Raw genomic sequence first — 54,780 nt, 5'->3', positions numbered from 1 at the left:
GGAAATCGGCTGGGTTCGTTCTGATCCACCAACCGTTCGTGCACGACGCTTTCGCCTTCGTTCAGAACAGCAAACAGAGGGCTAGCACGCCATTGATCGCTGGGCTGTTCAGAGTATTCGAACTTTTGATATTCCCCGCCCTTGCCGTAATACCAGCTATAGCCGGTTCCGCCATAAATCGGGTGCAGGGTCGACTGGGCTGCGTGAAATCGCATCAGCGGAACGCCCAGTTCCACCAGGCGATTGCAGTACTCTTCCAGCAGTTCTTCTTTTTCGACACCCTCAAGCCCGCGCGCCACCAGCCAGTTGATCAGATCGCTTGATTTTGCCGTATCGGCATCCAAGGTCGTCATGTTTTGTCCCATTTTTGTTCTGGGCTTCATCTGGGAATTGAGGCGGTGAATTACCAGTGGTCAATCCATATGCGCCAAACGCCGAAGCATTTTGCGCAACAGTTCTGCTTCGTCCCGGGAAAACAGGCCGGCAAGCTTTGTATCATAGGCCTCGGCCACCAGGCGCAAATCCCTGTAAACCGTCTGACCTGCGGATGTCAGCGTTAATTGTTCAACCCGGCGGTCGGAAGTGTCGCGATTACGGGCTAAGTATCGGCGCTGTTCCAATTTCGAAACTGCACGGCTGACCTTGGTTTTGTGGATTTTGGCGCGCTCACCGATTTCTTTCGCAGTCATCTCGCCGTAATTTCCCAGATGAAACAAGACGCGCCATTCGGTGCGAAGCATTCCGTAACGGTCCTTATAGACCTGCTGAAACTCCAGCGAGCTTTCTTCGGCTGCACGGTTCAGCAGATACGGCAGGAATTCCTGCAGATCAAAGTCATCTTTTTTGGCAGATTTGTCCTGAGTCATGCTTGTTAGTTACAAAATCAACTATTACTCGACAAGCAGCAATTGGAGGAACACAGGATGAACCATCCGACGGATCCGCACAAAATGACGCAAGCCAGCACGCCCGTTGGCACGCATGCGGGTTATATGCCCGGCTTTGGAAACGACTTCGAGACCGAGGCCCTTCCCGGCGCGCTGCCGCAGGGCATGAACAGCCCGCAGCGTTGCAATTACGGCCTTTATGGTGAACAGCTTAGCGGCACGGCCTTTACAGCCAATCCGCCCGAGCGCACGTGGTGCTATCGCATTCGCCCGTCGGTCAAGCATTCGCACCGTTATGAAAAAATCGAACTGCCACATTGGAAATCCGCGCCCTGCGTTGACCCGGATGTGATCAGCCTTGGCCAATACCGCTGGGACGCAGTGCCTCATTCCGATGAAGGGCTGACATGGCTCACCGGTATGCGCACCATGACAACGGCGGGGGATGTGAACACGCAGGTGGGCATGGCCAGCCACATCTATCTGGTCACCGTCTCTATGGAGGATGACTATTTCTTCTCGGCCGATTCCGAGATGTTGGTGGTGCCACAGGAAGGTCGCCTGCGGTTCGCGACCGAACTCGGAATCATTGATCTGGAACCCAAGGAAATCGCCATTCTCCCCCGTGGCCTCGTGTACCGTGTCGAGGTGCTGGAAGGCCCGGCGCGCGGATTTGTCTGCGAGAACTACGGCCAGAAGTTCGAATTGCCCGGCCGCGGTCCAATTGGGGCCAATTGCATGGCCAATCCACGCGATTTCAAGGCTCCGGTGGCGGCGTTTGAAGACCGCGAGGTGCCTTCGACCGTGACGGTCAAATGGTGCGGGCAGTTCCATACCACAAAGATCGGCCAAAGCCCGCTGGACGTGGTGGCGTGGCACGGGAACTACGCGCCCTACAAATATGACCTGCGCACCTACTGTCCGGTCGGTGCAATTCTATTCGACCATCCCGATCCGTCGATCTTTACCGTCCTGACAGCGCCCTCTGGGCAACCGGGCACGGCCAATATCGACTTTGTCCTGTTCCGCGAACGCTGGATGGTGGCCGAGGATACTTTCCGCCCGCCCTGGTATCATAAGAACATCATGTCTGAGTTGATGGGCAACATTTACGGCCAGTACGACGCCAAACCGCAGGGGTTTGTTCCGGGCGGCATGAGTTTGCACAACATGATGCTGCCGCATGGGCCGGATCGGGAAGCGTTTGAAAAAGCATCAAACGCGAACCTCGGGCCAGACAAGCTGGACAACACGATGTCCTTCATGTTCGAAACCCGTTTCCCGCAGCATCTGACACCATTTGCAGCCAACGAAGCCCCGTTGCAGGATGACTACATCGACTGCTGGACGTCGCTTGAGAAAAAGTTCGACGGCACACCGGGCAAAAAGTGACACCCAAAAGAGGTTTGAATAAATGCCATTGATGAAATCCTGGGTGGCCTCGGCCAACGACGCCGATCACCCGTTTCCCCTGAACAACCTGCCATACGGCGTTTTCTCGACCGAAGGCGGCGATCCGCGCTGTGGCGTCGCGATTGGTGACATGATTCTGGACGTCACCGCAGCCGAGGCCGGGGGCCTGATCGAAATGGCCGACGAGCCGCTCTTCGATCTGCCTTTCTGGAACCCGCTGATGGAGGAAGGTCCTGCCGTCTGGGCTGCATTGCGCAACCGCCTGACCGCATTGTTGGCCGAAGGCGCAGAGGAACAGGCGCAGGTTGAACCGTTGCTTATTGCTCAGATCGACGCCGAAATGCACATGCCTTTCGCCGTCAGCGAATACACCGATTTCTATGCCGGACGTCACCACGCGCAAAACGTTGGCACCATGTTCCGCGGACCGGAAAATGCCCTGCCGCCGAACTGGTTGCATATCCCCATCGGGTATAACGGCCGGGCTTCATCCGTTGTCGTATCGGGTACCGATATCCGTCGGCCCTGGGGCCAGCTCAAGTCGCCCGATCATGACATGCCCGCTTTTCTGCCTAGCCGCCGTTTTGACATCGAGCTTGAGATGGGCGCGATTGTCGGTACACCCTCGGACGGACCCATCTCGGTTCAGGAGGCCGACGACAACATCTTTGGCTATGTTCTGCTTAACGATTGGTCCGCACGCGATATTCAGGCCTGGGAATATCAACCCTTGGGGCCGTTTCAAGCCAAAGCCACAGCCACTTCGATCAGCCCGTGGATTGTGACAAAGGCGGCGCTGGAACCCTTCCGCTGCGACACGCCTGCGCGTGAATTCGAGTTATTGGATCACATCAAAGACTGCGGTCCGATGCTGTATGACATTGATCTTGAGGTCACGATGGAGCCCGACGGCAGGGGCGCCACAGTCATTGCCCGAACAAATTACAACGAAATGTACTACTCGGCCGCCCAACAACTGGCACACCATTCGACCTCAGGCTGCCCAATGAACACGGGCGATCTGCTTGGGTCTGGCACGATTTCCGGTCCAACAAAACCAGAGCGGGGCTCGCTGTTGGAACTCAGCTGGGGCGGAAAGGAACCGCTGACGCTGGATACCGGTGAAACCCGCACTTTTATCGAGGACGGTGACACACTGACCCTGACAGGTGCTGCCAAGGGCAAAGGTTACACCATCGGGTTTGGCGACTGTGTCGGGACCGTGCTGCCCGCCCTAAAAAACCCGTACACCCGATAAGGAGCTTATCATGGCTAAGGCATTCGCGTCCCAGGGGGATATGTCGGATAAGAAGATCTCTTTCACCGAGGTCGGCGAGGGCCTTTATGCCTTCACCGCAGAAGGCGATCCAAATTCCGGCGTCATCATCGGCGATGATAGCGTCATGATCGTCGAAGCGCAGGCGACTCCGCGCCTGGCCAACAAGGTGATCGAATGTGTGCGGTCCGTCACCGACAAACCGATCACCCACGTTGCGCTGACCCACTACCACGCGGTTCGCGTACTGGGTGCCAGTGCGTTTGGTGCGCAGCAGGTCCTGATGTCGGACATGGCGCGCGCCATGGTCGTTGAACGCGGGCAAGAGGACTGGGACAGCGAGTTTCAGCGTTTCCCCCGCCTGTTTGAAGGCCATGAAAGCATCCCCGGCCTGACCTGGCCCACCACCACATTCAGTGACACGATGACGGTTTATCTGGGTAATCGTCGGGTCGATCTTATGCATTTGGGCCGCGCCCACACCGCAGGTGATATCGTCATTCACGTACCCGACCAGAATGTCATGTTCACCGGTGACATCGTCGAATACCACTCCGCCTGTTATTGCGGTGACGGGCATTTCGGCGATTGGGGTGATACGCTGGATGAAATCAAGTGGTTCGACGTCGATGCCATCGCACCTGGTCGCGGAAACGCCCTGGTCGGCAAGGACATGGTCAATGCAGCGATCGAAAACACCCGTGACTTTGTCGATAGCACCTACCGCCCGGCTGCGAAAGTGGCGGCACGCGGAGGATCTCTGAAAGAGGCATGGGATGCAGTGCGCGCAGAGTGCGATCCGAAATTCGCCGATTACGCGATCTACGAACATTGCCTGCCTTTCAATGTCGCCCGCGCCTATGACGAAGCCCGCGGCATTGACACGCCCCGTATCTGGACCGCCCAGCGCGACTTGGAGATGTGGGAGGCCCTGCAGGGCTGAAGAAGACGAGCAAACTTGATCCAGATCGTTTTGCACAGGGGAAATAGGTGGAATCATAGGGCAAGGCCTTCTGGCGCACACGTGCCAGAGGGCGGGATTTAGTGCGCCCACGGCGCCTGAGTATCGGGGGAGAGCCCATGAACAAGATTTTCGAAGTTCCACTCTATGCCTATCAACGCAGCCCGGATCAGGACACGGCAAGCTCGGTACGACACAAGGTTATCGTGATTGGTGCCGGCCCGGTTGGGTTGGCCGCAGCCATTGATCTGGCCCAGAAAGGGGTCCCTGTCGTCGTGCTGGACGACAATGACAAGGTTAGTTTTGGCAGCCGCGCGATCTGCTTTTCACAGCGGTCTCTGGAAATCGCCGACCGTCTGGGCGCCGGGGGTAAGTTGGTCGATAAAGGCGTACTGTGGGATGCCGGCAAAGTCTTTTTTGACAACCGCCAGGTCTATGAGTTTCACCTGCAACCCGACGCCGGCTATGCGCATCCGGCCTTCATCAACCTGCAACAATACTATTTTGAAAAAGCGCTAGTTGAGCGGATACGGGAATTGCAGGCCAAGGGCGCGCCGATTGAAATTCGCGGCCAGAACAAGGTCGAAGCCGTCGGCACCCACAACGATCACGTCAAGCTTGAAGTCGAAACGCCCGAAGGCCCCTATAACGTTGAGGCGGATTGGCTGATTGCCTGTGACGGTGCAAACTCGCCTACCCGCCGCATGCTCGGCCTGGATTTCGAAGGCCGTGTATTCGAAGACAACTTTCTGATTGCGGACGTGGTGATGCAGGCGGACTTCCCGACCGAACGCTGGTTCTGGTTCGATCCGCCGTTCAATCGCGGACAATCTGCCCTGCTGCACAAACAACCCGACAACGTGTGGCGGATCGACCTGCAACTGGGCAGGGACATCGACCCCGTACAGGAAAAACAACCGGAAAACGTGATCCCCCGGCTTAAGGCGATGCTGGGCGAAGAGATCAATTTCGAACTTGAATGGGTCTCGATCTACACGTTCCAATGCCGTCGGATGGAGCGGTTCCGCCATGGTCGCGTTTTGTTTGCAGGCGACAGCGCTCATCAGGTCAGCCCCTTTGGCGCGCGCGGGGCCAACTCTGGTCTGCAGGACACAGACAACCTGTGCTGGAAACTAAAGATGGTTATTGACGGCGAAGCGCCCGCGCTTTTGCTGGACAGCTATAACCGCGAACGGGTCGAAGCCGCGGATGAGAATATACGCATGTCCACCCTATCGACGGAATTTATCACGCCCAAATCCGATATGTCGCGTCTTTTACGAGATGCGGTTTTGGACCTCAGCGAGCACTATGCGTTTGCGCGCCCGCTGGTCAATTCCGGCCGGTTGAGCACACCATGCGCATATTCCGGATCATCGCTGAGTTCTGCGGATGCCCTGACCGGGCCAGAGATCACGCGCCCCGGTTCCGCCTGCCCCGACGCGCCTTTGGGTGATGAATTTCTGCTGCCCAAGTTGGCCGGGAAATTCACGCTGCTGACGATAGATGCGGATGCACCAGACAGTATCAAAGAGGGCGGCGTACAGGCGACGCGGCTGGCCCTGTCGGTCAAGGATGACCTGACTTTGGAGTTGAAGCGCAGGTATCTGGGCGATGCCCCGGGTGCGGTGTACCTGATCCGGCCTGACCAACACGTTGCAGCCCGTCGCGACACATTCGAAGAAAACGCGTTCCGGCAGGCGATCCGCCGGGCAACAGGTAAGGAGTGAACGAAATGACCAATCTGATCCTTTCCCCCAATCTGGAAAATGCCGACGGTTTCTATGCCGATTTGGTGGCGGCGCATGATGGGCTGGTCAAAGCCGACAGTGACGCCCTGAATGCACGTCTGGTTCTGGTCCTGGCCAATCACATCGGCAATGCAAGTGTATTGTCTAGCGCCCTGAAAGCCGCCACGCTGAAAGACACCTGACGAACTGAGGAGATCGATGATGAGCGGCGTGGTGTTGTATGACTTTTGGCGGTCTTCGGCCAGCTACAGGGTGCGCATCGCGCTGAATCTGGCCGGGATCACCTATCGCGGAGTGTCGGTTGATCTGGCAGCGGGCGAACAAAGGTCCGACAACCACTTGGCGCGTAATCCACAGGGGCTGGTCCCCGTGCTCGAGATTGACGGGCTGCGGTTGACGCAATCTCTGGCCATTATCGACTATCTTGACCAAACTCGCGGCCTTGGACTGTTGCCTCCGGAACCGGCGGCCCGGGCGCATGCGCTGGCTTTGGCGCAATCCATCGCGGTTGATGTGCATCCGGTCTGCAACTTGTCCGTCGCGCAGTATGCGACCGCGCTGAGTGATGGTGCTGACGGTATGCCCGGTGACTGGATGCGCCATTTCATTCGCCCCGGCCTTCTGGCTTTTGAGGCGCTTCTCGAGGGTTTTGAACAAGCGCCCTATTGCACCGGAACCAAGCCTGGGTTGGCCGATGTTTGTCTGGTCCCGCAAATGTACAATGCGCGCCGTTGGGACGTGGATTTATCGGATTTGCCGCGCAGTCTAAGCGCTGAGGTCGCTTGTGCCGAACATCCAGCCTTTGCCGCAGCCGACCCAGACTTTCACGTACCCTCTTGACCTGGCGCACAGAGCCTGTGTGACGGCGCGAGTGGCAATACCATTTGCAGCGCCATATCTTGTTCGAAACGTATGCTAGAGGCCCCAATGTCAGAGATCACCGGCTATCACGCCCATGTCTATTTCGACGCAAACACGCAAGCCATTGCCCAGCAGGTCTGCGAAGAGGTTGCCGATCTGTTTCCCGTACAGATGGGGCGCATGCATGCCAAAAATGTAGGCCCCCACCCGCGATGGAGCTGCCAGCTGGGCTTTGGCCCGGACGCGTTCGATCAAGTCATGCCTTGGCTAATGCTGAACCGACAGGGCCTGACCATCTTCACCCACCCCGAAACCGGCGACCATCTGGCGGATCATCGGGACCGGGCCATCTGGATGGGTGAAATGCTGGTTCTTGATCTGTCGATCTTTGACAAGGTGAGCACTTAAGTCAGCGCCCGCGCCTGATCCCGTAGTTTGAACTTCTGAATTTTTCCAGTCGAGGTCTTGGGCAAGGGGCCAAACACCACGGTCTTGGGGGCCTTGAAATGAGCCATATTATCCCGGCAGAATGCGATGATATCGACCTCGGTCGCCTGCGCATTGGGCTTCAGCTCGATGAACGCACAGGGCGTTTCGCCCCATTTGTCATCCGGGCGCGCGACCACGGCTGCCTCCATCACCGCCGGGTGCTTGTAAAGGATATCCTCAACCTCGACGGATGAGATATTCTCACCACCCGAAATGATGATGTCTTTCGACCGGTCCTTAAGCGCAATGTAGCCGTCCGGATGCATCACCCCAAGATCGCCAGAGGCAAACCATCCACCCCGGAATGCCTTATCTGTGGCTTCGGCGTTCTTGAGGTAGCCTTTCATGACAACGTTTCCTTGCATGAAAATCTCACCCATCGTCTCACCATCGGCAGGCACAGGTTCCAGCGTGTCCGGATCCGCAACCATCAGCCCCGACAGGGCCGTATAGCGCACACCCTGACGGACCTTCAGCGCCGCGCGGTCTTCGGCCTCTTTACCGTTCCATTCATCCTTCCAGGCGCAGACAACCGACGGACCATAAGTTTCAGTCAATCCATAGACATGGGTAACCTCAACGCCCATATTTTCCATGCTTTCGATCACAGCGGCGGGCGGCGGTGCGCCGGCGGTCATCACCTTAATCTCATGATCGAAATCCTTGAGGTGTTCAGGCGCATTGGCAAGCATGTTCAGAACGATCGGCGCGCCGCAGAAATGCGTGACTTTCTCATCCCTGAACGCCGCATAAATCGGTTCGTCCCGCACGGCCCGCAGGCAGACGGAAACACCCGCATTGGCGGCCATCGCCCAGGGGAAACACCAGCCGTTGCAGTGGAACATCGGCAGGGTCCACAGATAGACCGAGTGCTTTGGCATATTCCAGTCCAGCAGGTCCGACTGTGCATTCAGCGCGGCCCCTCGGTGGTGATACACGACACCTTTCGGATTCCCGGTCGTACCTGACGTGTAGTTCAGCGTGATCGCGTCCCACTCGTCATTGGGTAGTGACCAGTTGAATTCAGGGTCGCCCTCGGCCAGCAAGGCGTCGTAGGTTACGCCGCCCAGTTTCTCACCACCGTCAAAGCTCGGGTCCTCAATATCGACGATCAGTACATTGTGATCCACCTGTTCCAGCGCCTCTTTGACCACGCCTGAGAACTCGGGATCGACCAGAAGGACTTTGGATTCTGCGTGATTCAGAATGAAGGCAATGATCGGTGCGTCCAATCGGGTGTTGATGGCATTCAGAACAGCACCTGCCATCGGCACGCCAAAATGCGCCTCATACATTTCCGGAATGTTGGCCGCGATAATTGAAACCGTGTCGCCCGTGCTGATTCCGCGTGCGGACAATGCGCCTGCCAGCCGGCGGCAGCGGGCATAGGTTTCAGCCCATGTATTGCGGCGCGCGCCGAATACCACCGAAGGGTAATCCGGATAAATCTGCGCCGTCCGCTCGATAAAACTCAGCGGTGACAGCGGAGTATAGTTTGCCCGGCACTTGTCCAAATGACGCTCATAGATGCTGGCTTGTGTCATTTACTAACCCTCCCTCGTCCATTTCGGCGAATTGAGCACAAAGTTGATCCTCTGACAAACCCGTAAAAATACGGCGCGGCCATGGACTGGAATTACGGGATGGTGCAATCTGGCCCTATCTCCGACAGAGCTTTCGCGGTGATCTGAGCCATCGAAACACAAAGCCGGGAAAGCCCATTTTTGGCAACCCGCGCCCCAGTCATTCTGAAAGGACATGTCATGGACGGCACGTTCAACGAAAACGATCTCTCCCACGTGGTCGAGGCCGACCGCGCCCATATCTGGCACCACCTGCTGCAGCATAAGCCATTGGAAACCAATGATCCCAAGATCATTGTCGAAGGCAAAGGCATGCGCGTCTGGGACCAGAATGGCAAAGAACACCTTGATGCTGTGTCCGGCGGCGTCTGGACCGTAAACGTCGGCTATGGCCGCGAATCGATTTGTAAGGCGGTTCATGACCAGCTGATGAAGCTGTGCTATTTCGCCAATACCGCAGGGTCTATCCCCGGTTCGATCTTTGCTAAAATGCTGATTGAAAAAATGCCGGGCATGAGCCGGGTCTATTACACCAACTCCGGCTCTGAGGCGAACGAGAAGGTGTTCAAGATGGTTCGCCAGATCGCGCACAAGCGCTACGGCGGCAAGAAAACTAAGATTCTGTACCGTGACCGCGACTATCACGGCTCGACCCTGGCAACCATGTCTGCAGGCGGTCAGGACGAGCGTACGGCTCAGTACGGCCCCTTCGCGCCCGATTTCGTCCGCGTTCCCCACTGCATGGAATACCGCAAGCACGAGCTGGACGGCGCGCCTGAAAAGAACTTTGGCGTCTGGGCCGCGGATCAGATCGAAGAGGTGATCCTGCGCGAAGGCCCCGAAACCGTTGGTGCCCTGTGCCTTGAGCCTGTGACCGCCGGTGGTGGCGTCATCGAAGCGCCCGAAGGGTATTGGGAACGCGTGCAGGAAATCTGCAAAAAGTACGACATCTTGCTGCATATCGACGAAGTTGTCTGCGGCGTGGGCCGTACCGGAACCTGGTTCGGCTATCAGCAATACGGCATCAAGCCTGACTTCGTGACCATGGCCAAAGGCGTTGCCTCGGGCTACGCGGCGATTGCCGTAATGGTTACCACCGAGGAAGTCTTTGACATGTTCAAAGACGACATGTCGGACCCGATGAGCTATTTCCGCGACATCTCGACCTTTGGTGGCTGCACCGCCGGTCCGGCCGCTGCGATCGAAAACATGCGCATCATCGAAGACGAGAACCTGCTGCAAAACTGTATTGATATGGGCGACCGCATGTTGGGCAACCTGCAGGCGCTGATGGAAAAGCACGAAGTCATCGGCGACGTGCGCGGCAAGGGTCTGTTCCTGGGTGCTGAACTAGTCGCAGATCGGGTCACCAAAGAGCCAATGGACGAGAAAAAGGTTCAGGCGGTTGTTGCCGACTGTATGGCGCAAGGCGTCATCATCGGGGCCACCAACCGTTCGATCCCCAGCCGCAACAACACGCTGTGCTTCTCGCCTGCTCTGATTGCAACCGCAGACGACATCGACCAGATCACCGACGCGGTCGACGGCGCACTGGGTCGTGTATTCGGCTGAACCTAACTGAATACATCTGCCACCACTCACGCAATTACGGCAGATGAACTTAAACCGGCGCGCCACCCGCGCCGGTTTTTTTGTGTTTACGCATACGGGTTTGTCAAATGCGTCTACTCCAGTACCCTGTAGTTATCACACCCCATGCAGGAGACGTGTCCAATGGTACTCAAGCTCATCCGAAGCCTCGCCGCCGTGGCCACCCTTGCGGTCACCACCCCTTCCAGCGCTGATGAAGGCAGCGGCTTTCCCCAGATCGTCGGCACCTGGCACGGCACCTATCTGGTGGCCTTCGCCAAATCGAACCCAAATCACGGGAAAGGTCTGCTGAAAACCGAGATGGAGCTGGAAGTCACCAAACTGGACGGCAATCTCATCACTGCCACCAACCGCTGGCGGCGTATCGGCGATGAAGAGTGGGTCGTAGAAGAAGCTATGGGCACTTTCAGTCTGGACGACCCCACCCGCTTTGTTCTGGCCGAGGCTGGGATCTCGGGCGAAGACGTCTCGGCGGGGATTTTCAACGGAGTCTACCTGGATGACGTGATCATGGTCACCTATGCCGGTCCGGGAACCGGCGTGGCGTTTGCAGCGCAGTTGGTAAAGAAAGACCCAAGCAAATAGGCTTATGGCTCCGCTAAAAATTAGCGAAACACGCCAGCCAAAGTTTGGCCGCCATCCTATCTCTTGCCGTTATGCCTCCACTGATGCAGACTTGAATCAGGAAGGATGTCTGCTTCACCACTTAGCAAGTTGGCAGACCACCCAGCGCGACACCATTCTTTGAGAGGAGTGTGTCATGGCATCCAAAGCTACAGGGTCCACACCACCGGACAACCTGACGCCGCAACAAGCGGCTATGCCCCAAATCAATAGGGTAACGACAAGTGATATCACCGCATCGCTGAAGGCAGGGTTTTCCGACTTTCTGGCGCGCCCCTTCATGAGCTGCTTCTTCGGCTTGTTCTATGCGGTTTTCGGAATCCTGATGGTTTGGAGTCTGGTCTGGCTTGGAAAGATCTGGATGATCATTCCCGCCATTGTTGGATTCCCGCTGGTCGCGCCTTTCGCTGCGGCCGGGCTATATGAAATGTCCCGTCGGTTGCAGAACGGAGAGAGGTTCGGCTGGTCAGAAATCTTGACCGTGATGGCCAATCAACGCAAACGCGAAATGGGATGGATGGCCTTTGTCACCCTGTTCATTTTCTGGGTTTGGATTTACCAGATCCGGCTTTGGCTTGCGATCACCCTGCAAAACGCATCATTTTCGGATTTTGAAGGGTTCTTGAATATCGTATTCTTCACGCCTCAGGGCTGGGCTTTCCTTGCCATTGGCACCTGCGTCGGCGCATTTCTGTCGGCGGTCCTTTTTTCGGTCACCGTCATTGCCATGCCCATGTTGCTTGACCGGGAAACCAATTTTGTTTCCGCCATGTTGACTTCTCTGCGCGTCGTCGCGGAAAGCCCGGGTGTCATGCTCACTTGGGCTGCGATCATCTCGGTTACGATGCTGTTGTCGCTGGTTCCGGCATTTCTGGGCCTGATCTTCACCCTGCCGATCCTTGGCCACGCCACGTGGCATCTTTATCAACGGGCAGTACCACCAGCGCAGGAATAATCTATCCGAGCATCACCATGGACGTTGTGTGCTTTAGTTTGCCGAAGTGTTGCTGAGTTCACTTTCGGCTATCAATGAAAAAGGCCGCCCCAAACGGGACGGCCCTTCATTCACTGTCTCTCGAAAGAGGATCAAGCAGCCAGAGCGGCCTGAGCTTTGGCGACGATCGTGCCGAACGCTTCCGGTTCGTGCACGGCCAAGTCGGCCAGAACTTTGCGGTCCACTTCGATACCGGCCAAGGTCAGGCCGTTGATGAAGCGGGAATATGTCAGTGCTTCGTCATGCGAACGGACAGCAGCGTTGATACGCTGGATCCACAGCGCGCGGAAGTTGCGCTTGCGGTTCTTACGGTCGCGGGTTGCATATTGGTTCGCCTTATCGACGGCCTGACGGGCAACCTTGAAGGTGCTCTTGCGGCGGCCATAGTAACCTTTGGCGGCCTTGATAACCTTCTTGTGACGGGCGTGAGTTACGGTTCCACCTTTAACGCGGGACATCTCTTAATCTCCTCTTAGCGGTCGTAGGGCATGTAGCCCTTGACGATCTTGGCGTCGGGGGCGGACAGGGTGGTGTTGCCACGGGCGTCGCGGATGAACTTTTTGGTCCGCTTGATCATGCCGTGACGTTTACCGGCTTGGCCAGCAAGGACCTTACCGGTCGCAGTCACCTTAAAGCGCTTTTTGGCGCTCGACTTTGTCTTCATCTTAGGCATTTCCGTCTCCTTTCGGGGTTCGGTTTCAGACGCGACTCGGCATGCCATCTCGGCCGGTCACGCGATCAGAAGCGCCGTTTACGCAAGTTCGGTCATACTGGCAAGGGGTTTTGGACCAGAATCTGCGCTTTTTACAGCCTGATCAGGCACCGGGGCGACCAAGGTCGCCCCGATGGTTTGATTTAGTGTTCGAATTTGCGGATTTCGCCGGTCTTCAGTCGGCTCGCATAGCTGGCCAGTTCTTCACGTACCACTTTCATCAGGAAGTAGAGTGCAAAGACGTTCACGACCGCCATCGCAAAGATCGCCGCGTCCGAGAAGTCGATGACCGGACCAAGATTGGCCGCAGCCCCGATGATAACGAAAATGCAGAAGATGACCTTGAAGATCAGTTCCTTGGTGTGGCCTTCCCCGAACAGGTAGGTCCAGGCCTTGAGGCCATAGTAGGACCAGCTGATCATGGTCGAGAAGGCAAACAAGACCACCGCAATCGCCAGTACATATGGGAACCAGCTGAAGGCACTACCAAAGGCAGCAGAGGTCAGGCTGACGCCCGAGTTGCCGTCCACAGTTGCAATGGCATTACCCGCTTCGTTCAGCATATATTTGCCGGTTTCCGGATCGACGATCAACTGCTGGGTGATGATGATCACCAGCGCCGTCATCGTACAGATCACGACCGTGTCGATGAACGGCTCAAGCAGCGAGACAAAGCCTTCGGTGATCGGCTCCTTGGTCCGAACAGCCGAGTGCGCAATCGCCGCAGAACCCACGCCCGCTTCGTTCGAAAACGCGGCACGCCGGAAGCCCTGGATCAGCGCCCCGACCATACCACCAGCGACGCCGAGGCCGGTGAAGGCACCTGCGAAAATCTGGCCGAACGCCCAGCCGATTTGATCAGCATTCATGATGATAATCACCAATGCCGCGGCCACATATAGGATGCCCATGAACGGAACGACCTTTTCGGTCACCCGTGCGATGGATTTCAGGCCGCCCACAATGACAAGGAACACGATGATTGCAAAGACAACCCCTGTGATCCATCCGGGATAGTCGCCCGTGATGCCCGCAATCTGTTGGTGAGCCTGATTGGCTTGGAACATATTGCCCCCGCCCAGCGCGCCCAGAATACAGAAGATCGAGAACAGGACGGCCAGAATCTTGCCTCCAGGCAGGCCCAGCTCGTCAAAGCCCTTGGACATATAGTACATTGGGCCACCGGAAACGGTGCCATCTTCGTATTCGTTACGGTATTTCACACCCAACGTACATTCGGTGAATTTCGACGCCATGCCTAACAGGCCCGCGACAATCATCCAGAAGGTGGCTCCCGGTCCGCCAATGCCTACGGCGACCGCCACACCGGCGATGTTACCAAGACCAACTGTCCCCGACAGTGCCGTAGCCAGAGCCTGAAAGTGGCTGACCTCACCCGCGTCATTGGGATCGGAGTAGTCGCCTTTCACAAGGCTGATCGCGTGGCCAAAGAACCGCAGCTGCACAAAGGCAAAGTACAGCGTGAAAACAGTCGCCGCGACGACCAGCCAACCCACGATCCACGGGAAACTGGTTCCCGGAAACGGCGCAAAAATAAAGCTGACAAATGGCCCGGTAAAATCGGCAAATGCCTGATTGATCTTGTCGTCCAGCCCGGGCGCCTCTTGCGCCATCGCAGGAGCGGCGATCAGGGCGGCGATTACAGCCAGCCAGAGATGCTTCAACATAGTCATTCTCATCCCTCCCGTCAGTTCACAACAGTGACTGGCACATCGGCGTGCATGACCAGATTTTGGGTCGAGCTGCCAAACAAGCGTTTCTTGAATCCATCGGCCGAGGCGCGCCCGACGATGATCTGCGAACCGCCATTCTCGACGGTGATTGCGTTCAGAGTTTCGGCCACGTCGCCATGACGCACGATGCCCTGCACTGTGTAACCATCTGCGGTCAGAGCCTCGACAGCCGGGGTAACAATCCGGTTCGTCGCAAGTTCGATTTCTTCTTCACGCCGCTTGTGCCGCAATGCGTTCTCTTCTGGGGTTTGAAAAGTAAATGGGGACCATTCGATGACATAAACAACCAGCAATTCACACGTGCCAATTCGGCCAGCCAGATCCTTGGCAAAGGCGATGGCGCGTTCTCCGGTTTCTGTCCCGTCCAGTCCAATGACAATTTTCGTTGTCATGACGTTCCTCCAATAATTTTGGTTATGCCGGGACCCGTGCCCCCGGCAGGGCAGCCGGAACCTGGAACTTATTAAGTGGACCGCCCATGCGCCCGAGTATCCCGGAAAAACCCCAAAAAACAGAGAGTTATCTTATGGGCGCAAGCAATAATTCGCTATATTGTTGAAATTGTTGTTACTTTTCCGCCTAAAATTTAGGCGTATCGGTTTGATACTATGTTTCACCGAGCCCGGCATTGCTGTCATCAGCCGGGATCGGTGTTATAGATCAGCCGTTCATCACAGGGTGCGATGCGCAAAATATTGGTCGTTCCCGGTACGTTGAAAGGCACGCCAGCAGTCACCACGATCTGATCGGCTTCGGATGCGAACCCACCGGCACGGGCCGCACGGGCCGCGTTGACGACAGCGCCTTTGAACCGCTCAAGCTCGGGCGTCATCACGCAATGACAGCCCCAGCTCAGACACAGACGCCGCGCGGTTCCCGTGGCAGGCGTCATCGCGATGATCGGAACGCCTGGACGTTCGCGGGCGGTCAGCAGCGCGGTGGTGCCGCTTTGGGTAAAACAGCAAATCGCCTTGATATCTGTTTTTTCTGCAATCTCGCGCGCGGCAGCAACGATACCATCGGCAATAGTAGTCCCCTTTGCCGTCCGGGACGCTGCGATAATCTGCGTGTAGGTCGGGTCGGCTTCGACCTCGATTGCAACCTTGTTCATGGTTTGCACGGCCTCGATTGGGTACGTACCCGCAGCGGATTCCGCGCTGAGCATGATCGCATCCGTGCCTTCGTAGATTGCTGTCGCCACATCCGAGACCTCGGCCCGGGTTGGCATCGGGCTTTCAATCATGCTTTCCAACATCTGAGTGGCCACGATCACAGGCTTAGCCGCCCCACGGCATTTGCGGACCAGTCGTTTCTGGATCGGGGGCACCGCCGACACCGGAAGCTCGACACCCAGATCGCCGCGCGCGACCATGATCCCATCAGAGGCATCCAGAATATCGTCGAATGCCTCGACCGCTGCAGGCTTTTCGATCTTCGACAGGATGGATGCACGCCCATCTGCCAGCGCGCGAGCCTCAAACACGTCCTTGGCGCGCTGCACAAAGCTGAGCGCCAGCCAATCCACGCCCAGTTGGCAGACAAACTCCAGATCATCACGGTCCTTGGCCGACAAGGCGGCCAGGGGCAGCACCACATCAGGAACGTTCACACCTTTGCGGTTCGAGATCGAACCGCCGACCTCAACGGTGCAATTAGCGAAATCCTGGCCACAGTCCTGCACGGTCAGGCGGATTTTGCCGTCGTTGACCAGAAGGCGCGCACCCGGCTCCAACGCGGCAAAAATCTCGGGATGCGGCAGGCAAACGCGGTTGATATCTCCGGGCGCAGGGTCCAAGTCCAGACGGAAGGCCGCGCCTTCTTCAAGTTCTTCTGCGTCGTTGGCGAACACCCCGACACGCAACTTGGGTCCTTGAAGGTCAGCCAGAATTGCGATTGGCCTGTCCAGATCTTTTTCAATCTGTCGGATGATCCGGTGGCGTTCGCGGATCTCATCATGGCTGCCGTGACTCATATTCAGGCGGAAGACGTCTGCGCCTGCCTCGTACAGCGCGCGGATCATGTCATAGTCATTTGACGCCGGTCCCAGCGTCGCCACGATTTTCACATTTCTCAGGCGTCGCATTGGTCTGGCTCTCCTAACGTCTTCTCTTGATTCTGCGCAAATGTTACCGCAAACATTGCTCCGCCTGCTTATTGCGCAATTCCCTTTTCAAAGCAACTGCCCTAAACCTGCGACAAACTAGATGACAGGCTTATGACGTATTCCCCGTTTTTTATCCACGGCGCGGATCGGCCCTCGCGTTGGCTGATCACATGCGACCACGCATCCAACTTGGTTCCGCCCGACATCCACGGTGGCGACCTTGGCCTGCCTCGTGAAGATATGGAACGCCACATCGCTTATGATGTAGGTGCCTACGAGGTGTCAAAGCATCTGGGTGAGCTTTTGAATGCGCCCGTGATCGCAGCCAATTTTTCCCGCCTCGTGATTGATCCGAACCGCGGCGAAGATGATCCGACCCTGTTGATGAAGCTCTATGACGGGTCGATCATTCCCGGCAACCGGCACGCCGATGCGGCAGAACGAGAACGGCGGTTGAACATGTGCTATCGCCCGTATCATGACGCGCTGGCGCAGATGGCCGCGTTGCCGCATGCAGTGATCGTGTCGATGCACTCGTTCACGCGGCAACTAAGGGGTCGTGATCCCCGCCCCTGGCATGTCGGGGTTTTGCATACTCCGGACGAACGATTCTCGGGCCCGTTGATCAACCGTCTAGAGGCCGAGGGTGACCTTTGCGTCGGCGTTAATGAACCCTATACCGGCGTGCTGCCCGGTGATGCCATTGACAAACACTGTACCAGTTTTGGGCGCCCCAACGCACTGATCGAGCTGCGCAATGACCTGATTGCCGAACACGCGGGACAGCGAGAATGGGCCGAGCGGCTAGCTCCTATCTTGCAGGACGCACTGGGCGAAAGCGGCTTGTGACAAAAGCCCTCACGTCATTGTGAGAACCCGCCCCAGACCCCATATTATTGGGAAAGGAGGCCACAATGACTCAGGAGTTTCTAACGTCCGTCTTTGGCTGGATGGCTGTGCTTAACATCGCGGTTCTGCTGTTCACCACGGTGATGATCTTGCTCTTGCAGGATTGGATCGCAGGCATTCATGGCAAGATGTTCCAGATGGAGCGCCCCGCAGTGAAACGGGCATATTTCCGGTATCTGGCCAACTACAAGATTTTGACACTGATCTTCTGCATCACTCCTTGGCTGGCATTGAAACTGGCCTGATACGCTGATCGTTGAAACATCGCCCTTTGGCCGCTAGGTCATTTACAGCACGTATTTCTGTCATCCGGAGCCAGACCATGGACAAGCAAACCGAAATAGAACTTCAGGCAGCCGCATTCCGTCGCTTGCAACAGCATCTGATGGAGGACCGCACCGATGTGCAGAACATCGACATGATGAATCTGGCCGGGTTCTGCCGCAACTGCCTGTCGCGATGGTATCAGGAAGCCGCCAATGAAAAAGGCATCGAGATGGGCAAGGATGAAGCCCGTCAAATTTTCTATGGCATGACCATGGATGAATGGAAAGCCAACTACCAGACCGACGCCAGCCCGGAGAAGCAGGCCGCCTTCAAGGTCGCGTTCGAAGAGAATGTGACGAATAAGGGCTGACGCCCAAAACGAAAGAGGCCCGCCAACCTGGCGGGCCTTTTGTTTAGATTGCGACCTTGCGGCTTTCGTCCAGATAAATCTCTCGCAAACGCTTGGCGATTGGCCCCGGCGTACCGTCGCCCAGCGTAACCCCGTCAATCTCAACCACGGGCATGACAAACGCACTGGCCGAAGTTGTAAAAGCCTCATCCGCTTCCTTCGCCTCATCAATGGTGAACAGGCGTTCTTCCACTTCCATCTGCGCCTCGGCGGCCATACGCAGGACGGCCTTGCGGGTGATGCCGTGCAGAATGTCGTTCGAAAGCGGGCGGGTGACGATCTTGCCGTCCTTTACGTAGTAGGCGTTGTTGCTGGTGCCTTCGGTCACATAGCCGTCCTCAATCAACCACGCATCGTCACAGCCTGCCTTCTTGGCCATCATCTTGCCCATCGACGGGTACAGCAGCTGAACGGTCTTGATGTCGCGGCGGCCCCAGCGGATGTCTTCGATCGAGATGATCTTGGCGCCCTTCTTGGCGGCTGGGCTATCGGCCAAGCCGGGCTTGTTTTGAGTGAACAGCACAAGGCTGGGCTTGGTATCTGCGGGCGGGAATACAAAATCGCGGTCGCCATCCGAACCGCGGCTGACCTGCAGATAGACCAGCCCTTCTTCGATGCCGTTCAGCTCTACCAGCTTGCGATGAATTTCCAGCAACTCATCCTTTGTGCAGGGCTCAGCCATCTCCAGCTCATCCAGAGACCGTTTGAGGCGTACTGCGTGACCTTCGAAATCGATCAGCTTTCCATCCAGAACACTGGTGACCTCATAGACGGCATCTGCAAACAGAAAACCACGGTCAAAGATGGATACTTTGGCCTCGGTCTCAGGCAGATATTCGCCATTTACATAAACGGTGCGGGTCATGTCTTGTCTCCTCAGCCCCAGAGGTCCGCTTTGGGCGGGTGCACTCCGGCATCATCAAAAATCAGCGGGTTGTCGCGGTCTTCGGCCAGCAGAAGCGGGCCGTCAAGGTCTGTTACCATTGCGCCCTGTGCCAACAGTGTCGCAGGTGCCATAGCCAAAGAGCTTCCGACCATGCATCCGACCATCACGCGATAGCCTTCAGCAAGCGCCTGTTCCCGCAGGGCCAGCGCCTCTGTCAGGCCGCCCGTTTTGTCGAGCTTGATGTTGACCACATCGTACTTGCCCTTGAGTGCAGGCAGGCTTGTGCGATCATGACAGGACTCATCGGCACACACCGGCACGGGGCGCTCCATCCCGATCAGCGCGTCATCTTCACCGGCGGGCAAAGGCTGCTCGACCAGGGCCACACCCAATCGCACCAGATGCGGGGCAAGGTCCGCGTAAACACCAGCGGACCAGCCTTCGTTTGCATCGACGATGATCGTGGCATCTGGTGCACCTGCGCGCACGGCCTCCAGCCGGGGCATGTCATCCGGCGTTCCCAGCTTGATCTTCAACAAGGGCCGATGCGCGTTGACGGCAGCCTGTGCCTGCATCTTTTCCGGCGTATCGAGCGACAGTGTATACGCAGTGATCTCTGGTCCCGGAACTGGCAGCCCGGCCAGATCCCAGGCGCGCTTTCCGGCGCGTTTTGCCTCCAGATCCCAAAGGGCGCAGTCCACCGCATTCCGCGCCGCGCCTGCAGGCAAAAGGTCCATCAGGCTGTCGCGGGTAAATTCAGCAGGCAAAGCTGCGATCTCGGCCTCGACCGAATCCAGCGTTTCATCATACCTGGCATAGGGCACGCATTCGCCCCACCCCTGATGGGTACCGTCAGAAATCCGAACCGTCAGCACCCTGGCCTCGGTCCGAGACCCACGCGAGATCGTAAAAACCTGCGCCAGCCGAAACATGTCACGAGAAACTTCTACCTGCACGCGCCAGCTCCTTCATCTTTTTCAAAATACTCTCGCCGAAGGCGGACAAGCCCGCCTCCGACGCGCCGCTTAGATCACAGTGCGGCCAGCGCATCCACCAGCTTACCCGAACCAAAGCGGAACGGGTCAGTCGCAGGCAGGCCCATTTCCGCCTCAACCTTGGCCAGGTATGCGGTGGCGTCCTCTTCGGACATATGCTGGGTGTTAACCGAAACCCCAACGACCTCACATGCCGGATTCGCGACCTTTGCCAGTGCCAGCGCCGTGTCGCGCAGCGCTTCCAGTGTCGGCAACTGATAGGTCGGCAGCCCGCGCATATGCTCTCGGGTCGGTTCGTGGCTCAGGATCAGCGCATCGGGCTGGCCGCCGTGGATCAGCGCCATGGTCACACCGGAATAAGACACGTGGAACAGCGACCCCTGCCCTTCGATCAGATCCCAGTGGTCATCATCATTGTCAGGTGTCAGCCATTCGACCGAACCCGCCATGAAATCCGCGATGACCGCGTCCAATGGCACGCCGTCCCCGGTGATCAGGATGCCGGTCTGACCGGTTGCGCGGAAGGTCGACTTCATGCCGCGCTCGCGCATTTCGGCATCCATTGCCATCGCAGTATACATCTTACCGACCGAGCAATCGGTGCCAACGGCCAGGCAGCGCTTACCTTTGCGCTTGATACCATTTGCAATCGGATACTCGACCGATGGCACACGAACATCGTGCAGCTTGCGGCCAGTGGCCTCGGCAACGGCAACCAGATCGGGTTCGTCACACAACAGGTTGTGCAGGCCCGAGGCGAGGTCAAATCCTTCCTCGAGCGCCATCACCAGAACTTTCTTCCATTCCTGGCTGATCACGCCGCCACGGTTGGCCACGCCGATGACCAGCGTCTTGGCGCCGGCTTCTTTCGCTTCGGTCAGGGACATGTCGGTCAGGCCCAAATCAGCCTTACAACCTTCCATACGGTACTGGCCGACGGCATTTTCAGGACGCCAGTCCTTAATGCCAACTGCCACTTTGGCCGCCAATTGGTCGGGCGCATCGCCCAAAAACAGCAGGTACGGTGTCTCGATCATTGCGGTTCACTCCTTTGATTCTGGCGCAATCTAGGGGACGATTTCCACGAGTGTTTCGCGTTTTCGCCTGACAACGCCCCGTCACGTGGGAAATTTTTGCGCCATTCCTTTAAGTGGCGCACTAATTTTTCAAGTTTTTAAAGCGATTAAACTTTAATCGCTGTTTTGACCCAGCATTGCGGCAATTGCTGCGATTGCATTGCCGCACCTGCACAAAGATGCTTGCTATGGCTTGCGCAATTTAATACCTCATGAGGCAAGAAAATCGTAATTTCCTTTCTCGCACGAGGTCCAGATGAGCTTTCGCATCCAACCCGCCGCCCCCGCGCGCCCCAACCGTTGCCAGTTGTTCGGACCGGGATCAAACACCAAGCTGTTCCCGAAAATGGCCGCGTCGGCCGCTGACGTAATCAACCTCGACCTTGAGGACTCGGTCGCGCCGTCGGACAAGGACGCCGCGCGCGCAAATGTGATCGAAGCGCTGAACACCGTCGATTGGGGCAACAAATACATGTCCGTGCGCATCAACGGGCTGGACACGCCCTATTGGTACCGCGATGTGGTGGACCTGCTGGAACAGGCCGGCGACCGGCTGGATCAGATCATGATCCCCAAGGTCGGCTGCGCGGCAGATGTCTACGCCGTAGACGCGCTGGTCACCGCCATCGAGCGCGCCAAGGGCCGTACAAAACCCGTCAGCTTTGAGGTCATCATCGAATCTGCGGCTGGCGTTGCGCATGTCGAAGAGATCGCGGCCTCGTCTCCACGCATGCAAGCGATGAGCCTGGGTGCAGCAGATTTTGCAGCCTCGATGGGGATGCAGACCACCGGTATCGGCGGCACGCAAGAAAACTATTACATGCTGCGCGAAGGCGAAAAGCATTGGTCCGATCCGTGGCATTGGGCGCAGGCTGCCATTGTTGCGGCATGCCGGACACATGGCGTTCTGCCCGTGGACGGACCCTTTGGCGACTTCTCAGACGACGAAGGTTACATCGCGCAAGCGAAACGTTCGGCTACCTTGGGCATGGTTGGTAAATGGGCGATCCACCCCAAGCAGATCGCGTTGGCCAACCTGGTCTTCACCCCGTCGGACGAAGCCGTGTCCGAGGCACGCGAAATCCTGGCTGCGATGGAGCAGGCCAAAGCCAATGGCGAAGGCGCAACTGTTTACAAAGGCCGTCTGGTCGACATCGCCTCGATCAAACAGGCCGAGGTGATCGTGGCGCAGGCCGAATTGATCGCCGCGAGCTGATCTAATTGAATAAGGCGCCCTTAGGGGCGCCTTATTGGGGCCTACCGGCCAAAGACGTCGTTAGGCGTCCATGTAAAACGCTCACCCTTTTTTCCTGACTTCATCATCAGGCAAGATGTACCGAGCTTCTGAAAATAGATTATCTTCAGCGGATACCAGCCCGCCTTCGGCACCTCTACTTCAGTTCGTTGATTGGCCTCACACCCCTGAATACTATTGACTTTGCCGATCTGCTGCCCGCCGACCCAGGCATCGATTCCATCGTTTGACCATGTCTCCAACTCGTAAACGCCCGGTGAGTCAAAGCGCATGTAACCGGTGATTTCTGCAGCGACATTATAGTGGTGGTCGAATGTCAAAACATCCTCGCCCTCGTTTGTATCCCTATAATCCAAACCGATCAGCGGCTGCCCCGGCTGGGCCTTAGGCAATAACTGCTTGGCATGAGTGAGATTGCGGATTTTGCGCTGAGTACCAGTTCCCACATATTTTACATTCAATCCCGCTTTTGGACTGGGTTGCGGACTGGCGGGCTGCAATTTGAGCGGCGCGGCCACTGCTGAACTGGCGATAAACGCCGCAGCTGCTATCAGCGCTCCAATGCGAACAAATTTCATTATCTTCTCCCTGTGTGTGGCCTGTTGGGGTTGTTCCCCTTCGATCAGGTCCTTGAGAAGACACTAGGCTGTGAAAATTCACCCGGCAAGCCGGTTGAAGATCACAATTCCAACGTCAGGCGCGCATATCTTTGGGCGAATCCATCACCACATAAGACGTGATCGACGTCACATGCGGCAGTGTTCCCAGAACTTCGGTGTGGAATGTCTTGTACGACGGTAAGTCCGCGCATTCCACGCGCAACAGGTATTCGATGGTCCCCGTTATATTGTGGCATTCGACCACTTCCGGCACACGTTGAAGGGCGCGTTCGAACCCTTCCTGTGCGGCTTTGGTGTGTTCACCCAGCCCAACGCCGATATAGGCGACGAATCCGACACCAATCTCGGTTGGGTTCAGGACTGCGCGGTAGCCCGAGATTACACCCGAATGCTCCAGCTCCTGCACGCGGCGCAGGCAGGCAGAAGGAGACAATCCCACCCGGTCCGCCAGATCCAGATTACTGATGCGGCCGTCTTGCGAAAGTTCTCGCAATATTTGCTGATTTATGTGGTCAATTTTCGCCATTGATTGTGATATTAACGAGATCGCGCATTAAAACGCAATTTCATTTGTTCGGTTTGCAGCAATTATCCAACTTATGACCTACGATATCCTTCTGGCCCTGATCGCCTTTGCTTTTGTCTCGTCCATTACACCTGGACCCAACAACCTGATGCTGATGGCGTCTGGGGCCAATTTCGGATTTCGCAAGAGCATCCCGCACATGCTGGGGATCGGGCTTGGGTTTACCTTCATGGTGCTATTGGTCGGCACCGGGCTGGTGCAGCTATTCGACAGATATCCGATCAGCTACACGGTGCTGAAATTCGCCTCTGTTGCATATCTTCTGTTCCTTGCTTGGAAAATCGCACATGCCGCCCCGGCGAAGGGGCAAAACACGACAGGCACGCCGATGACATTCCTGCAGGCAGCAGCCTTTCAGTGGGTCAACCCAAAGGCCTGGGCCATGGCCCTGACAGCCACAACCGCCTACACACCTGATCAGACCCTTCAGGCGATCATTGTGGTGGCCCTTGTTTTCGGAGCAGTCAACCTGCCCTCGGTCAGCACATGGACCGTTTTGGGTCAGCAAATGGCGCGCATCCTGACGAACCCACGCCGGTTGATGGTGTTCAACTGGACAATGGCGGCTTTGCTCGTCGGCTCGCTCTACCCGGTTCTATACCCGAACTGAGCAATTTCAGCGGCAGGTTTTCAGTCAGATTATCATGAACGTGGGCCAAAACACGCAGAACGCGGCCTTCATAACGGGTCGTCATCAGCATCCTTTCTATTTGCCCGCCTAGGGATGCATATTCTGCGGCCACATATCTTGCTGAATTCAAATCGGAATACACAGGTAAGAATGTTACACTGGGCGTATAACTCACGAGACCAATAGATTTTTCAACATGGTAAATGAGGACCGATATGAACAATCCATCTCGCCCGCTCCGCCAAATTCTGTTTGCCGCCATCCTTGCCGCAATACCGGCTATTGCGCAGGCCGATGACGTCCAGACACAAACCATGATTTCTGAACGTGTCAGCCAGCATAACCCGGCGCCCGAAGCCTATATCAAGGATCGCCCAATCCTGGGTTGGCAGCTGACCAGCGATGACTTCGACGCCATCCCCGACGCGATACGCGAAAACCTCGGTTCGGTTGATGGCACCAGTTACGATCAGGCTTACCTGACCGAGAACACCGGCTCGATCATTGCGCTGCAGTTCCGCAAGGATGGCCCAGACTTCTACATCATCGGCAAAAGCACGTTTGACGAGGCCTACGAGCTGGTTTCGCTGGACAGTGTTGCCGCCAAGAATACGCGCCTGATCGAACGGCTGGACATGGCCCCTGAGGTCAAGGCGATGTTCGAAGATCAGGCGCCCGGCATTGTTGGCGCGCTCAAGACAACACCGGTTGATATGCTGCGCCTGTCTGATCTGGGATATGCAAAAAGCGATGCTCTGACCATTCAGGCCCCATGGGGCGAACAGACCAAACCCGAAGGCGCGGACGCATTTCTGGTCTGGGACAGCGGCGAGAACCAGTACTACATGGTGAACGCTGACGACGACGGCCTTCCGACCAGCTACGTACCTGTGAAGTGACCCATACCGGCGCGGCCCTTGATCGGGGCGCGCTTTACCTTGTGTTGCATTCCTCTGACAGCAAGTTCATATAGCAATGAACTTCCGCGTTGAGAGGCGTCATGACCCAGTATCTGGATTTCGAAAAACCCCTGGCCGAGATCGAAGGCAAGGCCGAGGAACTGCGCGCGCTGGCCCGTGCCAACGAAGAGATGGACGTGGCCGAAGAAGCCGCTGCGCTGGACGCCAAGGCTGCCAAGCTGCTGGACGAGCTTTACGGTGACCTCACTCCGTGGCGAAAATGTCAGGTCGCGCGTCACCCTGAACGCCCCCATTGCCAGGATTACGTGGCAGAACTGTTTACCGAATTCACACCGCTAGCGGGTGATCGCAACTTTGCTGACGATCTGGCTGTGATCGGTGGCCTGGCCCGTTTCGACGACCAGCCCGTCATGGTGATCGGGCACGAAAAAGGCTCGGACACCAAATCTCGGATCGAACGGAATTTCGGCATGGCCCGCCCTGAAGGTTATCGCAAGGCCGTACGCCTGATGGAAATGGCTGGACGTTTCGGTCTGCCCGTCATCACTCTGATCGACACGGCCGGTGCATATCCGGGCAAAGGTGCCGAGGAACGCGGCCAGTCCGAGGCCATCGCGCGGTCGACCGAAATGTGCTTGAAGATCGGCGTGCCTTTGGTGTCTGTGATCATCGGCGAAGGTGGTTCAGGCGGCGCAGTAGCGTTTGCCACGGCAAACCGGGTCGCGATGCTGGAACATTCGGTCTATTCGGTAATCTCACCTGAAGGCTGTGCGTCGATCCTGTGGAAGGATTCGGAAAAGATGCGTGAGGCCGCCGAAGCGCTACGGCTGACTGCTCAAGACCTGCAAAAGCTGGGCGTCTGTGATCACATCATCACCGAACCCAAGGGCGGCGCGCATCGCGACCGCGCCGCAACGGTCGACTCTGTACGAGGTGCCATTGCTGCTATGCTGAAAGAGCTGGATGGCAAGGATGCGGCAGCCCTGATCAAGGACCGCCGCCAAAAATTCCTGGATATCGGCTCGAAAGGGCTGGCGGCGTAATCCGTCAGCCGCCGAGCTGACGCAACAAAGCCGCTGAAGGTTCACCGGTTACGGCCAAACCACTGGCGCGTTGATACGCGCTGATGGCGGATTTCGTATTGTTGCCGATAACCCCATCCGCGCCCTGGGTGTCGTACCCTGCGGATGTCAGTCGGCGCTGCAGCTCTTTGCGATCCTCAAGCGTCAACCCGGTCGCATCGGGCCCGAACGAGGCCTGAAACGGCGCGCCACCGGCGATCCGGTCCGACAGATGCCCAACGCCGATCGCGTAGCTGTCCGAGTTGTTATAGCGCTTGATCACCTGGAAGTTGCGGAACACCGCAATCCGCGGCCCCGGCGTTTGCGGCTGCAACACCGCCACAGGCGTTCCCGAAACAGTACCTGCTTCGCCCCCCCAAGGCTGTCCGCTTACCCAGCCAGCGCGCGCCAGATATGCGGCGGTCGAGGCCAAAGAGTCCGTGGGATCCTCAGACCAGATATCCCGACGACCATCACCGGTAAAATCCACCGCGTAGGCCAAATAAGAGGTCGGGATGAACTGCGTGTGCCCCATCGCCCCGGCCCAACTGCCGGTCATGTTCGCGGGCGATGTATCGCCCTCTTGAATGATCTTCAGGGCGGCTATCAATTGCTTTTCAAAAAACGCGCCGCGACGCCCGTCATAGGCCAAGGTTGAAACCGCTGATACCACCGGCACATCCCCGCGGCGGGCTCCATACCGGCTTTCCAAGCCCCATACGGCCACGACAACCTCTTTGTCGACGCCGTATTTTGCCTCGATCGCTGACAGGGTTCCGGCATGGCGTACCAGCATCTGTTTGCCGGTTGCGATCCGTTCATCCGACGCAGCAATCGCCAGGTAGTCTTCGAGTGAGCGCTTGAATTCGACCTGATTGCGGTCCCGTTCGATCACATCCGGCAGATACCCTGCCCCCTGAAAGGCCCGGTTGATGGTGGTCTGAGAAATGCCTTGCGAGGCCGCGCGCGACTTGAACCCGGCAACCCAGGCGTCCCACCCTGCGTTGGGGACGGCCCGCATCCGCGTTGCCGGGGCGCTGGTTGGCGCGCCACCCGAACAGGCGGCCAAAAAGGTTGACCCAAGTCCAACTGAAAATAGGCGTCGATTGATCATGTCTGAAATCTGCTCTTGTTGTGATTTGGGTCAGAGTATCGCAGACCAAGTGCGCAAGCTAGTTCTGCGGTGCCTAGAAAAGGCAACCCGATCACTTCGGCGACAAGCCGCTCAATTGACCAGCATGCGCAGCCCCTGCGTCACATCTGAACGTACGGCCAGCCGCAATCCGGGCTCATCCCCCGCCTTCAACGCGGCGATGATCAGCTTGTGATAATGCGGCGGCTCTGTCCGCCGCAACCGCCCGTAAAGCGCGCGCATCGTCGGCCCCAACTGAAGCCACACGGTTTCCACAATGGCCAGCATCGCCGGAGCCTGAGCGCGCAGATACAGCGTGCGATGGAATTCTAGGTTTGATCGGATGTAACCGACAGCATCCCGTTTCGTGACCATTTCCGCGACGGTCATGTTGATGCTCTGCAACCGGTCAATCAGCGCCATGTGCGCACGGGGCAATGCACGGCTGGCCAGCTCGACTTCTAGCAGTGCACGCAGGGCTGCCAGCTCTTCGATACGGTCATTGGTCAGCTCGGGCGTGGACACCCGACCCGAAGAAGACAGAAACAACGCCCCTTCGGCCACCAGCCGCCGCACCGCTTCACGCGCAGGCGTCATTGAGACATCAAATTCCTTGCCGATGCCGCGCAGGGTCAACGCCTGCCCGGGCGCTATGTCGCCGTGCATGATACGCGAGCGCAGGGCTCGATAGACCAGATCATGAGCTGCAGGTTGGGTGTCGGTTTGGCGAGCGCTTAACATAACCCCATGTGATCACAAATTGCCGCGCGGTCAACTCGTCGCGCCATCAAATCTGTACTGATGAAGCTGCGCCCCGTTGTCGCGCAGCCAGCGCCTTTGGGCTTTGCAGTCACCAAACAGACGCTCGACCTGCGCCCAGAACGCGGGGGAATGGTTCATTTCGGCCAGATGCGCAACCTCATGTGCGGCGACATAATGAAGGATGTCCGATGGCGCGAGGATCAGGCGCCACGAAAACATCAGACCACCAGTCGAACTGCACGATCCCCAACGAGACCGCGTATCGCGCAAGGTCAGGCTGGAATAAGGTCGGCCCAGCATTGCCGCATAATCGTCGCAGGCCTCGGTCAGGCGATCCCGCGCCAGTTCCTTTAGGAACCGTGCCAATCGCCGGGCTTCGGCCCCTTTGGGGACTGCAACCTCTGCGTCCCGCAGCAGAACGCGTCGGCCCTCTGCCAGTACGATTCGCCTATCTTTGCCTTCTATGGAGATTGATTGTCCGAATCCTACGGCTGATGGGTTGGGTCGGCCCTCAAGATGCTGACGGATCCAGTCTTCCTTGACCTTGGCGAAATTCAGCGCCTCGGTTTCAGCCACACCTTTAGGGTAGGTTAGTGTAACCCGCCCATCCAATTGAGAAATCCGCAGGCTGATACGCCGTGCCCTGGCCGATTTGCGCAGCGTTAGCGGCACCGGCGGTTTTCCGGGCAATGCGTGATCCCCCATGTGCCTGTTTCTCCTGCTCAAAGGCTTTGACAGTGCCCGCTGCATGTGGCACGTGACCTGAATCATTACTACGACTCACCTGATATCAAGGGGATCTGAAATGCCCAAGGAAGAATGGGGTGTAAAGCGCGTTTGCCCGACGACCGGTAAGCGGTTTTACGACCTGAATAAGAACCCGATCGTCAGCCCCTACACCGGCGAGATCGTGGAGCTTGAAACCGGCAAGAGCCGGATGATCGCGGCAGATGCGGAAGATGCCGCATCGGCAAAAGCACGCGAAAATGCTTCAGAAGAAGATCTGGTTCTGGACGATGACGAAAATGTCGACGTCGAACTGGACGATGATCTGTTGGACGATGATGATGACAGCAACGACGACGTTTCGCTGGAAGAGATCACCGACATGCCGTCGGAAGACGACAGCTAAAACCTGTCCGGGGCGGCCCCTGCGCCGCCTCAGACGATCCTCGGATGCGAGGCAGAAACTTTTCCGCAAAGTCCATTTTTGGACTTGCACTCATTGTCGCTGTCTCATAAATGTCCGCCCACCGCAGCCGCGGTACCATGATGGGGCCTTAGCTCAGTTGGGAGAGCGCTTGCATGGCATGCAAGAGGTCAGGGGTTCGACTCCCCTAGGCTCCACCATTTTTCTCCTCAGTTCGAATTCACTCGCAGTCACACGGCTTTGTAAATAAGGCTTTTGACGTGCCAGTCTTTCTCACCCCCAAGGAAACTTGGGCTCTGCCAGAATACCCATTGTGGGGGTCTGTGTGGGGTTCGCCAGTGAGAAAGTATGCAAGATGACCAAACTTACAGACAAACAAATCAAGGCTGCGAAACCCGGCTACAAGAAGATCAAGCTGGCAGATGGCGGTGGCCTGACGCTGATCGTTCACCCGAAAGGCGGCAGGACATGGGTCTGGCGCTATAGGGTCGATGGTAAGCAGCGTGAGATGAGCTTGGGCTCCTATCCCTCTGTCGGCCTCAAGGACGCGCGCCAGCGCGTCGAGGCGCAGAGGAACTTGCTTGACACCAATATCAACCCCGACGTGGCGGAGATGCGCGCAGGGGTACAGGCTCGGTCAGGTCTGACGGACACCACCTTCGCCGGTGTCGCACGCGCATGGCTGGCAGAGGAGCGTCCACACTGGGCAGAGAAGACTTATGTCCGCGCCCGCAACCGGATCGAAAAGGATGCCATCCCTCTGTTGGGGGCTGTAGTGGTCGCGGATATCACGGCAGTCGATATCAAGGCCGTTGCGCTCAAGATCGCGGATCGTGGATCGCATGAGACTGCACGCCGGGTCATTCGCATCCTGCGGCAAGTTCTAGGCTATGCGGAGGCCGAAGGCTTGATCTCTGTCGTGCCGGGAGCAAACGTGATCGACAGGTTCAAGCCCCAGCCGAAGAAGCACCACCCAGCCATCGTTGAGCCAGAACGTCTGGCGCTGTTTCTGCAGGCGCTGGACGCTTGGCCGCATCACACTTTGGGCAAACCTCTGGTGCAGATTATCGCACATACAGGTCAGAGGGCCGGTGAGGTGCGCAAAATGCGATGGGCGGACATCAACATGGGCGAGCGGGTCTGGAACAACCCTGTCACCAAGACAGGTATCACGCTCGCCATACCCCTGACGGACGCGGTGATCAAAATCCTCAACGAGATGTACAAGCTCAATGGCCACCGCGAGTACGTATTCGCCAGCGAGAACGGACCTGTTTCTGAACCGGCCACAATGAACATGATCCGCAGGATCGGGTTTGATGGAGAGACCGACGCACATGGCCTGCGGGCAACGCTGCGCACATTGGTGACCGAGCATCTCGGGTTCGACGAGAAACTGGCAGAGGCACAGTTATCCCACGCATCGAAGGAACAGCATGGCCGCGCATATGACCGCACATCGTTCCTCGCCCAGCGCCGCGTTATGATGGAAGCTTATTCGCAGTTTCTGGTTCAGCTTCAGGAGGGCGGTGCTATCGTGGTGCCGTTGATTGCGGGGGCAAAGTTGTGAGTGACACGGTATTAAAAGATTTCGACTGGTTGCGTGGACGTTTAAACGAGCGCGTGAAATCTGGCGAATGGTCCTACGTTCTCGACTTGCATGACATTCTGGATGTTTTGCGCGAGCAGGAAGAAATAGTGTCACCAGCGCTGGACAAGCACCTGAGAGATCGCACAACTGCAATGCACAAAGCGAATGCAGGCAATGCTGCGAAAGACCCGATGGAAATCGGTTTTCAAGGCGGCGTTGCGGGTGGCGTCATGTACCTGATCGATCAGCAAGGCTATAACGTGGAAAAAGCGCGAACTCTGATTGCAAATGTAATGCAGATTGATCGTGACGATGTAGTCAAGTGGCATAAAGCCACGCTGAAAGCTCCAGATATCAGTGATCAGAACTACCGCCTCAATCTGAACTTTGCCGCGCAGGAAATGATCCGGAAACTCACTGAAAGAGTGTCTCGAATACACAACCAAATGACGGTTGAAGACGTCATTCTTGGGGTGTTCTCACCCACCTGATCAGGGGGGTAAATTAGAACGTTTGTTCTTACCCCCCTGCTTTCATTATCTGAATTGCCAGTATCTTTTTGTAGGAGGCTAGCAATGTCAGATCACATCGAAGTGCCCGTTCCACACCGTCTTTATGATCAGCGGTATCTGGCGGCGCTGCTCGGTCTCAGCGACGACGAGTTCTATCTGTTGGACCACTGGCGCGAGTACCATCTCGGCCCGAAATTCATGAACCTTCCCACGGGACAAATCCGGTATCTCGGCAGCGACATCACCAATTGGATAGAAGCTGGTGGCGATCACGATCCCCGTGACATCATTCGTAGCTACGAAGGCCTTGAGGCCAAGAAGGCAGAGAAGCTGGGCCAGGAAATGATGGAGAAAGGTTTTTTCAAGCGGTCACGGGCTGCAATTGAAAAAGCCAATGGCGAAGAACCTCAGACGCAGGCGTCCGCATGAGTGTCGCCCGTATGCCTATCCACCCCGACAGCTTCCCGAAAACAGGGAACGTCACACTGAAACAGCTTTCCACCCACAGCGGTGCGTTGGGCATGTTCCCCGGATCGCCAAGCACGTGGTTGCGTATGGTGGACAGCGGCGATGCGCCGGAACCCATCCAGATTGGTCGCCAGCATTTTTGGCGCGCTGAACATGTCCGCGCAATTGCGGCGGGTATCGACTGGCGGCTTGTGAAGATCGACACGCCCGATCTGGCAGCGGAATAGGAATGGAGAAACCCCGCCGCACGGAGAGCGCAACGGGGCCAGTGATGATTGTTGCTCTCCCTAGACCAAGGAAAGGAACAAAGTATGCAGGCAAAATCTGCAGCATACCGGACCGAAACACAGCGGTGGCGGTCATGAGGGGACCAATGAAAAATTTGACCGAGCGTCTCCGCATCGTCGAGGAATCACACGCGGACAAAATCCTCGCCGCCATTGGTGCCAAACCACAAACTGGAAAAAAGCATCAGCGCTGCCCGTTTCCTGACCATGAAGATAAGAACCCTTCATTTCGCTACGATGCAGACGCTAATCGTATTTTTTGCACGTGCCTGCCCGAAAAAGGGGTTTCGCTGACCGATGCGCTAATGAAGGTACGAGGCCTTGCCGACTTCAACGCTGCTGTACGCGAGATTGAAGCCGTAACTGGCGAAAAGGTTTTTGAAGGACGGCGGAAGCAGAAGCAATCGGAACCGGGAGAACAGGCGGCCTCGGAGAACCGTGAAGAAACTGATGAACAAGCCGTGCAGCGAGAAGCGGAGGAAAGAGCACGCTCCGGCGCGGCATCTGATGAAAAGGCTGCTAAGATCGCATGGGTGCAGGAGCAGGTTGCGAAGACACGTCCTTTAGCCGGCTCACCCGGCGAAGAATACTTGCGCAACATCCGTGGATTGGTTGGGATCGATCTTGAACACGACGCTTTGCGATATGCTCCAGATTTCCAATGCAAACCGGGTGGTAAGAAAAACCCGGCTCTAGTGGCGGTGGCTACGGATGACGATGGAAATATTGTTGGCATGCAGGGCACAATCCTGAACCGCAATGGGCAACCGATACGCGACGAGAACGGCAAGAAGACCAAACTGAGCGCAGGCTACATCGGGGATGGTTCAGTTCGGATCAAAAACAAACTGGGTACAGGCACAATTGCGATCGCCGAAGGTATCGAAACCGGATTAACCCGATTGTTTGCTGGGCCAGCAGAGATCAGGGTGTGCCTCGGGTCCATCCGCCCCGAAACGATAGGAGCAAACGCCGGTCGGATTGAGATCATTGCCGACAGCGACAAAGCGCAGGACTGCCGCCAGATCGCGCGTGAATTGGCGGCAGAAAACCCAAATGCACGGGTCCATGTCGTCACAGTACCGTCAAACCTTGGTGAAAAGGCCGATTTGAACGATCTGCTCCAGGATATGGGACGTCGGGCTGTTGCCGCCGCCGTGGATGATGCCGACCGCATCCACGCGCGGCAGCGAAGGTCCAACGTTGAGCAGCTGCTCCGCGGTAGCGACGAAGAGATTGCCGATCGTGTGCTGGAAAACCTAGAAGATCTCTTTGGTCGCATTGTCATCACTGAGGGCACAGTTTGGATTTACGATGGCAAGCTTTGGACTGCTCTCAACGACAATCGGCTTACGCGTGCCATCGCGCGCTTTGACGGTGCCACTTACCCTACGCCGTCCAACGGCATTGGCGAGGTCAAGATCACGTCCAGTAAGGCGCAGAGTGTCAAGTCGCTTCTCATGTCCAAACGCGATGACAATGGGTTTTTTGAAGGTGCGCCTGTTGGCATCACCTGTGAAAGCGGGTTCGTTTTGTTCGAACAAGACGTTGCAACAGGTGAATATGTCCCACGGCTCGAACCACATGCTCGCAAGCACCGGGCTCGGCATGCCGTACGTGGTGTATGGCCAGTGCAGGATGCTGAGAAGCGACTTTTGGGAAGCGACGTGATGAAGCTGCTCACGGGTTTGTTCTCAGCTAAAACGACTTTGAGGCGGCTGCAGCACGAGGCTCCAAACCTTGAGTTCGACTTGGACAGGGCTGAACAAGACAAAAGCGCGCGGATTGAGCTGATCCTGCAGACAGCCGCCGCAGCGGCACTTGGTATCGGCACGCAAATGAAACACCCGCAGGCCCTTATTTGGATTGGGCCGGGCGGCGCAGGAAAAAGTACCACGCGCAAGGTCATCTCATCATTGATCGCAGCGGATGCACTTCAGTCGGTGCCGCCAGCCAAGATGGGACAAGATTACTTCGTCTCAGTTTTGCGCGGGTGCGCGCTGAACGTTGCGGAGGAGACGTCGGATCGTGATCTTTCAGGCGACGCGCTAAAAAAGGTCATCACCGGGGACATCTGTCATGCCCGGCTGCCATACGGCATACCGTTCTATTTCAGTCCCAAGGCGCAGCATGTGTTCATCTGCAATGAGCTGCCCGCATTTAGCGGGGGGATCGACAGCGGCGTTGAGCGCCGCTTCAAGGTTCTGGTCTTCGACAAAGCGTATTCTGAAGAGCAGGCCGACGAGGGATTGGCAGATCGCATAATCGAATACGAGGCGGATCTTCTACTACATCTTGTCGTGGTTGCGGCTGCGGAACTTTTGACCACGCGGCGCATGGCGGATCCCATGACATCACGCATCGCCAAGGAGGCGTGGATGAGGGATGCGGACCGGGTTCGTGCGTGGGCGGCAGAAAGACTATCCATCAGGGCAAACAAGGTCGTCACCGTTGCAGACCTATATCTGGATTTTCGCCAATGGTGCGCTGCCGAAGGTGTTCCAGAAGGCCGCATCCCCGCACGTAACAGTTTCGCGCGACGCTTGCGTCAAGTAGAGCCCCGTCTCGTTCCAGGACCCAATAGCAAAGGCGCTCGGTTCGAAAATGCTATCCTCAAGACGGTCTGATTTAAGTGGGACAGCTTGTAAAGAGGCCAAACGAGCTAGGCCGGCCAGTTCTTTATGGGCGGACAAGTAATCAAACCTCCCAACTTCCCCGTCGGGCGTTTGGTTGGGAGGTTGGGAGGTTTTATGTCTCGTCCGTCGGTATATGTTCTGTTGCGCACATCAAGCATAATGCTGCTTTTCAACGTCCGACGTTCATTGCAGCGCCGCGGTGCGACCCCGCGAGAACCTCCGAGTTTCGTCCAGTGCCTGACGCATTGCTGCCAAACCAGCCCGTTCGACATACTGGTCCATCGGGTCGAGTTCATCCCAAGTGCGAGATGCGGCAGCAGGCCAGAACTGCGGATGACTGTGCCGCATTTGGCTGAGCCGCCATTCATGGTGGCAGAGTTGCGGTGTCATAGCTTCAGGATCGCTCAGGAAACGCGCAGCGACACCACAGCAGGCCTGCCACTGCCGGTCATGCACAATCGGGCTTTCCTCGCCGCTCGTTGCTGTTTGGGCTTCACAGTAGGCCATAGCGATCAAGACGATGTGCCTTGCTGCGGCAGCTTCAAGTTGGATATCTTGCTCCATGTGATTTCTCCTATTCATCATGTTGATGCGCATCCCGTTGGCTGTTGCCACCGGCGACCACCCCAAGGCGGGGTTGGTGATCACAATTTTCGTGACGCTCTGGATGCTGTTGGTTTCGCCCTGCCTTAGGCTCATCAGTGGATCGGCGCTAGACCCAGACCATTCGCACCGGTCGCAAGCATGTCTCGGGCGGTCCATACCCCGGCGGTCTTCCGCGACTTACGGGCAAGGCTCGGCAGACGAGCGTTATCATGTTTGGGGGAATTGCGGGCTGTCCGCCCGCGATTGGTATGTAATCGCTAAGTCTGTCAGCTTCAAGGAGCGGGCGGCGTAGCGCGGACAAAACAAAAAAGCGGCTACGTCGTTTAAAAAGAACAACGCCTGCTTCGCGCTCAAAATCAGCCGCTCATGCCAAGTGCAGCGAACGACCGCTTCGAGCCCGAAGCGGTCACTGATCTTCGAAGAACCAGCAAAACCTAAATGCTTGACCAAGTGTCGTTCAACACAGACCATGATGTGACGCGGAAGTTCCCAGGGACGGGCGATGGAAAGACGCATAACCGCAATTATGGCCGCAGATATAGTCGGGTTCAGTCGCTTGATCGAACGCGACGAGGTCGGTGTTCTACATCGACAAAAGACAATCACGAAGTCAATAATCAAGCCCGCGCTCGATCTGCATCACGGAAGGATAATAAAGACGACAGGTGACGGCTTTCTCGCTGAATTTCCTTCAGTGTTTGCCGCGGCGAATTGCGCGATTGAACTGCAAAGGACGATCCTCAACTCGCAGGCCGAAATTGCGGAAGGAGACCAAATCAGCTACCGGATGGCTGTGCATATTGGTGATGTCGTTGCTGACGAAGGTGACTTGTTTGGAGATGGTATGAACGTTGTTTCCCGTCTTGAAGCGTTCGCCGCTCCGGGAGGCATCGTTGTATCTGATGTTGCTTGCAAACTATTGCAGAAACAACTGCCCGTCCGCTTCGTCTCGGGAGGCAAAAAGCAGCTAAAAAACATACTTGAGCCGGTAGAGATCTATCATATCAGCGTTGACGGTTTTGGAGACGCAAACGTAGCCGTCGAGCCATTGGGCAAGCCAAGCAGGCGCCTGAGGCTTGGTGTGTATGCGCTCGGTTTGGGTCTGCTTTTGGTCGGGACATGGTTCGCGGTTACAAGCTTTCCGAGCCGTCAAACTGAAAACGATTTGTACAATGGTCGCACGTCGATTGTCGTGATGCCGTTCAGTGACACCGGGTCGCTCCAGGGACAAGACTATTTTGCTGACGGACTGACGCATGACATCACGACCGATCTATCCCAACTTCCAGAGTTGTTCGTTATGTCACGCGCGAGCGCCTACAGTTACAAATCTACGAGCGCTGAGCCCATGCAAATCAGCCAAGATTTGGGCGTACGCTACATTTTGTCCGGAAACGTAAGGAAAGTCGAAGACACGATCCGCATTAACCTGACGCTGGTGGATGGCACGACAGGAGGGGAAATATGGGCAGAAAGGTTTGATGGCGAAACAGAAAATGTTCTCGCTTTTCAGGATCGGGTCGTCAATCGAGTAGTGTCTTCTCTGCCGGTGGAGCTCGACGTCCAGCAAGTTGCCAGAAGCGAAATTGGTGGCACCCAAAACCCTCTTGCTTTTGATGCATACCTTCAAGCTCTGCATCTATACGACACTGGCACAGCGCAGAGTTTCGCTGAGGCTGTACCTTATCTTGAGGTCGCTACGAAACTTGATCCCGACTACGGGCGAGCATATGCGCTTCTGGCTCTGATTTACTTTGAAGCTTGGCAAAACTACTGGCACGCAGAATTTGGATACCAAACCGAACTGGAGCGCCGGTTTCTCAAAAGGTCTTCGGAAGAGACACTCAAGTTAGCGAAACAAAACCCTACCGCACTCGCTTACCTGGTGACGGCGCAAATTATGCGTGTCGACGGCAAAACCAATGAAATGTTTCAGCAAGCCGTCAACGCCTTGGAGGTTGAACCGAACTCAGCTGACGCTCTATACACACGCGCTTTGGCCCGCCTGCTCAATGGTGAAACGAATGCGGCACTTACAGACATTGAGAAAGCCATCGCTGCGAACCGAATTTACCCGACGTACTACCTGACGTTAAAAGGCGGCATTCTGTTTTCTCTTGAGCGCTATGAGGAAGCAGCGCCTGTCTTGGAGGTAGCGCGTTCGAGAGAACCTTCTTCGCGGGATGCGCTGATGTTCAATGTCGCAACTCTTTCCATGCTTGGTCGTTCCGTTGAGGCTGAGATGCGGGAAATCTGGAGGCTTGGAGAGCGCATTCACATTTACAAAACCCGGTGGCGTTTCAAAAATGATAGCGATTGGGACAGATTGGCTGATGCGCTTCGATCTGCCGGCGTCTCCGAAGATTACTAGTCAAGTAGCTAAATCGATCGACTTGCGCAGATCTTTTTTCAGCGCTAGATGCCGCCTGGCGGCGAACGGCGTCTTTGTCCGCACAGTGGACATTCAAGCAAGTTGCAGCAAACGACCGGTATGCGGACAAACCCGCCGTTCCCTGAGAAAACGGATAGGCATACCTTTTTAATGATCGCTTCCACGGTCTTTGGTCAATTCGAGATCTTAGTTACCGATCATTCCACTGCACGTTTACAGTTATTAGGCATGTTGCCGGTTCTAACAGTCTATGAACGTGGTAGTGTTTTCGAGCCAACTTGCGGGAAGTAACCATGAGTCAACGTCGTCTTGCTGCAATTGTGTCTCTCGATGTCGTCGGCTTCAGTCGGATGATGCAGGGCGGCTCCAAGCTACTTCTCAAAACACTGAACACCTTGTACCGCGATTTGGTAACGCCGATCGTTGAGCAAAAATCTGGCCGGGTGGTCAAACTGTTGGGCGACGGAGCATTGATTGAATTTCCGTCAGCAGGAAACGCCCTAGAAGCGGCAATTGCGATCCAAACCGAGCTAAGAGAGCCAGACCATCCCTATTTGGTTCCGGAACGTATCCAGCTTAGAGCGGGTTTGCATGTCGGCGACGTCACCGTCGATGGCGACGATATCTTCGGAGACGGCGTCAACATCGCTGCGCGGCTCCAATCGGCAGCTGAACCCGGGGGCATTCTGGTCTCAAAGGTACTTTGTGATCTTGCCGGAGCGGACTATGCCAAACGTTTGCGCCGAGAAGGGCTTCACACGTTCAAAGGCATTGAACAGCCGATCGAAGTTTTGTCGATCAACTTCACCGATGAACATGTGTCCAAATCGCGCGCTAACTTCGCCAAAACACAGGAAATTCGTTATTGCAAAACTAACGACAACATTAGTCTGGCCTGGAGCTCAGTTGGGGACGGTCCTCCGGTCGTAAAGGCGCCAAGTTGGATTGGACACTTGGAACTTGACTGGCGCAATCCGGGGAAAGCTCCAATTTACACTTCCATCGCTCAACGACATCGTTTGGTCCGTTTTGATGCCAGGCTCAACGGTCTATCCGACTGGGATGCAGAAACTTGCACGTTCGAACGGTTCGTTGATGACTTGGAAACCGTTTTCGACGCAGCGGGTATCAAACGCGCGCCGATCCTTGCGATATCGCAGGGGTCCGCAGTGGCAGCTGCCTTCGCAGCGCGCCGACCTGACCGTGTGTCTGCGATCGTAATGATAGGTGGGTTCCCTATTGGTCGGGCAAAAAGAACGTCGCAAAAAGATGTGGAACGCGCCAACGCAATTAAGCAAATGATGACTGCCGGGTGGGATGATGATTATCCGTCTCTGCGTGATTTAATGGCGCAAATCATCGTGCCGGGCGCGAGCCAAGAAGAACGGCGGCAATATGCCGAAGATATGCGCAAGATGATTTCACCCGAAAACATGGGGCGGTATCGCGGCGTGATTGATAACATCGATATCACACCGATATTGTCCGAGGTCGAAGTGCCGTGCCTTGTTTGTCATGGGACGAGTGACAGGATGCAGCCGGTCGAACAAGGACGGTTGTTTGCAAAAGGATTACCCAACGCGAAGTTCATCGCCTACGAAAGCTCGAACCATACCATCCCTGACAACGACCCGGAATGGCCGCGTTTTGAGAGGGACGCCTTGGCTTTCTTGGCTGAACACAGCTGAATTATTGCTCCAAGTGCCTTCGGGTCTGGCGCTATTTCTCTCAAAACAAATGCAACAAGAGTACTTCGCCAGATTAATGGAACACAGAGTTGCGATAAATGCAGTCAGGCTCTCCTACGCCCAAGACGTCGAGGGAGAGTCGGTGGTCTTTGTTCATGGATAGAATGCGGATCATCGGGTTTGGGATGCGCACCGTGATTTAATCGCCCCACATCCGATGCAGCTTCCCGCGAAAGTAGACGTTCAAGCAAGTTGTCGCGAATGTCTGCAACGCGGACTTTTCTGCCGTTCGCACTGTTCAGCCCAACTGGCGCTTTCGGCCCAAACCGGTCGCTCAACTATGGACTAGATTGCTGTAGTCGCAGCCCGCTTTCCGGACATTCGCTGCAAGCCTGCAGTGACAGGCGCCCCTCAGTTCAATCGTTGAGGCACCTGCGTCGCGTTGCTCCATTGCCGGGGCGACTGGCCGTACATCCGCTTAAATTCGCGGCTGAATTGAGAGGAGCTTTGATACCCCACATCCCATGCCGCCTCCGACACGGTCTTTCCTTCCGCAATCTTCATCGCAGCGTTGTTCAGCCGCATCGATTTGACAAACTGGATCGGAGACATTGTCGTGGCTTCCTTGAAGCGCCGATGGAAGACCGCGCGGCTCATACCAACGTGGTCGGCCATGTCGTCAATGGTGACCTGTTCGTTCAAGTGGGTTGAAAGGTAGTCGATTGTTCGCGCGATTTCGTTGCCGACGCCATAGGCCCGTCTTGCCGCCGCCCCAGCTTCGCCCATGAGAACCGCGTAATACAACTCGCGCAGTCGCCCATGTCCGAGCACCTCCAGGTCAACCGGATTGTCGAGCAACTCGAGAAGCCGCCACAGTGCCTGCGTGAAACCGACATCCCAGGACGCTAGTTCCAAAGCCGAAGGCGCATTCCCTTGCGGCTGTCTACGTCCTCCAGTGGCGGCCTCGATCTCCATCGTAAGCTCTCGCATCATGCGTCGATCTAATGTGATCATGACTCCCAGTAGCGGGTCCCTTTCAGAAGCTCGTGGTGCGCCTGCTTCGACCGGCAAAGTCATGGGGCAAAGCAGGTATTTGTCGCTTCCGTACACGTAATGCTGTCCGTCCAGTACGGCTTCCTTGGCGCCACTGAGAATGGCCACGACCGTGGGCTCATAGACGGCAGGAACACAAGGCACCGCCTCGGTCACCCGGAAAAGCTGGACGCCCCTTAGTGCGGTATCAACAAGGCCTGCATCTGGCAGACGGCGCTCGACAAGGTTTTTGATCTGGTCTTTGCTCATGCACTAAAGCTGGCAGGGAACTTTCTTCTTTGCAACGGGGTTGAGACGATTGGGCAAATAATCGAGAGGATATCGCCTGTATCTGTACCCAGTCAGATTCTATCTGTGCGTTCAAGCAATAACACCACAACCGCCGGCCAAGGCTGGAAGGAGATAGAATATGGCAGATACGACATTCGGACCTAAAGGTTGGACACCCGAGCGCCTCGGCGACCAGTCGGGCAGAACCTACATCATCACCGGTGCAAACGCTGGCGCAGGCTTTCAGGCCGCGCGCATCCTTCTCAAGAAAAACGCCAAGGTGGTCATGCTGAACCGCTCTACCGAGAAATCAGAGGCGGCAATCGCGGACCTGAAACAGGAATTCGGCGCGAAAGCAGATGTGAGCTTCATCCGCATGGACCTGTCCGTTTTGGATAACGTGCGCGAGGCTTCCGAAGAAGTTCTGAAGACGGTGCCTCGGATCGACGCGCTGATCAACAATGCGGCCATCGCTCAGGTGCCGACGCGCAAGCTGACCGTCGACGGGTTCGAAAGCCAGCTTGGCACCAACCACTACGGACATTTTCTGCTCAATGGTCTGCTCTTTGACCGCATCGCGGAATGCAAGGGCCGGATCGTGGTCGTTGCGAGCCTCGGCTACAACATGGGTCTCAAAACAATCAAGTTCGATGACATGAACTGGGGTGAGGGCTACGGCGCAAACGCCGCATATTCGCAGAGCAAGCTGGCGCAGATGATGTTCGCCTACGAACTGCAGGACCGTCTGGCCGCGGCGCGGCGCACCTATGTTGAGGTCTACGTTTGCCATCCCGGCTCATCGGCGACGTCTCTGATCACAACAAGCGGCAGCCGCACAATGCGTTTCATCTGGTGGCTGATGACCAAGACGCCGATGGTCCAGACCGCAGAACAAGGCTCATACCCTGAGGTCATGTGTGCCACCGAAGAGGCTCTGAGCGCGCAGCGCGCCCTTTATGGACCGACGGGCCGTCTGGAAGCGGTCGGCCCGGTCGGCAAAGGCACACTGAACGCGCATGCCCATGACAAGGCTGTTATGTCGCGTCTCTGGGAGGTGTCCGAAAAAGCAGTTGGGTTCGAGTGGAACCTCTGATCCCATTGCCACCGGAACCGGCAAAGCAAATGCAGATCGGTTCAGCCTAAAGGACGCGGAAATATGATCGCAGCGCGCAGTAAGGGTCGCTTTTTGAAAGACGGCCCTAGGCTCCAAAGAATGCTCAATTCCCCCTAACTCCAGTCAATTAGCCTCCGCCTCTTTGAACGTAAGTATTGCTGTAACGTTCGGCAACGTTATCTACGTCGCACGTCAAAGTCTCGCAGGCTTGTTTGAGGGCCAGATGCCTCAATCATACCTTGCATGATCAGATGCTGAAGCCTCCCAGATAAGAACACATCACCCAACAAGTTGTGTTCGTCGCATCGCCCCATGGCCGTACCGACAACGCGCGCAGCAGGTGTCCAGTTTGTTGCACAGCATGATAAAAGTAGACTGTCATAGAGATTGTCGGAAACATCGACGATCTTGCCTGCTTCCCATATACGCAGTGTAGCACCACTGTCTCGCAGGCGCAGAAAATCAGAAGAAAGCGTTGCTCTTGTGACCGGGTCTACCGCTTCGCGTTGATCAAAAAGGCTCGCCAGTAAAGCCGGAGTTTGCGGACCTATATACGGCAGTGACTTTAAGCCAGTCGTTCCAACTCGGGTCACCGAACCTTTGAAAAGGCGCAGGCCATGACATGCCATCTCCAAAAACGTCCGCTCTGATGCATTCTCACCCGCCCATATGCAAACTTCCGGCGTGAGATCCTGCGTCAAATGGGCCGAGATCCGGTCGAAATCGACTAGTGACGGAAAGGGATCGTCAGGCAACTGGCCATAGTTTTGGAAAAGCTCTCTGAAATATGCCGCCCGCGATTGTTTGTCGTTCAAAGGCCCGTGGCTCAGATCATCATCGAACACATCCACGTGCCCTGTCAGGCCGTAAGTTGCAACTGCCGCGCGTAGACAACCTCCGGCACTTCCTCCCAAAACCAGATGTAGATATGCGGGCTGTGACATTGGTTACCTTTGGCTTAAGAGCGCGATTTGGGTTGTCAGGGGACACGTCCCGGCTTGGGGGCACGCAGCTTGAAGTAAATCATTTTCCGCGCAGTTTCCCAGTCTGAATTTTTCCACTTGCACATGAAACTTGCACTGCCGCTGTTTTTCGTAAGCCTTTCAAGATGTAAATATAGGACTGCCAGAGCAAAACGAGGGGTTTTACAATGGGTTTCACGCAATCGGTCATGACCTGCCTGTCCAAATATGTCGTGTTTTCGGGCCGCGCGCAGAGATCAGAATATTGGTGGTTTGTTCTGTTCGTCGTCCTGGTCAGCGTTGGGTTGGCGGTACTCAGTTCGGTCCTTTTTGGCACTGATCCGGAAACAGAAGAGGGATCGAACTTGTTGAACTCCGTTTTCCAACTGGCGATGTTGCTTCCGATGCTCGCCGCGGGGTGGCGTCGATTACATGATACAGGTCGTCCTGGATGGTATCTTCTCCTTCCAATGGCCTTCAGTATCGCAACGATGTTCATGCTGCTGACCGGGGTTGCAGTTTTTTCAGCGCTCGAAACTGGCGTTGAAGACCCTGAGACTTTGAGAGAACCAGCAGCCTTTCTCGGTGCAACCGGTTTGATGGTCATGTACGCGATTCAACTTGTCCTTTCTCTCTTGATGATCTGGTGGCTTTCGCGACCCTCACAGGAAGGAACGAATGAATATGGCGCACCGTCATAGCATTACATGACCACTCACTGGCACCTCAATGCTGGAGAACCATTATTGCCTCCTCGTACGAGGAACTTTGGGAGTTAAAAATGAAAAACACTTTCTGGTCTGCGTGTCTGATGTGTTGTCTGTCGGCGGCCCCTGCACTGGCCGAATGGGGCTTCAGCGGCAGCCCGTTGCCAAATGCATTTATTCAGACAAACAACATGACGCTGGAGTTGCAGTGCGACAGGATCAGGTTCGCCCCGGCCGGGTTTGAGGATTCGCAGGATATCGTACGAAAGAACGGCCTTTCTTTTCGTTTTCTGATAAACGGATCGCAAGAAGTTGCTGCTTTTCAGATGGGACGCGAAAACTCGTTCGTCCAGATCGTCGACAACTATCCTGTCGAGATCCAGTTCAGCGACGAGGCGGATTATGCGTTCGTCCTCGACCAGATTGCCGCAAACGCCACCCTGAACCTGTCGATGGTAGATCAAGACGTCAGCTACGGCATTTTTGATCTTAAGGGATCAGGTACAGCCATCCAGTCACTCCGGGCCGAATGTCGGGCATTGGACCAAACCTCCGCGCCTATGGAGGCACCAGAAGGCGTGGTCTATTGCGGCGGCGGTGGGGTCAAACGGCAAATCGAGTTCGTGATCCTCGATGATGCCAATGATGAGTGGGACGCGCGCGTCACCGTGAACGGCGAAACCCAGCGGGCAATGACCTCATACAGCTATTTCGGCAACTCCGAATTGGTCAAGGACTTCGTTGTTGCCCTACTGGCGGAGGATCGGGCCGAATTTCTGATCTTCCGGAACCAGAGGAAAAACTGGCTGGAGTTCGGCGATTATCGGTACGACCAATGCAACTGATGCCGAGATCGAGCGCCGAATCCAGCCTTGTTTCGATTGTCAGGATGCATTTCTGCGCGTTGCTTGCGACGGCTTTAACATTGCCGCAGCCTGCCAGTGCTTCAGAGATATCTGAGCTCCCGGCGCAGCTTCAAGAAAAGATCAATCAGGCGCAACAAGCCTGCTCTGACTTTGAGAACGGTGAATTTGCATTGGAATGGGGCGCTATTGTGCGCGTGGATCTGGACGGAGATCTGAAAACTGACTGGGTGTTGAACGAGGTGTTCTTTGCCTGCTCGTCGGCCGCGTCCCTGTATTGCGGAACTGGCGGATGCATGTCGCACTTCCTTGTGGGTGATGTCATTAGCTCTATCCTCAACCAAGGTTGGGATGTCGTAGATCTTGGTCCCAACCGTGTTCTTCTCACCGATGTTCACGGGTCGCAATGCGGCGGGATCAATCCAACCCCATGTGTCACTGCAAGCGCCTGGGACGCAGAAGATGGCATTTGGCGTAGCACAGCCGCGGAATGGGAGAAGTAGAATGGCAACAACTATTCACTTGAAGCAGCTATTGGCATCCTTCTTTATCTTGCCAGCGACGCTTTTACTCACTGGATGTATTGAGACGCCGGTTGAGGTTGCGGTCAGCGAACCGGACCCCGATCTCGTCTTTGTTCGCGGCTACCGCAGCCCGTCGGATGAATGCCAACTTGTCGGCGAAAGCGCATTCACCGTAGACTTTCTTGATGATGCCGCCGATCTTGTAGCGTGTCCGACGGGCAGCTCAGCAATGCAAACGCTTATGGCTGAGACGGGATCACGCATAGTCACCCAGACGAACAGCTTCTCGTTCTTCAGCTTGCCCTACCGCTGAACCTGTAAATTCAGGACGGACTCCCAATTCTGGAAAGTGGGCCTGTCACACGTCAGGTAGAGTGAAGACCTGTCTTTGCCACGATGCTGGCGTCAGCCAAGTGATCCAGCCTACGGCATCCGCAGAGCGGACCTTGGTGCAAACCGCAGCGAATGGCCGCAATCCGCCGTTACTGCCAAAATGTGTATGCCGCAGCATCTGTCACAAAGGCCTCAGTGCAGTCATTCGCTGCAACTTGCTTGAACGACTGCTTTGCGGAAAATTTTTACTGAAGCGGGAAATGCGTCTTCTTGCTTCAGCCCGTACAAGTGTTGCTAAGAACGCTTTTCTACTAGGTGCGCGATACCCGAAGCCAGTAGTCGTCTCGCCTCGTAGAGTTCACGCTGGCCAGACATCAGGTTTGGAGGCAGAGCACCTATCTTTTCAGAATGCTTGATCGATATCTCTAACCTATCAGCCGCTTCGATTGCTTCTTTTAGTGCAGCCTTGATGGCGGTCCTATCAGAAATGGGCAGGCGAGTTCCAGCCATTCCTCCGCTGTCTGTCCATGACCCTCTCTTCATTTTTGTTCCTCGCTCAGGCGGCCCCATTTTGGTAGCAGTGACTTATCAATTGCGGCGGTCGTTCTATCCGTACGTCGCATTTCCTCGACCTCTGCACGGAGTGCGGACAGTTCTTCAAGCCCTTTGAGCTGGGCATGACGACCCAAGACATCCTGAAGAAGCCTTACCTGTTGCAAGCTGATTTCGCCCCGCGATGCTGCATTTGTGGTCCGCTCTGAAGCGACAAGGATATCTTCAATTGAGCTCAATTTGTTCCTGTCAGCCAATTGAACGAAGTCAGAGCGTGCAGGAGGCCGAACCCGATCAACGAGCCATTGGGCTACGGTTGGATTGCCGTTATCAAGCTCGTCGGAGATTACGTCAGTGGCGCGCCCGAGCATCTCTTCAAGCCGTTCTCCCGCAAGCCGTGCTGCGCGTGCTTTAATGCCATTTGCACCCCGCGGTCGGCCGGTTGACTTTGGCGGTTTGTGCCCGGGCAGGAACTTGCCATCCGGGCCGCGTTTAGCTTGTTGCTCGTCATGGGGCATAGAACCGTCAATCTCGTCATTTATACGTCAATATTACTGACATAATAGCTTAACTTTGCGTTCTTGTCACTGTCTTGGGATTGACCCGTGGGTTACGGAGTTCGAGAGCGAGGTGATCCGCTCCTTCGAGTGAAAAACCAAATCGGCTGTTGCATTCCCACAAAGAAATCAAGACGTGAGGATGCCTCCAAGGCCATCTGGCATCACATGCTCAACGCTCAATTCCTTAGTTACAAGACATGCAACACACCTAGGATGCTCCCACTCAATTCTCAATTTCCATTCCTCAGTGTTGAACGCACGTTGGCCAAGTTGTCTGGATGAAGGAGATAGCACCGCGCGACAGCAAGGTTTTGGACTGCCAAATTGGTTTCATTAGCCCAATTGACAGCAGTTGAAGTCAGGAGAATTCAGTAATATGTGGGGTTCTATGTGGGGGTGAGATGTCCCAACTGGTGGAAAACGCAGCGTTTTCAATGAGGGTATGGTGGCCCTAGGCTCCACCAAATCTCCATTATGGTACGAGCACCAAAGTTTTTCTTTTTTGGCAGCAGCATTTTCCTTTGGGACCGAAGCGGCCTTAAATATTCCGTGCAGCAAATGGTCGGAATGAGCCCTTACTTGACCTTGGACAACACCCAAAGTCTCGCTCGTGCAGCAAGTCGCGAACCGCACATTCCTGACGTTCAGAACGAGGTGGCAAATAGCAGGTGAGCGGACGAAGCTGTCGTTGCACAGCTTTGAGCCAGATTTTATGATTAACGCCAAAAGCCTAATGAGTATAAGAAACCTTGAATGCAGGATGGCCATTGCAACTTCTTACTCAACTGATGGCTTTCGCCACAATTGTATCCGCTCAGACAAGCTTTGCAGAAGGCACTCGCTTTGGTCGCCTTGACGGGTCGTACCTTATCGCCAACCTTGAGCAGGAAGAGATCTGGTCTGCAGAGTTTAGTGAGGCATTTGTCAAGTACACCTGCTTAGAATGCGCTTCTCCCGTCACAGCCTACTTGGAAGCCATCACGCCGTACACGTCTGAACACTATGGAAGTACGAACGAAAGATACCTTTCCGAACGAAAGATTTTTTGTGCGGAATTGGTAGTAAACAGCACCGGTCGATGCCTGAGCACAAGGTCAGCACGTATGCGCGGAGGCGCTCTGTTAGGATTTGTTTCTGAGCAACAAGTTGGAAGTCAGCGCGAGATCGAGATCGTGTTCTTTTACTATGAAAGAGAGTTTGGCCCTGAATTACTGCGAACCAAGATATCGCTCGAAGATGGAGCAATCTTACCAATTGATGCCATAGGAATGTTCCGAGAGCATATGGCAAAACTCACGATTTTTTGGTGATGGAACCGTTCGGGTAGCTTGTGAGTTTGGGCTCGAAGCCGTCGTTCGATAGTCAACAATGAGGAGCGCCTTTGTCCGCCGTGTCGGGCAAAGGCGACTTTCGCGGCAGCCTTGCAACGCTCTGCTTAGCGGTCGCGTTTCAATGTTAGACGGACACGAATGTAAACTGAGTTTCGCCACCCTTCTCTTACGCCAGACTGCTGCGAAGTCTTTCTGCAAACATTTCTGCAAAGCGTTTTGTTGCAGCTGATCGAAACTGCGTGGGAGGATAAACGGCATAGATGCCACCTGTTGGAAGCGCCCAGTCCGGAACAAGCCGGATCAATGTGCCATTTTCGATTTCTCTCTTAGCGAAAAAATCCGGCAGAATGGAAATCCCGGCCCCTTCGGTTGCCATTGCCTTGATCGCTGGTGTTACGTCTGCTCGCAGCGCGGGGTTCATTTGAACGTTACAGGTTTCACCGGTAGCTTTACTAAATTTCCAATTCAGTGAGTTTGGTAAGGCTCTGTGTTCGACGAACGGAAACGCTGCCAATCGTTCCGGATGTTCTGGTCGCCCAAGTTGCTCAACCAAGTCAGGCGACGCCACTACGATTTGCTGAAAGTCGGCCAACTTGCGCGCGACGTTGGCGGAATCGGCAAGCCAGCCTACCCGATATGCAATGTCAAATCGTGCCTCGACCGGATCGAACCGCGTATCGCTTAGCGTCAAATCAATCGTGACAGCCGGATAGGCGATGCGAAACTCGGCCACGACCGGTGAAACGTATGTTACGCCCATATCGAGAGGGGCGGTGATGCGCAGGTTTCCAGTCGGTTCTGCGCGCCCTTGTTTTACCATATCATAAGCTTCTTCGGCCTGCGCCACTGATGCACGCGCGGCCTCATAGAAGGATTGTCCGGTTTCCGTGAGATTTAGATGGCGAGAGTTGCGCACTACAAGAGTTGCACCAAGCTCTTCCTCCAGCAATTGAAGCTGCTTGCTGACAACCGCCTTGCTAATACGCATTCGTTCAGCGGCCGCAGTAATCGTTCCCTCTTCCGCGATGGCAACAAAGTACTCCAGACGATTTAAGTTCGATTTCTTCATCATTTGTCACTTTTTAACTAACATTGTGTCTACAGTTATTGCCTTTAGTCAACAATGGCGGCGCACTACTTGTGGTTTACCAAAACGGAGACTGCAATGACGCGCTTCACCTACATCTACGATACCTATTGCGGCTGGTGCTATGGCGCGGCACCGGTGATCAACGTGCTGGTTGAGAGTGGTGCTGATGTCACCGTTATGCATCGCCATTTGTTCCAGGGCGCAAACGCATACCGAATGGGCGATGGCTTCGCTCGAATGGCTTTGCAATACGACCGACGCATTGAACAGCTGACTGGCCAAGTGTTCAGTGACACTTATGTTCAAGACATTCTGGGAAACCCGGATGAAATGCTGGATTCCAGCCTGACCGCATACGCCGCAGCTTTGGTTCATGATCAAGGCGCCATGGCGGAGATGAAGCTGGCACATGTTTTGCAACAGGCACGTTATGTCGACGGTATTTCCGCTGGTAACAGCGAAGCGGTTCGTAGTGCCCTGATTGAATTCGGCGTGAACCGTCCGCCGGACGAAGGCAGAAGCCTCGCCCGGCAGATCAGTACGGACGCTGCAAAATTGCAATCACGGTTCGGGTCGCAAGGTGTCCCGACTCTGGTGATGCAAACCGACGGCGGAGCAACCCAAGTCGACGTCTCAACCTACTACCACTTTCCTGAAGAGATCGCGGCATTGGCCGCATAAATGCAAGGAGCATCCCTATGAAGACGATCCTCACTTCTACTGCAGCCATGCTGCTGTCCACCGCAGCCTTTGCGGCTGATCTCACCATCACCGCCTTCAGCCCGAATGAAGGCAGCCTGTTCCCGGTCTCATCGAACCTGATCGAAGGTCCGAATGAGGTGATCCTGGTGGACGCCCAGTTTGAAAAGGACGATGCCCAGCAACTGGTTGATATGATCAAGGCGACAGGCAAATCCCTGACGACCGTCTTTATCAGTCACAAGGATCCTGACTTCTATTTCGGGTTGGATACGATCCGCGCAGCTTACCCGGATGTCAAAATTGTCGCGACACCTGAGACCGTCAAAGGCATCGAGAAAACCATCCAGCTCAAATACGATTTCTGGGGCCCGATCTTGGACGCGAACGCCCCATCCGAATTGATTGTACCTGAGGTTCTGGAAGGCGACAGCCTGACGGTCGATGGTGAAACCCTGCAGGTGATCGGCCTCAATGGACACGATCCGGTTCATACATTCCTGTGGGTGCCTTCGGAAAAAACGGTGCTGGGCGGCGTCGTCCTTTATGAAAACGTGCATGTCTGGATGGCCGACAACCAAACCCCGGAAAGCCGCGACAGCTGGCGTGCAACGTTGGACCAGATTCTGGAACTGAACCCCGAGCGGATTGTTCCGGGCCACGTGATCGGCGACAGTACAGAGGATGCAAGCATCGTTGATTTCACTAAAGAATACGTCGCCGCGTTCGAGGCCGCCGCGGACAAGGCGGAAGGTTCAGCAGAATTAATCGCCGCGATGCAGGCAGCCTATCCCGACTTTGAGAACGTGAGCGATCTGGAACTAAGCGCTCAGGTTATCGAAGGTGAGCGTTCCTGGCCGTAAGTCTAAACCGGCATCAGAGGCCGCCCAATTCGGTCTCTGTATTACGAAAGGGGCGCTGGCCCATCAAATCCGGCGCCCAATCACCAACAGTGCAAAACCCAGTTTGCCGTGAACCACACTGCATTCGCCGTAAGGAAGAGAAGCAATTTTATGTCTTGCAAGTTCGCGAATACCAAAATCACGCAATGCAGCATCATTGGTGCTGTCCTGTTTGCAATCGTTTCGGCGACAACATTTGCCGTCAACGCTCAGGAGCAAAACATGACCCCTTTGGAAATTGTCAAAAGCACCTATGAAGGCGAAACCTCCGAAGAAAACGGTCGCAGCCTGCAGGCGCATCTGGCTCCTGACGCCAAATGGACCGAAGCAGCGGGTTTTCCCTATGCGGGTACTTACACCGGTTTTGACGAGATCGCGAAAAACGTGTTTGCGCGGTTGGCTTCAGAATGGACCGACTATCGGTTTGACCCTGAAAACTATGTAGCCGATGACCACCGCGTCGTCGCCTACGGCACCTACTACGGGACGTATAATGCAACCGGTAAGGCATTTTCGGCGCGCGTTGCACATGTCTGGCAGGTCGAAGACGGCAAAATCGCAAAATTCGAACAGTTCGTCGACAGCGCGCCTGTAATTGAAGCGATGGAATAGGTCACTCCATCTCATCTGAATACCGATTTCACTCAACATCGGTCGGCGGGCCCGAAACCGCGCCGCCGATCAAATCTCGGGAATGAAGAAAATGATAGCAGTTCTGAACAATCAATCCCCGCGGGTTCTCAGCATTCTACGGATCATGACGGGCCTTCTGTTTATGGCGCATGGAACCCAGAAAATACTGAACTTCCCTGCGCCGCCAGAGTGGGAGGTCGCGACATTCTCGATGTCATGGTTTGCTGGAATGATGGAGCTGTTTGGCGGTGCCTTGATTGTTCTGGGCCTTTTTACGCGCCCGGTCGCGTTCCTTCTGTCCGGTTTGATGGCCAGCGCCTACTTCATAGCCCACGCCCCGCAGAACTTCTATCCGATCCTGAATGCCGGTGATGCCGCAGTTTTGTACTGCTTCATCTTCCTGTACTTTGTATTTTCCGGCCCAGGTCGGTGGAGCCTTGATGCCAAGATGGGCCGCGAATAGCTGAGGAGGAATTTGATGACTCATTCAAAGTCGCGCCGAAAGATTCTCGCAGGAATTACTTCTGCTACGGGAAGTTTAATCCTGTCCCGGACTGCGTTTGCTGCGGAGTTGACACCGCGCGCTGCAGAAGGGCCGTTTTATCCGACCAGATCGATGCGCGTGAGCGATACCGACAATGACTTGGTGAAGATCGCAGGGATTGTTCGCGAAGCAGGTGGGGAAATCATCACGCTCAAAGGTCAAATTACCGGTCGCAATGGCATCCCGATAGCGGGTGCGCGCATCGAAATTTGGCAATGTGACGTGAATGGAAAGTACTTGCACCCCGGCGATGATCGTCCAGTGCCTTACGATCACGGTTTTCAGGGTTTTGGTCACGATATCACGGATGACGCTGGCAACTATGCGTTCCGCACGATCAGGCCAACCAAGTATCCAGGGCGAACACCCCATATCCATGTGAAAGTTCTAGACGGAAGCCGAGAGCTTCTGACCACACAATTCTACATTGATGGTGATCCGGACAATGCGAAAGACGGGCTCTATCGCAGGATGTCGAAGGCGGAAGCCCGGGCAGTATCCATGGCATTCACCGAAGGGCCGAAAGGCACAGAATCCATCGTAAACATTGTTGTCTGACGGGCTCGGTCGGATCAGGAAAGGAACAGATTATGAATAATGCATTGATCGCCGCAGCCATGGCAATCCTGACACCAGCCATTGCCACAGCACAATCCGCAGATGCCTTCACCCATGTTGCAGGCAATGTCTATTACTTCCAGAACGGCAGCTACAATTCGCTTGTTGTCGCCACCGACGAAGGGACCCTTGTTGTCGATCCGAACGGCCGTACGGCACAGCAGCTGCAAGACAATCTTACCGCACTAACGGACCAGCCTGTAACGCATCTGATCTTCTCGCATTCGCATGGCGATCACGCCTCAGGCGGTGATGTCTATGGCGACGATGTTCAGGCCATCGCGCATTCGAATGCCCCGGCAACATTGGGAGGCGTTAGTCTCGACGTCAAGTTTGATCAGGAGCATAGCTTGCAGCTGGGCGAGAACACGATCGAACTGACCTATCTTGGGCCCGGAGACGAAGAGGACATGATCGCGACGGTCGTGCGCCCTGAAAATGTTGTTTTTCTTGTAGATGTCGCCGCACCCGAACGAATGTTCTACACCAGCTTGGGTGGTGACAATGTTGAGGGTTGGTATCAGCAGATACTCACCGCCGAAGCGCTCGATTTCGATATCTTCGTGCCGGGCCACGGTCGCGTAGGCAATCATGACGACCTAACTAACGTTCGGCTCTATATGGAAGAACTGCGCGCAGATGTTTTGCAAGGGCTGCAAGCTGGCAAATCGACGAACCAACTGGTCGAAGAACTTACCTACACCGGACGAAGCCATTGGCAGCAATACGAATCCTGGCGGCCGAGTAATGTGCGCGGCATGGCTCAGCATTTGATCAGCAGCGGAGCAGTTGAGTAAGGAAAATCTTGCTGGTTTTGAGTTTGTAGCACAGGCGCTTGGAGCCCACTGTTAGAACCCAGATAGTGATATCTATTCACCATAAAGATCAAAACGCAGCATTTCAGACAACCTACTGCCTTGGTAGTTATGGGCTCAGAGCGGACATTCGAAGTCAACAATAAGGAGCGTTGGTTTGGCCACACAACAGACCTTCGCTGCAGGTGCAATCTCAATCGATCACGCTCAAGTTCTCAATAGAACTTCGGGCTGTTGAATTAGGTTAGCGGGCCCCAATGCGGACATTCAGCGAAGCCGCCAACGCAGAAGCCAGCACAGCGGAGGTAGCCCGGATCTGGCACAGGCGCTATCGGATCGGTCGTAAACGGGTCTAAATCAAACTCGTTCAAAACGATTGCAGCTAGCCCATCCATGCCCTTTCGAAAATCGACCGGCCTGGTCGCTACATAGAACTTGTAGTTCCCTGAAGGTGTAACCATTTCTACCCCCTTACGTCCTGAATGACCTTGATAAGGCTTTCCACCGGATAATTTGCTGGTAATATCAGCTCTGTCCCTGCCGCCCTTAAACTGAGAGTGCCAGCGATAGGGTCAACGGATACTGGCGCTTCCTGAACCTTGATCTGGGCGAACGCAGGCTCTTTTTCTGGTGCAGCTTCGATCTGTTTCGAGACGTGATGCGCGTTCGCTCGTTTCCATTCGCAAACCATTTTTAAGGAAATTTTACATCCGGCAGCTATTTCGTCGGCGGTCAACTCATCGGTCATTAGTTTGTAGACAATTGTTCTCTTAAATTGCGCCGGCCAGAGCTTCTTCCCGGTTTTCGAAACTGGGATAGAATAGCCGAATGCATAGAAGACATCGCCGATCTTCTTATCGCTAGTTAGGCTGTTTGGGATGTATGCGTTCATTCTGCCTGTGTCCTTTTCAGGCATCATAGAACTTCGAGCAAGTTTTGATCAGGTGCGCTTTAGGGGGTCAGATGCAACGCTTACGATCGGTCGATCCGCACAGGGGCATTGGAGATCATTCGGGGCTTGATCGAACGTGTTACGATCCAACATGAACGGGATGGCGTGCAGATCGAGTTGGACGGTGCACTGGCAGCGATGATTAGCCTAGCCCAGAATGAACAAAGCCGCCTTGCGGCGGCTTGTTCGGTACTTTGTTCGACCCAAGTGGTTGCGGGAGTAGGATTTGAACCTACGACCTTCAGGTTATGAGCCTGACGAGCTACCGGGCTGCTCCATCCCGCGACAGGGTCGAATAAGTGCGATATCGTTAGAGAGATTTTGGGATTTTTCTAGGTTTGGCGGTGACCTACTCTCCCGGGGCTTAAGCCCAAGTACCATTGGCGCGGCAGTGCTTAA

61 protein-coding genes and 2 tRNA genes (1 of these 63 only partly in view) are annotated in these 54,780 nt (G+C 55.6%); 38 read left to right on the top strand and 25 right to left on the bottom strand.

Translation table 11 applies throughout. The features are described from left to right. Together AC2FJF_RS20850 and AC2FJF_RS20845 are read right to left on the bottom strand one after the other, a co-directional pair. Positions 1-353, bottom strand: partial view of an adenylate/guanylate cyclase domain-containing protein gene (locus tag AC2FJF_RS20850; RefSeq protein ID WP_496727012.1) — the 5' portion only. Its footprint begins 892 nt before the window's first position; the window shows 353 of its 1,245 coding nt (coding positions 1-353); its start codon is at positions 351-353; its stop codon lies beyond the left edge, outside the window. 60 nt (positions 354-413) lie between these two features. After that, entirely contained in the window at positions 414-866 is a 453-nt protein-coding gene (locus AC2FJF_RS20845; RefSeq protein WP_113791366.1) for a MarR family winged helix-turn-helix transcriptional regulator, read from the bottom strand. Between the two features lie 57 nt (positions 867-923). Between AC2FJF_RS20845 and hmgA the strand changes: the two genes are divergently transcribed. The 7 genes from hmgA (at position 924) to AC2FJF_RS20810 (ending at position 7,557) form a co-directional block, all read left to right on the top strand. Next, positions 924-2,279: a homogentisate 1,2-dioxygenase gene (gene hmgA / locus AC2FJF_RS20840; protein ID WP_496727011.1), complete on the top strand. Its 1,356-nt coding sequence runs from the start codon at positions 924-926 to the stop codon at positions 2,277-2,279. Positions 2,280-2,301: 22 nt separating this feature from the next. Continuing rightward, positions 2,302-3,558, top strand: coding sequence for a fumarylacetoacetase (gene fahA / locus AC2FJF_RS20835; protein ID WP_496727010.1), 1,257 nt, complete (start codon positions 2,302-2,304; stop codon positions 3,556-3,558). Positions 3,559-3,568: 10 nt separating this feature from the next. Continuing rightward, entirely contained in the window at positions 3,569-4,519 is a 951-nt protein-coding gene (locus AC2FJF_RS20830; RefSeq protein ID WP_496727009.1) for an MBL fold metallo-hydrolase, read from the top strand. A 137-nt stretch (positions 4,520-4,656) separates the two neighbouring features. Further along, positions 4,657-6,267, top strand: a complete 1,611-nt coding sequence (locus AC2FJF_RS20825) for an FAD-dependent oxidoreductase (protein ID WP_496727008.1) — start codon at positions 4,657-4,659, stop codon at positions 6,265-6,267. Positions 6,268-6,272: 5 nt separating this feature from the next. Then, the gene (locus tag AC2FJF_RS20820; protein ID WP_113791371.1) at positions 6,273-6,470 is read left to right on the top strand and encodes a DUF2783 domain-containing protein; all 198 of its coding nucleotides are present in this window, start codon (positions 6,273-6,275) and stop codon (positions 6,468-6,470) included. Between the two features lie 19 nt (positions 6,471-6,489). After that, positions 6,490-7,128: a maleylacetoacetate isomerase gene (gene maiA / locus AC2FJF_RS20815; protein WP_496727007.1), complete on the top strand. Its 639-nt coding sequence runs from the start codon at positions 6,490-6,492 to the stop codon at positions 7,126-7,128. An 87-nt stretch (positions 7,129-7,215) separates the two neighbouring features. Continuing rightward, positions 7,216-7,557, top strand: a complete 342-nt coding sequence (locus AC2FJF_RS20810; RefSeq protein WP_496727006.1) for a DOPA 4,5-dioxygenase family protein — start codon at positions 7,216-7,218, stop codon at positions 7,555-7,557. Here the strand turns inward: AC2FJF_RS20810 and AC2FJF_RS20805 are convergent. Beyond that, on the bottom strand, positions 7,554-9,182 hold the full coding sequence (locus AC2FJF_RS20805; protein WP_496727005.1) for an acyl-CoA synthetase: 1,629 nt from the start codon (positions 9,180-9,182) through the stop codon (positions 7,554-7,556). The genes AC2FJF_RS20810 and AC2FJF_RS20805 overlap by 4 nt on opposite strands. 219 nt (positions 9,183-9,401) lie before the next feature. Between AC2FJF_RS20805 and AC2FJF_RS20800 the strand changes: the two genes are divergently transcribed. From AC2FJF_RS20800 to AC2FJF_RS20790, 3 genes are all read left to right on the top strand, one after another. After that, positions 9,402-10,793: an aminotransferase family protein gene (locus AC2FJF_RS20800; RefSeq protein ID WP_496727091.1), complete on the top strand. Its 1,392-nt coding sequence runs from the start codon at positions 9,402-9,404 to the stop codon at positions 10,791-10,793. A gap of 162 nt (positions 10,794-10,955) precedes the next feature. Beyond that, entirely contained in the window at positions 10,956-11,417 is a 462-nt protein-coding gene (locus AC2FJF_RS20795) for a hypothetical protein (protein WP_496727004.1), read from the top strand. A gap of 175 nt (positions 11,418-11,592) precedes the next feature. Continuing rightward, positions 11,593-12,411 carry a DUF2189 domain-containing protein gene (locus AC2FJF_RS20790; protein ID WP_496727002.1) on the top strand — a complete coding sequence of 273 codons (819 nt, stop codon included), beginning with the start codon at positions 11,593-11,595 and terminating at the stop codon, positions 12,409-12,411. Positions 12,412-12,542: 131 nt separating this feature from the next. Here AC2FJF_RS20790 and rplT read toward each other — a convergent pair whose 3' ends face one another. From rplT to pyk, 5 genes are all read right to left on the bottom strand, one after another. After that, complete coding sequence (rplT, locus tag AC2FJF_RS20785) at positions 12,543-12,908, bottom strand: 50S ribosomal protein L20 (protein ID WP_058273348.1); 366 nt, start codon at positions 12,906-12,908, stop codon at positions 12,543-12,545. Between the two features lie 14 nt (positions 12,909-12,922). After that, a complete protein-coding gene (gene rpmI / locus AC2FJF_RS20780) occupies positions 12,923-13,123 on the bottom strand; it encodes a 50S ribosomal protein L35 (RefSeq protein WP_010443552.1) in 201 nt (66 codons plus the stop codon). A 182-nt stretch (positions 13,124-13,305) separates the two neighbouring features. Continuing rightward, on the bottom strand, positions 13,306-14,856 hold the full coding sequence (locus tag AC2FJF_RS20775) for an alanine/glycine:cation symporter family protein (protein WP_496727001.1): 1,551 nt from the start codon (positions 14,854-14,856) through the stop codon (positions 13,306-13,308). A 14-nt stretch (positions 14,857-14,870) separates the two neighbouring features. Beyond that, positions 14,871-15,308 carry a universal stress protein gene (locus AC2FJF_RS20770; RefSeq protein ID WP_058273350.1) on the bottom strand — a complete coding sequence of 146 codons (438 nt, stop codon included), beginning with the start codon at positions 15,306-15,308 and terminating at the stop codon, positions 14,871-14,873. A gap of 245 nt (positions 15,309-15,553) precedes the next feature. Then, entirely contained in the window at positions 15,554-16,999 is a 1,446-nt protein-coding gene (gene pyk / locus AC2FJF_RS20765) for a pyruvate kinase (protein ID WP_496726999.1), read from the bottom strand. Positions 17,000-17,131: 132 nt separating this feature from the next. On the opposite strand from pyk, the gene AC2FJF_RS20760 reads away from it, so the two are divergent. From AC2FJF_RS20760 to AC2FJF_RS20750, 3 genes are all read left to right on the top strand, one after another. Next, on the top strand, positions 17,132-17,869 hold the full coding sequence (locus AC2FJF_RS20760; protein WP_496726998.1) for an N-formylglutamate amidohydrolase: 738 nt from the start codon (positions 17,132-17,134) through the stop codon (positions 17,867-17,869). 65 nt (positions 17,870-17,934) lie between these two features. Next, positions 17,935-18,174, top strand: coding sequence for a DUF6868 family protein (locus AC2FJF_RS20755; RefSeq protein ID WP_108861343.1), 240 nt, complete (start codon positions 17,935-17,937; stop codon positions 18,172-18,174). Between the two features lie 77 nt (positions 18,175-18,251). Then, positions 18,252-18,566: a DUF1244 domain-containing protein gene (locus tag AC2FJF_RS20750; protein ID WP_496726997.1), complete on the top strand. Its 315-nt coding sequence runs from the start codon at positions 18,252-18,254 to the stop codon at positions 18,564-18,566. 43 nt (positions 18,567-18,609) lie between these two features. Here the strand turns inward: AC2FJF_RS20750 and AC2FJF_RS20745 are convergent, their stop codons facing one another. The 3 genes from AC2FJF_RS20745 to dgcN form a co-directional block, all read right to left on the bottom strand. Continuing rightward, entirely contained in the window at positions 18,610-19,470 is an 861-nt protein-coding gene (locus AC2FJF_RS20745) for a D-amino-acid transaminase (protein WP_496726996.1), read from the bottom strand. An 11-nt stretch (positions 19,471-19,481) separates the two neighbouring features. Continuing rightward, positions 19,482-20,447 carry an N-acetyl-D-Glu racemase DgcA gene (gene dgcA, locus AC2FJF_RS20740; RefSeq protein ID WP_496726995.1) on the bottom strand — a complete coding sequence of 322 codons (966 nt, stop codon included), beginning with the start codon at positions 20,445-20,447 and terminating at the stop codon, positions 19,482-19,484. Positions 20,448-20,521: 74 nt separating this feature from the next. Then, positions 20,522-21,523, bottom strand: a complete 1,002-nt coding sequence (gene dgcN, locus AC2FJF_RS20735) for an N-acetyltransferase DgcN (RefSeq protein ID WP_108861347.1) — start codon at positions 21,521-21,523, stop codon at positions 20,522-20,524. A 295-nt stretch (positions 21,524-21,818) separates the two neighbouring features. On the opposite strand from dgcN, the gene AC2FJF_RS20730 reads away from it, so the two are divergent. Then, positions 21,819-22,778 (top strand): L-malyl-CoA/beta-methylmalyl-CoA lyase, encoded by a 960-nt coding sequence (locus AC2FJF_RS20730; RefSeq protein WP_496726994.1) that lies wholly within the window; start codon positions 21,819-21,821, stop codon positions 22,776-22,778. A 41-nt stretch (positions 22,779-22,819) separates the two neighbouring features. Here the strand turns inward: AC2FJF_RS20730 and AC2FJF_RS20725 are convergent, their stop codons facing one another. Both AC2FJF_RS20725 and AC2FJF_RS20720 read right to left on the bottom strand, forming a co-directional pair. After that, positions 22,820-23,395, bottom strand: a complete 576-nt coding sequence (locus AC2FJF_RS20725; protein ID WP_109312215.1) for a PA14 domain-containing protein — start codon at positions 23,393-23,395, stop codon at positions 22,820-22,822. A 115-nt stretch (positions 23,396-23,510) separates the two neighbouring features. Further along, a complete protein-coding gene (locus AC2FJF_RS20720) occupies positions 23,511-23,963 on the bottom strand; it encodes an Lrp/AsnC family transcriptional regulator (protein WP_496726993.1) in 453 nt (150 codons plus the stop codon). Positions 23,964-24,036: 73 nt separating this feature from the next. Between AC2FJF_RS20720 and AC2FJF_RS20715 the strand changes: the two genes are divergently transcribed. From AC2FJF_RS20715 to AC2FJF_RS20705, 3 genes are all read left to right on the top strand, one after another. After that, positions 24,037-24,633: a LysE family translocator gene (locus AC2FJF_RS20715; protein WP_109312213.1), complete on the top strand. Its 597-nt coding sequence runs from the start codon at positions 24,037-24,039 to the stop codon at positions 24,631-24,633. 236 nt (positions 24,634-24,869) lie between these two features. Continuing rightward, positions 24,870-25,553, top strand: coding sequence for a hypothetical protein (locus AC2FJF_RS20710; protein WP_496726992.1), 684 nt, complete (start codon positions 24,870-24,872; stop codon positions 25,551-25,553). Between the two features lie 101 nt (positions 25,554-25,654). Further along, positions 25,655-26,617 (top strand): acetyl-CoA carboxylase carboxyltransferase subunit alpha, encoded by a 963-nt coding sequence (locus AC2FJF_RS20705; protein ID WP_108861352.1) that lies wholly within the window; start codon positions 25,655-25,657, stop codon positions 26,615-26,617. 4 nt (positions 26,618-26,621) lie between these two features. Here the strand turns inward: AC2FJF_RS20705 and AC2FJF_RS20700 are convergent, their stop codons facing one another. The 3 genes from AC2FJF_RS20700 to AC2FJF_RS20690 form a co-directional block, all read right to left on the bottom strand. After that, entirely contained in the window at positions 26,622-27,749 is a 1,128-nt protein-coding gene (locus tag AC2FJF_RS20700; protein ID WP_496726991.1) for a lytic murein transglycosylase, read from the bottom strand. A 111-nt stretch (positions 27,750-27,860) separates the two neighbouring features. Further along, the gene (locus tag AC2FJF_RS20695) at positions 27,861-28,508 is read right to left on the bottom strand and encodes a GntR family transcriptional regulator (protein WP_496726990.1); all 648 of its coding nucleotides are present in this window, start codon (positions 28,506-28,508) and stop codon (positions 27,861-27,863) included. 30 nt (positions 28,509-28,538) lie between these two features. Continuing rightward, positions 28,539-29,234, bottom strand: a complete 696-nt coding sequence (locus tag AC2FJF_RS20690) for a M48 family metallopeptidase (RefSeq protein ID WP_496726989.1) — start codon at positions 29,232-29,234, stop codon at positions 28,539-28,541. Positions 29,235-29,334: 100 nt separating this feature from the next. Here AC2FJF_RS20690 and AC2FJF_RS20685 point away from each other — a divergent pair, with 100 nt between their 5' ends. From AC2FJF_RS20685 to AC2FJF_RS20655, 7 genes are all read left to right on the top strand, one after another. Next, on the top strand, positions 29,335-29,661 hold the full coding sequence (locus tag AC2FJF_RS20685) for a TIGR02300 family protein (protein ID WP_496726988.1): 327 nt from the start codon (positions 29,335-29,337) through the stop codon (positions 29,659-29,661). A gap of 142 nt (positions 29,662-29,803) precedes the next feature. Continuing rightward, positions 29,804-29,879 (top strand) — tRNA-Ala (locus AC2FJF_RS20680). A gap of 155 nt (positions 29,880-30,034) precedes the next feature. Beyond that, positions 30,035-31,249 carry a tyrosine-type recombinase/integrase gene (locus AC2FJF_RS20675; RefSeq protein ID WP_282169963.1) on the top strand — a complete coding sequence of 405 codons (1,215 nt, stop codon included), beginning with the start codon at positions 30,035-30,037 and terminating at the stop codon, positions 31,247-31,249. Next, complete coding sequence (locus tag AC2FJF_RS20670; RefSeq protein ID WP_496707281.1) at positions 31,246-31,761, top strand: hypothetical protein; 516 nt, start codon at positions 31,246-31,248, stop codon at positions 31,759-31,761. The genes AC2FJF_RS20675 and AC2FJF_RS20670 overlap by 4 nt, the downstream gene beginning before the upstream one ends. An 84-nt stretch (positions 31,762-31,845) precedes the next feature. Then, positions 31,846-32,211 (top strand): helix-turn-helix transcriptional regulator, encoded by a 366-nt coding sequence (locus tag AC2FJF_RS20665; RefSeq protein WP_282169965.1) that lies wholly within the window; start codon positions 31,846-31,848, stop codon positions 32,209-32,211. Beyond that, on the top strand, positions 32,208-32,477 hold the full coding sequence (locus AC2FJF_RS20660) for a hypothetical protein (RefSeq protein ID WP_170512719.1): 270 nt from the start codon (positions 32,208-32,210) through the stop codon (positions 32,475-32,477). Before AC2FJF_RS20665 ends, AC2FJF_RS20660 begins: the two co-directional genes overlap by 4 nt. 146 nt (positions 32,478-32,623) lie before the next feature. After that, positions 32,624-35,164 carry a phage/plasmid primase, P4 family gene (locus tag AC2FJF_RS20655; RefSeq protein ID WP_282169966.1) on the top strand — a complete coding sequence of 847 codons (2,541 nt, stop codon included), beginning with the start codon at positions 32,624-32,626 and terminating at the stop codon, positions 35,162-35,164. A 192-nt stretch (positions 35,165-35,356) separates the two neighbouring features. On the opposite strand, the gene AC2FJF_RS20650 is transcribed toward AC2FJF_RS20655, so the two are convergent. Together AC2FJF_RS20650 and AC2FJF_RS20645 are read right to left on the bottom strand one after the other, a co-directional pair. Further along, complete coding sequence (locus tag AC2FJF_RS20650; RefSeq protein WP_282169967.1) at positions 35,357-35,737, bottom strand: hypothetical protein; 381 nt, start codon at positions 35,735-35,737, stop codon at positions 35,357-35,359. A gap of 249 nt (positions 35,738-35,986) precedes the next feature. After that, positions 35,987-36,295, bottom strand: a complete 309-nt coding sequence (locus AC2FJF_RS20645) for a hypothetical protein (RefSeq protein ID WP_496726986.1) — start codon at positions 36,293-36,295, stop codon at positions 35,987-35,989. 10 nt (positions 36,296-36,305) lie between these two features. Here AC2FJF_RS20645 and AC2FJF_RS20640 point away from each other — a divergent pair, with 10 nt between their 5' ends. Together AC2FJF_RS20640 and AC2FJF_RS20635 are read left to right on the top strand one after the other, a co-directional pair. Further along, positions 36,306-38,150: an adenylate/guanylate cyclase domain-containing protein gene (locus AC2FJF_RS20640; protein ID WP_496726985.1), complete on the top strand. Its 1,845-nt coding sequence runs from the start codon at positions 36,306-36,308 to the stop codon at positions 38,148-38,150. Positions 38,151-38,464: 314 nt separating this feature from the next. Further along, positions 38,465-39,859 carry an alpha/beta fold hydrolase gene (locus tag AC2FJF_RS20635; protein WP_282169975.1) on the top strand — a complete coding sequence of 465 codons (1,395 nt, stop codon included), beginning with the start codon at positions 38,465-38,467 and terminating at the stop codon, positions 39,857-39,859. A 411-nt stretch (positions 39,860-40,270) separates the two neighbouring features. On the opposite strand, the gene AC2FJF_RS20630 is transcribed toward AC2FJF_RS20635, so the two are convergent. Then, a complete protein-coding gene (locus tag AC2FJF_RS20630) occupies positions 40,271-41,161 on the bottom strand; it encodes an AraC family transcriptional regulator (RefSeq protein ID WP_496723427.1) in 891 nt (296 codons plus the stop codon). A gap of 160 nt (positions 41,162-41,321) precedes the next feature. Between AC2FJF_RS20630 and AC2FJF_RS20625 the strand changes: the two genes are divergently transcribed. Then, complete coding sequence (locus AC2FJF_RS20625) at positions 41,322-42,275, top strand: SDR family oxidoreductase (protein WP_282169977.1); 954 nt, start codon at positions 41,322-41,324, stop codon at positions 42,273-42,275. Between the two features lie 197 nt (positions 42,276-42,472). Here the strand turns inward: AC2FJF_RS20625 and AC2FJF_RS20620 are convergent, their stop codons facing one another. Next, a complete protein-coding gene (locus AC2FJF_RS20620) occupies positions 42,473-43,240 on the bottom strand; it encodes a DUF3658 domain-containing protein (protein ID WP_282169978.1) in 768 nt (255 codons plus the stop codon). Between the two features lie 206 nt (positions 43,241-43,446). On the opposite strand from AC2FJF_RS20620, the gene AC2FJF_RS20615 reads away from it, so the two are divergent. The 4 genes from AC2FJF_RS20615 to AC2FJF_RS20600 all read left to right on the top strand — a co-directional run bounded on the left by AC2FJF_RS20615 (position 43,447) and on the right by AC2FJF_RS20600 (position 45,665). Next, the gene (locus AC2FJF_RS20615; RefSeq protein WP_282169979.1) at positions 43,447-43,959 is read left to right on the top strand and encodes a DUF805 domain-containing protein; all 513 of its coding nucleotides are present in this window, start codon (positions 43,447-43,449) and stop codon (positions 43,957-43,959) included. An 80-nt stretch (positions 43,960-44,039) separates the two neighbouring features. Then, positions 44,040-44,810: a hypothetical protein gene (locus tag AC2FJF_RS20610; protein WP_496726984.1), complete on the top strand. Its 771-nt coding sequence runs from the start codon at positions 44,040-44,042 to the stop codon at positions 44,808-44,810. Next, positions 44,810-45,331: a hypothetical protein gene (locus AC2FJF_RS20605; protein WP_496704870.1), complete on the top strand. Its 522-nt coding sequence runs from the start codon at positions 44,810-44,812 to the stop codon at positions 45,329-45,331. Before AC2FJF_RS20610 ends, AC2FJF_RS20605 begins: the two co-directional genes overlap by 1 nt. A 1-nt stretch (position 45,332) precedes the next feature. Then, positions 45,333-45,665 (top strand): hypothetical protein, encoded by a 333-nt coding sequence (locus AC2FJF_RS20600; RefSeq protein ID WP_496726983.1) that lies wholly within the window; start codon positions 45,333-45,335, stop codon positions 45,663-45,665. Positions 45,666-46,224: 559 nt separating this feature from the next. Here AC2FJF_RS20600 and AC2FJF_RS20595 read toward each other — a convergent pair. Then, entirely contained in the window at positions 46,225-46,755 is a 531-nt protein-coding gene (locus AC2FJF_RS20595) for a hypothetical protein (RefSeq protein WP_496726981.1), read from the bottom strand. Between the two features lie 830 nt (positions 46,756-47,585). Between AC2FJF_RS20595 and AC2FJF_RS20590 the strand changes: the two genes are divergently transcribed. Next, complete coding sequence (locus AC2FJF_RS20590; protein ID WP_496726980.1) at positions 47,586-48,107, top strand: hypothetical protein; 522 nt, start codon at positions 47,586-47,588, stop codon at positions 48,105-48,107. A 187-nt stretch (positions 48,108-48,294) separates the two neighbouring features. Here the strand turns inward: AC2FJF_RS20590 and AC2FJF_RS20585 are convergent, their stop codons facing one another. Next, positions 48,295-49,197 carry a LysR family transcriptional regulator gene (locus tag AC2FJF_RS20585; RefSeq protein ID WP_496726979.1) on the bottom strand — a complete coding sequence of 301 codons (903 nt, stop codon included), beginning with the start codon at positions 49,195-49,197 and terminating at the stop codon, positions 48,295-48,297. A 96-nt stretch (positions 49,198-49,293) separates the two neighbouring features. On the opposite strand from AC2FJF_RS20585, the gene AC2FJF_RS20580 reads away from it, so the two are divergent. From AC2FJF_RS20580 to AC2FJF_RS20555, 6 genes are all read left to right on the top strand, one after another. Continuing rightward, positions 49,294-49,899 carry a DsbA family protein gene (locus AC2FJF_RS20580; RefSeq protein WP_496726978.1) on the top strand — a complete coding sequence of 202 codons (606 nt, stop codon included), beginning with the start codon at positions 49,294-49,296 and terminating at the stop codon, positions 49,897-49,899. Positions 49,900-49,916: 17 nt separating this feature from the next. Beyond that, a complete protein-coding gene (locus AC2FJF_RS20575) occupies positions 49,917-50,780 on the top strand; it encodes an MBL fold metallo-hydrolase (protein WP_496726977.1) in 864 nt (287 codons plus the stop codon). A 261-nt stretch (positions 50,781-51,041) separates the two neighbouring features. After that, on the top strand, positions 51,042-51,431 hold the full coding sequence (locus AC2FJF_RS20570) for a nuclear transport factor 2 family protein (RefSeq protein WP_496726976.1): 390 nt from the start codon (positions 51,042-51,044) through the stop codon (positions 51,429-51,431). An 82-nt stretch (positions 51,432-51,513) separates the two neighbouring features. After that, on the top strand, positions 51,514-51,915 hold the full coding sequence (locus AC2FJF_RS20565) for a DoxX family protein (protein WP_496726975.1): 402 nt from the start codon (positions 51,514-51,516) through the stop codon (positions 51,913-51,915). A gap of 15 nt (positions 51,916-51,930) precedes the next feature. Next, entirely contained in the window at positions 51,931-52,554 is a 624-nt protein-coding gene (locus AC2FJF_RS20560) for a dioxygenase family protein (RefSeq protein WP_496726974.1), read from the top strand. 32 nt (positions 52,555-52,586) lie between these two features. Next, entirely contained in the window at positions 52,587-53,411 is an 825-nt protein-coding gene (locus tag AC2FJF_RS20555; RefSeq protein WP_496726973.1) for an MBL fold metallo-hydrolase, read from the top strand. 257 nt (positions 53,412-53,668) lie between these two features. Here AC2FJF_RS20555 and tnpB read toward each other — a convergent pair whose 3' ends face one another. The 3 genes from tnpB to AC2FJF_RS20540 form a co-directional block, all read right to left on the bottom strand. After that, a complete protein-coding gene (gene tnpB, locus AC2FJF_RS20550; RefSeq protein WP_496726972.1) occupies positions 53,669-53,890 on the bottom strand; it encodes an IS66 family insertion sequence element accessory protein TnpB in 222 nt (73 codons plus the stop codon). 2 nt (positions 53,891-53,892) lie between these two features. Further along, positions 53,893-54,321: a hypothetical protein gene (locus tag AC2FJF_RS20545; RefSeq protein WP_496726971.1), complete on the bottom strand. Its 429-nt coding sequence runs from the start codon at positions 54,319-54,321 to the stop codon at positions 53,893-53,895. Between the two features lie 268 nt (positions 54,322-54,589). Then, a tRNA-Met gene (locus AC2FJF_RS20540) sits at positions 54,590-54,666 on the bottom strand. Positions 54,667-54,780: the final 114 nt, after the last annotated feature.

Source organism: Ruegeria sp. CDSB013 (assembly GCF_059611165.1).
This window is presented reverse-complemented; position numbering and strand designations above follow the sequence as displayed.

Bases quoted from the DNA above. Each gene is read 5' to 3' on its own strand.
- AC2FJF_RS20845 (WP_113791366.1), bottom strand. From the start codon at position 866: ATGACTCAGGACAAATCTGCCAAAAAAGATGACTTTGATCTGCAGGAA.
- hmgA (WP_496727011.1), top strand. From the start codon at position 924: ATGAACCATCCGACGGATCCGCACAAAATGACGCAAGCCAGCACGCCC.
- fahA (WP_496727010.1), top strand. From the start codon at position 2,302: ATGCCATTGATGAAATCCTGGGTGGCCTCGGCCAACGACGCCGATCAC.
- AC2FJF_RS20830 (WP_496727009.1), top strand. From the start codon at position 3,569: ATGGCTAAGGCATTCGCGTCCCAGGGGGATATGTCGGATAAGAAGATC.
- AC2FJF_RS20825 (WP_496727008.1), top strand. From the start codon at position 4,657: ATGAACAAGATTTTCGAAGTTCCACTCTATGCCTATCAACGCAGCCCG.
- AC2FJF_RS20820 (WP_113791371.1), top strand. From the start codon at position 6,273: ATGACCAATCTGATCCTTTCCCCCAATCTGGAAAATGCCGACGGTTTC.
- maiA (WP_496727007.1), top strand. From the start codon at position 6,490: ATGAGCGGCGTGGTGTTGTATGACTTTTGGCGGTCTTCGGCCAGCTAC.
- AC2FJF_RS20810 (WP_496727006.1), top strand. From the start codon at position 7,216: ATGTCAGAGATCACCGGCTATCACGCCCATGTCTATTTCGACGCAAAC.
- AC2FJF_RS20805 (WP_496727005.1), bottom strand. From the start codon at position 9,182: ATGACACAAGCCAGCATCTATGAGCGTCATTTGGACAAGTGCCGGGCA.
- AC2FJF_RS20800 (WP_496727091.1), top strand. From the start codon at position 9,402: ATGGACGGCACGTTCAACGAAAACGATCTCTCCCACGTGGTCGAGGCC.
- AC2FJF_RS20795 (WP_496727004.1), top strand. From the start codon at position 10,956: ATGGTACTCAAGCTCATCCGAAGCCTCGCCGCCGTGGCCACCCTTGCG.
- AC2FJF_RS20790 (WP_496727002.1), top strand. From the start codon at position 11,593: ATGGCATCCAAAGCTACAGGGTCCACACCACCGGACAACCTGACGCCG.
- rplT (WP_058273348.1), bottom strand. From the start codon at position 12,908: ATGTCCCGCGTTAAAGGTGGAACCGTAACTCACGCCCGTCACAAGAAG.
- rpmI (WP_010443552.1), bottom strand. From the start codon at position 13,123: ATGCCTAAGATGAAGACAAAGTCGAGCGCCAAAAAGCGCTTTAAGGTG.
- AC2FJF_RS20775 (WP_496727001.1), bottom strand. From the start codon at position 14,856: ATGACTATGTTGAAGCATCTCTGGCTGGCTGTAATCGCCGCCCTGATC.
- AC2FJF_RS20770 (WP_058273350.1), bottom strand. From the start codon at position 15,308: ATGACAACGAAAATTGTCATTGGACTGGACGGGACAGAAACCGGAGAA.
- pyk (WP_496726999.1), bottom strand. From the start codon at position 16,999: ATGCGACGCCTGAGAAATGTGAAAATCGTGGCGACGCTGGGACCGGCG.
- AC2FJF_RS20760 (WP_496726998.1), top strand. From the start codon at position 17,132: ATGACGTATTCCCCGTTTTTTATCCACGGCGCGGATCGGCCCTCGCGT.
- AC2FJF_RS20755 (WP_108861343.1), top strand. From the start codon at position 17,935: ATGACTCAGGAGTTTCTAACGTCCGTCTTTGGCTGGATGGCTGTGCTT.
- AC2FJF_RS20750 (WP_496726997.1), top strand. From the start codon at position 18,252: ATGGACAAGCAAACCGAAATAGAACTTCAGGCAGCCGCATTCCGTCGC.
- AC2FJF_RS20745 (WP_496726996.1), bottom strand. From the start codon at position 19,470: ATGACCCGCACCGTTTATGTAAATGGCGAATATCTGCCTGAGACCGAG.
- dgcN (WP_108861347.1), bottom strand. From the start codon at position 21,523: ATGATCGAGACACCGTACCTGCTGTTTTTGGGCGATGCGCCCGACCAA.
- AC2FJF_RS20730 (WP_496726994.1), top strand. From the start codon at position 21,819: ATGAGCTTTCGCATCCAACCCGCCGCCCCCGCGCGCCCCAACCGTTGC.
- AC2FJF_RS20725 (WP_109312215.1), bottom strand. From the start codon at position 23,395: ATGAAATTTGTTCGCATTGGAGCGCTGATAGCAGCTGCGGCGTTTATC.
- AC2FJF_RS20720 (WP_496726993.1), bottom strand. From the start codon at position 23,963: ATGGCGAAAATTGACCACATAAATCAGCAAATATTGCGAGAACTTTCG.
- AC2FJF_RS20715 (WP_109312213.1), top strand. From the start codon at position 24,037: ATGACCTACGATATCCTTCTGGCCCTGATCGCCTTTGCTTTTGTCTCG.
- AC2FJF_RS20710 (WP_496726992.1), top strand. From the start codon at position 24,870: ATGAACAATCCATCTCGCCCGCTCCGCCAAATTCTGTTTGCCGCCATC.
- AC2FJF_RS20705 (WP_108861352.1), top strand. From the start codon at position 25,655: ATGACCCAGTATCTGGATTTCGAAAAACCCCTGGCCGAGATCGAAGGC.
- AC2FJF_RS20700 (WP_496726991.1), bottom strand. From the start codon at position 27,749: ATGATCAATCGACGCCTATTTTCAGTTGGACTTGGGTCAACCTTTTTG.
- AC2FJF_RS20695 (WP_496726990.1), bottom strand. From the start codon at position 28,508: ATGTTAAGCGCTCGCCAAACCGACACCCAACCTGCAGCTCATGATCTG.
- AC2FJF_RS20690 (WP_496726989.1), bottom strand. From the start codon at position 29,234: ATGGGGGATCACGCATTGCCCGGAAAACCGCCGGTGCCGCTAACGCTG.
- AC2FJF_RS20685 (WP_496726988.1), top strand. From the start codon at position 29,335: ATGCCCAAGGAAGAATGGGGTGTAAAGCGCGTTTGCCCGACGACCGGT.
- AC2FJF_RS20675 (WP_282169963.1), top strand. From the start codon at position 30,035: ATGACCAAACTTACAGACAAACAAATCAAGGCTGCGAAACCCGGCTAC.
- AC2FJF_RS20665 (WP_282169965.1), top strand. From the start codon at position 31,846: ATGTCAGATCACATCGAAGTGCCCGTTCCACACCGTCTTTATGATCAG.
- AC2FJF_RS20660 (WP_170512719.1), top strand. From the start codon at position 32,208: ATGAGTGTCGCCCGTATGCCTATCCACCCCGACAGCTTCCCGAAAACA.
- AC2FJF_RS20655 (WP_282169966.1), top strand. From the start codon at position 32,624: ATGAAAAATTTGACCGAGCGTCTCCGCATCGTCGAGGAATCACACGCG.
- AC2FJF_RS20650 (WP_282169967.1), bottom strand. From the start codon at position 35,737: ATGGAGCAAGATATCCAACTTGAAGCTGCCGCAGCAAGGCACATCGTC.
- AC2FJF_RS20645 (WP_496726986.1), bottom strand. From the start codon at position 36,295: ATGCGTCTTTCCATCGCCCGTCCCTGGGAACTTCCGCGTCACATCATG.
- AC2FJF_RS20640 (WP_496726985.1), top strand. From the start codon at position 36,306: ATGGCCGCAGATATAGTCGGGTTCAGTCGCTTGATCGAACGCGACGAG.
- AC2FJF_RS20635 (WP_282169975.1), top strand. From the start codon at position 38,465: ATGAGTCAACGTCGTCTTGCTGCAATTGTGTCTCTCGATGTCGTCGGC.
- AC2FJF_RS20630 (WP_496723427.1), bottom strand. From the start codon at position 41,161: ATGAGCAAAGACCAGATCAAAAACCTTGTCGAGCGCCGTCTGCCAGAT.
- AC2FJF_RS20625 (WP_282169977.1), top strand. From the start codon at position 41,322: ATGGCAGATACGACATTCGGACCTAAAGGTTGGACACCCGAGCGCCTC.
- AC2FJF_RS20620 (WP_282169978.1), bottom strand. From the start codon at position 43,240: ATGTCACAGCCCGCATATCTACATCTGGTTTTGGGAGGAAGTGCCGGA.
- AC2FJF_RS20615 (WP_282169979.1), top strand. From the start codon at position 43,447: ATGGGTTTCACGCAATCGGTCATGACCTGCCTGTCCAAATATGTCGTG.
- AC2FJF_RS20610 (WP_496726984.1), top strand. From the start codon at position 44,040: ATGAAAAACACTTTCTGGTCTGCGTGTCTGATGTGTTGTCTGTCGGCG.
- AC2FJF_RS20605 (WP_496704870.1), top strand. From the start codon at position 44,810: ATGCCGAGATCGAGCGCCGAATCCAGCCTTGTTTCGATTGTCAGGATG.
- AC2FJF_RS20600 (WP_496726983.1), top strand. From the start codon at position 45,333: ATGGCAACAACTATTCACTTGAAGCAGCTATTGGCATCCTTCTTTATC.
- AC2FJF_RS20595 (WP_496726981.1), bottom strand. From the start codon at position 46,755: ATGCCCCATGACGAGCAACAAGCTAAACGCGGCCCGGATGGCAAGTTC.
- AC2FJF_RS20590 (WP_496726980.1), top strand. From the start codon at position 47,586: ATGGCTTTCGCCACAATTGTATCCGCTCAGACAAGCTTTGCAGAAGGC.
- AC2FJF_RS20585 (WP_496726979.1), bottom strand. From the start codon at position 49,197: ATGAAGAAATCGAACTTAAATCGTCTGGAGTACTTTGTTGCCATCGCG.
- AC2FJF_RS20580 (WP_496726978.1), top strand. From the start codon at position 49,294: ATGACGCGCTTCACCTACATCTACGATACCTATTGCGGCTGGTGCTAT.
- AC2FJF_RS20575 (WP_496726977.1), top strand. From the start codon at position 49,917: ATGAAGACGATCCTCACTTCTACTGCAGCCATGCTGCTGTCCACCGCA.
- AC2FJF_RS20570 (WP_496726976.1), top strand. From the start codon at position 51,042: ATGACCCCTTTGGAAATTGTCAAAAGCACCTATGAAGGCGAAACCTCC.
- AC2FJF_RS20565 (WP_496726975.1), top strand. From the start codon at position 51,514: ATGAAGAAAATGATAGCAGTTCTGAACAATCAATCCCCGCGGGTTCTC.
- AC2FJF_RS20560 (WP_496726974.1), top strand. From the start codon at position 51,931: ATGACTCATTCAAAGTCGCGCCGAAAGATTCTCGCAGGAATTACTTCT.
- AC2FJF_RS20555 (WP_496726973.1), top strand. From the start codon at position 52,587: ATGAATAATGCATTGATCGCCGCAGCCATGGCAATCCTGACACCAGCC.
- tnpB (WP_496726972.1), bottom strand. From the start codon at position 53,890: ATGGTTACACCTTCAGGGAACTACAAGTTCTATGTAGCGACCAGGCCG.
- AC2FJF_RS20545 (WP_496726971.1), bottom strand. From the start codon at position 54,321: ATGAACGCATACATCCCAAACAGCCTAACTAGCGATAAGAAGATCGGC.